Raw genomic sequence first — 57,671 nt, 5'->3', positions numbered from 1 at the left:
AGGACGTCGGAATTAAGGGGTCTTTGTGTTTTGAGGTCTCTGACCGTTGGGGACCGAAGGCAAGAGATGCCTCCATTGAAGAAAACGTGAGGTTCATTAAAAAGAATACAAACGATCCCTTTGTTCGGGCGATGTTTGGGCTTCACGCTTCTTTCACGCTTGAGGATGAAACGATAAGGCGCTGTGCGGGGGAAGCAAGGGATTTCAACGCTGCCTTTCATTTTCACTTGGCCGAAGGTTTGGCTGATGTGACCGACGCCAGAGAGAGGGGTTACAAGGGCGTAACGGACAGGTTGTACGAGCTTGGTGTCTTAATTCCTGGCAGCCTTGCCATTCACGGAGTGCATATAGATGAGCCCGAAATCGAGCTTTTGGCGAAATGTGGCGTAAATGTCGTTCATAATCCGGAGTCCAACATGAACAACGCCGTGGGCGTGCCAAACGTCGTGGGGATGATCGCAAAGGGCGTTAATGTGGGCTTGGGGACCGACGGCTACACCCCTTCCATGCTTGAGTCTGCCAAGGTGGCTTACATAATACACAAGCACGAACGCAGGGATCCGACCGTGGGCTGGACCGAGACGGCGAAGATGCTTTTTGAGTCAAACGCTGCGATCTTTTCTGCCCACTTCGGTAAACCCATGGGGGTTATAAAGGAAGGAGCTGCTGCCGACCTGGTCGTCCTTGATTACTATCCACCAACGCCCTTGACGCCCCAAAACCTTTTAGGCCATCTTATATTTGGCATTCGTGATAGCGCGGTAAATTCCGTTATAGTAGGAGGCCGCGAGGTCGTAAGAGACCACGTCCTAGTGAGCATGATTGAAGAAAGCGTCATGGCGGAAGCCAAAAAGGTGGCAGAAAGCTATTGGAAGAAAAGGAGTTGAAAGCGATGGAGTGGTATTTTCCAAAAAGCCTGGAAGAACTGGCAGAGCTTTTAAAGGAAGAGGGTGTGTTTATCCATGCAGGCGGCACGGCTATAAAGGAAGAGAGGATAAAATCGGCAAAGCGGGTTATTGACATCTCCTCTTTACCCCTAAACTATGTCAAGAAAGATGGCGACATCTGGCGCATCGGAGCGACGGCAACCCTGAGTCGAGTTATGGACTCCTTAGAAAGCGACCACTTGCTTGTCAAGGCTTTAAAATGCACGGCGACGACACCTCTAAGAAACCGCATCACCGTCGGTGGAAGCGTGTTTTTGTCGCCCCTTTGGTCTAACTTTATGGGTCCCCTTTTAGCGTTGGATGCAAAATTGAACGTTGTAGGCAAATTAAACGGCACCTATTCATATGAAGAGTTCTTGTCGAACAAGGCCAAATTTCAGGGATGCGCCGTGACAGAAGTCAATTTTCAGGCAGGCGGCTCGACGTGCTTCTTTTTCGACAGGTTTGCCCGTACCGCAAACGATTATTCCGCTTTGACCGTTACGTTGGGCTTTTCCATGAAGGGCGATGTAGTAGACGAGGCGAAGATAGTCGTTACCGGTTGCAAGAAGGTCTACGAAAGGCTGAATGCGGTTGAAGCCGGCTTTAAGGGTAAATCGCTGAAAGCTATTGACCCTGATCGCCTTTTTGACGACGTGAAGCTTGAGTTTGCAGACAAACCAGCAGGAAGCGGCCCTTATCTGGCCGAGGTCGCAAGGGTATTGCTCATGCGCGGGTTTGACGCCTTAGCAAGTGCGAGGTGATGGAGATGAAGGCATCGTTTAACATAAACGGAAAAGTACACGAACTGGAATTCGCTCCCCATGCCAGGCTGTTAGACCTTTTGCGCGACAACGGCTTTACGGAGGTAAAATGCGGCTGCAGGGAAGGCTTTTGCGGCGCCTGCAGCGTTCTGCTCGATGGAGAACTCGTAAACTCCTGCATGGTTTATGCTGCTTCCGTAGGCGAAAGAAAAATAACGACGGTCAAAGGCATAGGGTCTATTCACGAACCCCACCCGATACAAGAGGCCTTCGTTGAGGCGGGAGCAGTACAGTGTGGATTTTGCACTCCTGGCATGGTGCTTGCCACTTACGCCTTGCTTCAAAGAAACCCTGATCCTACCGACGAAGAGATAAAGGAAGCCCTTGACGGAAATTTCTGCAGGTGCACGGGTTACGTAAAGATAATAGATGCCGTGAAACTTGCCGCGAGGAAGGTGAAGGAAAATGACTGATTATATCAACATTGGAAAAAATAAGGAGAAAGTCGATGCCCTGGCGCTCGCGGCGGGCGAACCGCTCTTTGCTGACGACTTTGCGCTTAAAGATCCCCTTCATATAGCTTTTCTGTACTCGCCCCACGCTCATGCGAAGATAAAAAGCATAGATACAGTCGAAGCCGAATCGATGCCGGGAGTCGCGCTGGTGTTGACCTACAAAAACACCCCAAGGGTACTTTACACCTCCGCAGGCCAGTCACATCCGGAGCCTTCGCCCTACGACATGTACATGTTCGATGAAAAGGTGAGGTTCGTCGGCGACAGGGTGGCCCTGGTAGCAGCAGAAAGCGAAGAGATAGCGAAGGAAGCGGTGAAGAAAATCAAGGTGGAATACGAGATGCTTCCTGCCCTTTTCGATATTGAAGAGGCCGAAAAAGATGGAGCGCCCGTACTTCACGACGGAGAAGAGCACGTCATGATACCTTCCGCCATATACAGGCCGGAGAAAAACCTTGCTGCCAGGATAGCCTTCTTATATGGCGATTCACAGAAAGGATTTGAAGAGGCGGACTTCGTGCAGGAGGCAACTTACTATACCCATATCGCCTCCCACTGTGCCCTGGAGACGCACGTGACGAAGGCCACGTTTGATCACTACGGCAGACTGGTTCTCATTACCTCGACTCAGGTTCCCTTCCACGCCAGGAGGATAGTTTCCAACATATTGGGAATTCCTCTGGGCAAAATAAGGGTGATCAAGCCCCGCATTGGAGGCGGATTCGGGAGCAAGCAGGAAGTGCTGCTTGAGCCTTACGTGGCATTGGTTGCATGGAGGACGAAGCGGCCGGCACAGATAGTAACCTCCAGGGAGGAGTACTTCGTATCGGGAAGGACGAGGCACGCCATGCGCTCCAGGATAAAGATGGGCGTCAAAAACGACGGCACAATCGTCGCCATGGAGATCGATGACCTCATGAACGCAGGTGCATACGGGCCCCATGGGCCTACCGTCCTGGCAAATACGGGCGCCAAGGTACTTCCTCTCTTCAACAAAATAGAAAACGTCTCTTTCTACGCCGACTGTGTATACACCAATCTCCCCGTCGGCGGAGCCTATAGAGGCTACGGAGCCACCCAAGGATTTTTCGGGCTCAATCAGCACATAGATCACATAACGAGGCTTCTCGGCATAGACATGGCCGAGTTCGTCAAGAAGTGGCACATAAAGACGGGCGAGACCTCAGAGGTCTTCAAAGCCATAGGCGAGGGCAAGACCGGACACGAGCAGGTCGTCACTTCCTGTAAGCTTTCCGAGTGCATAGACGAGGCTGCACGAGTCATCGGGTGGAAGGAAAAGAGAGGAGCCAAAAGGAAAGAGGGCGACAAATGCTACGGCGTCGGAATGGCCGTAGCGACCCAGGGATCGGGCATTCCCCTGATAGACATGGGCGGCGCCCACATAAAGATGAACGAGGACGGCTCCTTTAACCTTTACGTTGGGGCCACAGATATAGGGACGGGCTCCGATACGGTGCTCGCCCAAATTGCGGCCGAAACATTAAAGGTGCCATCGGAGAAGATAATAGTGCTTTCTTCCGATACGGACCTCACGCCCTACGACGTGGGAGCCTATGCTTCTTCCACAACTTACGTATCGGGCAACGCCGTCAAAAGGTGCGCCCAAAAGGTGGCGGAGAGGATCATGGAAGTCGCTTCGGAGATGCTCGAATGCCCCAGGGAAGAGCTGACCCTGGGGGTGGAGGAAGTCTCTCACGTAAAAAGCGGCCGAAGCCTAAGCTTTAAAGACGTGGCTTACTATGCCTTTTATGCGAAAAACCAGTTTCAGATCGAGGAAAGCGCCTCCTTTGTCAGCCCCGTGTCGCCCTTCCCTTTTTGTGCCACCTTCGCCGAAGTGGAAGTCGACATAAAGACCGGTATCGTCAGACCCCTCAAGGTCGTTACGGCCATGGACTGCGGCAACGTCTTAAACCCGAAGCTTGCCGAGGGGCAGGTGGAAGGAGCAGTATTAAACGGCGTAAGCTTTTCTCTCTGCGAGGAGTACCTCTTTGACGAGAAGGGGAAGATGAAAAACCCCAGCTTCTGGGACTACAAGGTATATAAGACCACGGACTTACCGGAGATCGTCACTATACTCGTGCCTTCTTTCGAGGAATACGGACCTTACGGGGCCAAATCTGTAGGAGAAGTGGCCATCAATACGCCGGGGCCTGCAATCGCAAACGCCATTTACGACGCCGTAGGAATCAGGATGTACGACCTTCCCATGACGCCCGAGCGCGTCTTAAAGGCAATCAAGGAAAAGGGAGTAGGCTAAGGCAAAAGGGGTGTCCGCTGCGGGATGCCCCTTTGATTTTAAAAAGGATGGTGAAAATAATGGCGTATGATCCCGAACAGGCAGTATTTAAGCAGGAAGTGGAGGCTTTGACGAAGCCTGTTTTGACGATAGACGAGAAGCCGAAGTCCGTGTTTGAAACGCTTTATTACGCCCTCCAGCTAACCTTGGTAGATTTCAGCCCCTTCATCTGGGCTACGGCATTCGTGGCCATGGCGGGGCTTCCGGAAAGCGTTACGCCTTCCATGATAAGCTACTGCTTCATAGGCGTTTTCGTGGCGACGATGATACAGACCACCCTGGGAAACAGGCTTCCAGTGGTGCAGCTTCCTTCCGTTCCCATATTCATAAACATGGCTTCGATAGCCAAAACTTATCCCTACGGGCTCACCACCGCCTGGGGAGCTGCCTTTGCTGGCGGTATTATCGAGGGACTTTTCGGAGCATCCAGAGTACTCACGGTTTTAAGGAAATTCATGCCACCAGTCGTTGTGGGGTCAGTAGTTGCAACTATTGGCTTTGTTATAACCCGCATCTCTCTTTCTTGGGTATTTGCCATTCCGAATGCCCTACATTTGTCACTTGGGATAATAAGTTTTCTCTTTGCCCTCTTTTTGCGGTTTAAACTTAAGGGCCTGATCTCCAGGGGCTTTGTGCTCATCTCAATTCTTATTGTGGGTATAATTGGTGGAACGGTTCTGGGTATTTTCGATTGGGGAAGCGTTGCCCGCGCAGGCTGGGTAAGCCTTCCAAAGCTTTTCCCCTTCAAGGGCTACGACGGTGCGACATCGCCTATGATAATAAGTTTTTCCGCCATTTTATTGGTGCTAACGGGATATGCATGCTCCATGTTTGAGTCCATAGGGGATTATGCTGCCATATGTACCGCAGCGGCCGAGCCTTACAAGGTAAAACATATGAACAGGGGAATAGCTGCCGAGGGCTTTTCCTGCGCTTTGTGTTCCCTTTTCGGAGGCCTTCCTGTCACCAGCGCAAGCCAGAACGCCGGTATCATAGCTTCGACGGGGATCGCAAGCAGGATAGTCACGCAAACAGCGGCTTTTATATTCCTTCTTTACGGGCTGTGTCCCAAGTTTACCACGATCCTGGCTGCGATCCCAAAGTCGGTCATAGGCGGAGCCTTTATAATAAGCGCGGGTTTGATACTGCTTTCTGGCATTAACACCGTCATGTCCGATGTCAAAAACAACTTCGGTAACATGATCGTAGCTGGAGTTACCCTTGGGATCTCCGTCATGATGCCCTACTATTTAAATTTGGACAGGGGCGCCTGGCTTGGGACTTTGCATCCCTTCGTGAAACTTTACCTAACAAATAACGTATTTTTGGCCGTCACTGTGGGTATTGTGAGCAATTTGCTTATAAATTACGTGTTTTATAATAAAAACCAATAATCCCGTTGGATGAGGGGAGATGTTGCCCTTTGGTTGAAAAATTAAAGGTTACGCCGACGGAAAAAGAATTCAGGGATGTTGTCGGAAAGCCCGTCGTCAGGGTAGATGCCTGGGATAAGGTTATGGGGAAGGCAGAGTACATCGATGACTGCCCAATCCCTGGTTGTTGGTACGGGGGCACTGTGAGAAGCGACGTGCCCCGCGGAAGGATCGTTGGTATCAGGCAGGATCCGTCCTTTGACTGGTCGAAGGTGGTCTTTGTGACGGCAAAAGACCTTCCGGGCCCGAATGAGGTGGCCATGGTAAGGCGTGACATGCCCGTATTGGCAGAGGATATCGTAAATTACGTATCGGAACCCATAGCGCTCGTTGCCGCCCCTACAAAGGCACTCCTCAAGGCTGCACTAAAGGCCGTAAAGGTTGAAATCGAACCACTGGAGCCTGTTCTTTCCATCGAGGAGGCCCTTGAGGGCAAAAACGTGATCTGGGGCAATGACAACATACTTGCCAAGTTCGAAGTAAAAAGAGGAGACGTCGACGAGGCATTTAAAGAAGCAGATATCATCATTGAAGAAACTTACAGGACGGGCCATCAGGAGCAGCTTTACCTGGAACCCCAGGGGATGGTGGCCCTTCCCCGCGACGATGGAGGCGTGGAGGTAGTAGGTTCGCTTCAGTGTCCTTACTATATACATGGCGCCATGACGCATGCTTTAAACCTCCCGCCCGATAAGGTCATCATAAAACAGGCCGTTACGGGCGGAGGCTTTGGCGGAAAGGAAGATTTTCCCTCCCTTCTTGCGATACACGCAGCCGTGCTGGCCTTGAAGGCCAAAAGGCCCGTGAAGATCATCTACGACAGGGCCGAAGATATGGTCTCCACCACCAAGAGACACCCTTCCAGGATAAGGCACAGAACAGGGGTAAAAAAGGACGGCACGATAGTCGCCCAGGACGTAGACCTGGTACTTGACGGAGGAGCTTATACGACCTTGAGCATCGTAGTGCTTCAAAGGTCGCTGCTTCACGCTACGGGCTGCTACCAGATACCAAACGCACGAATCATTGCCAGGGCTGTGGCCACAAACACCCCGCCAAACGGTGCCTTCAGGGGCTTTGGCGCGCCTCAAAGCATATTTGCTATGGAAAGACAGATGGATAAAATCGCAAGGACGCTTGGTTTAAGCCCTGTAGAAGTGAGGCGTAAAAACCTGTTAAAGAGCGGAGATGCCTTTCCCTTTGGTCAAAGGGTCGAGGACGACGGTGCAAGGCTAGTCTTTGAGCGTGCCTTGGCGATCTCCGAATACGAAAGAAAGAGGGCCGAATATTCAAAAGATCAGGGCCCGAAAAAACGTGGCATCGGTGTGTCGCTTTTCCTTCACGGAGGAGGTTTTACTGGAGCAGGAGAGCAGAAGATCAACGGAAAAATAAAGCTTTTTGTGGCGAGAGAGTCAGTCGAACTTCACGTGAGCAACGTCGAGATGGGGCAAGGCGCAGCGACGGTGCTCACTCAAATAGCAGCTCAGGGCCTTCAAATTCCCTTCGAGAAGGTGAAGTATTGCCAGCCCGATACGTCCAAGGCCCCTGACAGCGGTCCGACAGTCGCCTCTCGCACCACCATGATCGTGGGAAAGATCGTGCTTCGTGGGACAGAAAAGCTAATTATGCAGCTCAAGGAGTACGTATCCAGGCATTTTGACGTCTCACTTGAGGATATAACCTATGCAAAGGGAACATTTTTTGAAAACGGTACTCCCCTAGCTGACTTTTTTGAAATAGCCCGACGGATCGAGGAAGAAATGGGACCGCTTGAAGTCATAGGCGATTACGTCCATCCCCCGGAGCTTAACTGGGACGACGAGAAATGTCAGGGGGACGCATACCAGGGTTACGCCTGGGGAGCTAACGTTTTAGAAGTAGAAGTCGATACAGATACCTGGGAAGTGAGGCCCTTGCGAGACACCGTTGTCGTTGACGTCGGTACTGCTATAAATCCCTTGCTCGCCCTTGGTCAGGTAGAAGGCGGAAGCCTCCAGGGATTAGGATACGGTTACCTAGAGGTCATAGAGATGGAAGGCGGTAGATACAGGAACAACAGGCTTGCCAACTACGCCATTCCTACCAGCGTCGATTGCCCCGACTTCTTCGTGGAACTTATGGAAATTCCCTGCAGCAGGGGAGCCTTTGGGGCAAAGGGATTGGGTGAAATGCCTTTAAGCGGGGGAGGACCTGCGGTGGCGTCAGCCATTGAGCACGCTACAGGACTTTTTCCCACCAGGCTTCCCGTGACGGGGGAGATTTTGACTTCGCTCGAGCAAGAAGGGGATGAAAGACGATCATGAAGTTACGGTTTACTTTAAACGGACAGGAAGTTACGGCCGAGGCTTCTCCCCTGGACCGACTGCTTGACGTCTTGAGGGAGCAGCTTGGGTATGTTGGCACCAAAGAAGGCTGCGGAGAGGGAGAGTGCGGAGCCTGTTCGGTGATTTTAAACGGAAAACTCGTGAACTCCTGCCTGGTTCCAGCTCTGCAGGTGCGGGGCGGGGATGTGCTCACCATAGAAGGATTGGACGGCGAGGAAGACGCGCTTCAGAAGGCCTTCGTCGAGGAGGGGGCGGTACAGTGCGGATTCTGTATTCCGGGGATGGTCTTGGCAGCACGGGCCCTTTTAAGCGCAAACCCCAATCCCACCAGAGAGGAGATAAAGTGGGCCCTGGCGGGAAACCTCTGTCGATGCACCGGTTACGAACGGATATTTCGCGCCGTAGACAAAGCGGCGGCCGAAGGCTACGGCAGAAAGATTGCTGCTGAAAAGGGCAGAAGGGATAATGTGTCCGAGGAATCGGTAAAGCTTCAGGGAAGCGAGCCCTCCCGGGTATTTTTGCCCGGCGATCTGGAGGAAGCCTTGGAAATTCTAGCAAGGTACCCGGACGTGACCTTGTTGTCAGGTTGTACCGATTTTTACCCCGACCTTAAGAAGGGAAAGCCCGAGCCCGAGAGGGTGATGGACATCTGGAATTTGAAGGAGCTAAAGGGGATAAAGCTCGAAGATGGCTACATGGAGATCGGAAGCGGCACGACCTTTTCCGAGGTCGCCTCTTCGGATTTGGTGAAAAAGCATTTTCCCGCCCTGGCTTATCTTTCGACTTTAATTGGAGCCGTGGCCATACAAAATAGGGCCACAATAGGAGGAAATCTCGTCAACGGATCGGCCGCTGCCGACAGTCCGCCCCTGCTTTTCGTCCTTGGCGCAATAGCAGTCCTTCAAAGCAAAAGGGGAGTGCGCGAAATACCCGTGACGGAGCTTTACAGCGGCTACAGAAAGACTGTTTTAATGCCCGATGAGTTGCTTAAAAGCGTAAAAATACCCCTTCCTTCGGTGAAGTCGCGCCAATTTTTCTACAAAAGAGGTTCCAGGCTTGCTTTAACCATTTCAAGGCTTTCCGTGGCCGGGTTTATCGAGCTCGACGGCGAGGCAGTAGGTGACATCCGCTTAGCGGCGGGAAGCATGTCGCCCGTCCCGATCTTTTTGACTGAGACGGAAAAATATCTCAGGGGAAAGAAACTAACAGAGGAAGTCATTGACGAAGCCCGCCTCATTGCGAGCGAAGAAGTCTCCCCCAGGACTTCGAAGGACTACAGAAAGCGCGTCACGGGCAGATTGGTATCGCGATTCTTAAAGGAGGCAAGATCATGAGCTGCGACGATAGAGCTTTACTTAACAGGCTTATCGACGTAATCGAGAACGACATTTTACCCCAGACTAGAAAATGCGTCCCCCTAGGCCATAAGGTCTTTGGCGGCGCCGTACTTAAAGCAGACGATCTTTCCCTCGTGGTTGCGGCCACCAATCATGAGGGAGAAAACCCCATATTTCACGGCGAGATATATACGATATTGAAGTTTTTTGAGCTTGAAGACCACCCAAAGCCGCAGGACTGCATCTTTCTTTCGACACACGAGCCCTGCTCGATGTGCCTGTCTGCCATAGCCTGGGCAGGATTTCCGAAGATCTATTACTTCTTTAGCTACGAAGAGACGAACGACGTCTTCAATATCCCTCATGACTTGAAGATGTTAAAGGAGGTCTTCGGCTGCGAGCGCCCAAGCCGTAAAAACTCCTTTTTCGAGTCGTACAGCATCATGGAGATGTTGAAGAATTTCCAAGATGAGGAGGCGAAAGTGAGAGTCGAGAGGATAATAGAGGAGTACAACGCGTTATCTCGGCAGTATCAAAGCATAAAGGACGGTATAGATAATATTATAAGAAAGTGATAGAGTTGATATAAACTTAAATTCTCCCTTTACGGAAGAGAAGCGCAATATAATTTTACGGGCAGTCGTTATTTAAGGAGGTGTTCGTATTATGGGTGAGTGGTTGGACAAACGGTTTAACGTAACTGCGAGCGGCAGCAGCATACGCACCGAGATAATTGCCGGCATCACTACTTTTATGACTATGGCTTACATAATATTCGTCAACCCCGCTATTTTAAGCGAAGCCGGCATGGATTTCGGAGCGGTCATGACGGCCACTTGTTTGGCCTCGGCGATAGGGACGCTTTTGATGGCCTTTTTGGCGAATTATCCCTTCGCTCTGGCGCCGGGCATGGGGCTTAACGCCTTTTTTGCCTTCTCGGTAGTGCTCGGTATGCAGGTAGGCTGGGAAGTCGCCCTCGCTTGTGTTTTCATCGATGGAATCATATTCATAATACTGACGGCAGGTAAGGTAAGACAGGCCATCGTCAATGCCGTTCCCTACACGCTAAAGGTAGCGGTTGGAGCGGGCATCGGGATGTTCATAGCCTTGATAGGCCTGATACAGGCGGGCATCATTGTCGATAACCCCGCCACGCTAGTGTCGCTGGGCAATATAAAGTCTGCCGGTCCTATTCTGGCTATGGTGGGGCTTCTTTTCATGGCAGTCCTTCATGCTTATAAGGTCAAGGGGTCCTTGCTTTGGGGTATTTTGCTGATCACCATCGTTAGCATCCCCCTCGGCATCACGACTCCCCCGGAGGGAATCATTTCCGCTCCGCCGAGCCTTTCTCCCGTCTTTTTTAAGTTGGACCTCAAATCTGCTTTGACTTTTGCCATGTTTCCCGTGATCATAACCTTCGTCTTCGTCGACATGTTCGACACCATAGGCACGCTCATAGGAGTTTCCACAAGGGCCGGCATGCTGAACGAAAAGGGAGAGCTTCCCAAGGTCGGTCGTGCCCTCTTTGCCGACGCCGTGGCGACGACTTTGGGTGCATGCCTTGGAACGAGCACCACGACGACCTACGTGGAAAGCGCAGCAGGAGTTGAGGAAGGAGGACGCACGGGTCTTACGGCCCTAGTTGTAGCGATACTATTTTTGTGCGCCCTCTTCATATCACCTATAGCAAAGATAGTACCATCCGTCGCGACAGCGCCTGCATTGGTCATGGTCGGCGTCTTCATGATGCAGTCTCTAAAAAATTTGAACTTCGACGACATAACGGAGATCGTTCCCGCCTGCATTACCATCTTTGCAATGCCCTTTGCCTACTCAATAGCGGAGGGCATCTCCTGGGGGATAATCTCCTATGCCCTGATAAAGCTCCTTGCCGGACGCGGCAGGGAAGTCAGCAAGACGATGTACGTGCTTGCCGTGCTGTTTTTGCTAAAGGAATTCATGCTTTAATAAATACTAAACAAAGGCCTGCCACGCTATGTCCCTGCGGTAATGAGCGTCCCTGAAAGTTATGGACGATACGGCGTGGTAGGCCTTTTCTCTCGCCTGTCTCGGGTCGTCGGCCAAGCCAACGACGGTCAGGACCCTTCCTCCGTCGGTGAAAAATTTTCCCTCGGCCTTTTTGGTGCCCGAATGAAAGACTAAAATGTCTTCCCTATCCTTCAGCCTCTCCAGGCCCTCGATAGGGTATCCCTTTTCGTAACTGCCCGGATATCCGCCCGAGGCCATGACAACTCCAACGGCTGTCGTCTTGGCCTTTATCTCGCCGAACTCCTCGAGGGTGCCGCTGCAGCAGGCAGTGAAAAGATCGCCCCAATCGACGTCGCATATGGAAAGGACGACCTGCGCTTCGGGGTCTCCGAAGCGGACGTTGTATTCAAGCACGTAGGGATCGCCATCGTGTACCATGATCCCGGCGTAGATGGTTCCGATGAAGTCCCTGCCTTCTGCCTTCAAGCCTTCAACTGTCGGGGCTATGATCTCCCTTTCTATCTTGTTTATGAGTGATTCGCTCACCTGAGGCAGAGGAGAGTAGGCGCCCATGCCGCCCGTGTTTGGCCCCTCGTCGCTGTCGAAGGCTCTTTTGTGATCTTGACTTAAAGGCAGCATCCTGTAGCTTTTCCCGTCCGTTACCGCCATAGCCGTCAGCTCGTAGCCCTTTAGAAAGTCTTCGACCACGATAGTTTGGCCCGCTTCACCAAGCCTTCTTTCGACTAAAAGCTCACTTGCAATCTTTTCTGCCTCCTTCATCTCGCTGACGACGAAGGCCCCTTTGCCAGCGGCAAGTCCGTCGGCCTTGATCACGTAGGGAGGAGTCCGTTTGACGAGCGCCTTTTTTGCCTCATCAAGATCGCTGCACACGTCGAAAGGTGCAGTTGGTATGTTTTGCCTTTTCATGAAATTTTTGGCGAAGGCCTTGCTGCCTTCGAGTTTTGCTCCTTCTTTGCCAGGGCCGTAGACCAGGATGCCTTGGTGCCTTAAGGCGTCGGCCACTCCGGCTACCAGGGGGGCCTCCGGACCTATGACGACGAGGTCGATCTTTTGACTCCTTGCCAAATCCGTTACCTCTTTTGCGTCCAGAATATTCAATGGGAAAAGGGGGCACATTTCCGAGATGCCGCCGTTTCCGGGAGCGGCTATCGCTTCCGTTATGACCCTAGATTTTTTAAGGGAGTAAAGGAGGGCGTGTTCCCTTCCTCCGCCACCTAAAATTAGCGCCTTCATTGCGAAACCCTCGCTTTCTTCAATGCTTTCTTCAATGACGGAAGGTCCTTGCCTTCGTCAAAAGCATTGGAACGCCCAGTTTGATGCAGGCCTTCTTTACTTCCTCGTCGCGCTTGGAGCCTCCCGGTTGGAGGATTAGGGCAATTCCAGCCTTGGCAGCTGCTTCTACGCTGTCGGAGAAGGGGAAAAATCCGTCGGAAGCCATGACGGAACCGATTGCTTTTTCTCCTGCATGTTCGATTGCCCATTTTACGGCGTCCACGCGGCTCGTAAAACCTGAAGCGATCGCGATGGTGGCGCCATCCTTTGCAAGGGCTATCGCATTACTTTTTGCAAGTGCGGCCGCCTTCCAGGCCACGAGGGCATCTTGCTTGAGGTCTGGTCTTTTCTCTCCTATCCATTCGCCGCCGTCGAAATCGGGCTCGGGTGGTAGCGTATCTTCCTGGGCTAAAAAACCGAAGGCTGTCTTGGCGATGCGAAAATCGTCGATGTTGCTCACATCAAAGGTCAGCAACCTTAAATTCGGCTTTTTTTGTTGAAACACCTCTAGCGCCTTGGGGGCGAAGGAGGGGGCGACTATTATCTCGTAAAATTTCGTCGAGACCTCGAGGGCCGACTCTTCGTCCACTTCGCGGGTGAAGCCTATTATGCCACCATAAGCCGATACGGGATCGGAGGCAAGGGCGCCTCGGTAGGCAGAGATCAAACTTTCTCCGATGGCCATCCCGCAGGGTGTTGTGTGTTTGATGATTACGCACCCCATGAAGTCGCTTAAAAGCTTTATGCCCTTTACGGCGCCGTCGGCATCGAGGATGTTGTTGTAGGAAAGGGCGCCTCCTCCCAACTTCTTAAAGGGCTTTTCCTTGATTGGGTCTTCGTAAAGTGCAGCGGTCTGATGCGGGTTTTCGCCGTATTTCATATCCATTGCCTTTGTCAGGGCAATGGGGAAAGCCTTGGGGAGAGACTCCTCTTCCGCTATCGTGTCTTTTAAGACGGAATGGATGATCGAATCGTAGGTGGCGGTTCTTGCAAAGGCCTTCAAGGCAAGCCTTTGGCGAGTCTCTATTGTCACGTTACCCAGGGTTTTAAGTTCCTCCGTTATTCCTTCGTAGTCGTCGGGATCGGTGACGATTGTCACGTAGCGGTAGTTTTTGGCAGCAGCCCTGATGAGGGTAACTCCGCCTATATCTATGTTTTCGATCAGATCTCCCAGCCCTGACCTTTTCTTGGCCACTTCCTCAAAGGGATATAAATTACAGGCCACAATGTCTATTAGGGGAATTCCCCATTTTTCTACGTCGGCCAGGTCCATTTGAAAATCCCTGCGGGCCAGTATGCCGCCCAATACGGAAGGATGAAGGGTCTTGACCCTTCCGCCCAAAATATGGGGATAGCCCGAAAGATCGGCGATTTCCTTCACGGGGATACCCTGGCCCTTCAGGTATTGTGCCGTTCCCGAAGAGGAAACTATTTCGTATTCCAATTCGTGCAAGCTCTTTGCCAGCTTTTCTATCCCTCTTTTGTCGAACACGGATATCAATGCGCGCTTAATATGGTCCTTCAATTATCATTCGCCTCCCTTTCTTCCTATAACGTCCTGAAAAAAGCTCTCTTAAGGTCCGCCAGTAAAGGTCGTGTTCTGCCTTATGGATTTTTTCCTCGAGGCTTTCGAGGGTGTCGCTGTCTTCGACGCGGACCTCCCTTTGGCTTAATATGGGGCCGTGATCCATCAGTTCATCGACGAGATGAACGGTGACGCCCGTCACCTTTACTCCGTATTCAAAAGCATCCTTAATTGCACTGGTGCCGGGAAAGGCCGGCAAAAGAGAGGGGTGTATGTTGACGATTTTGTCCCTGTATTTACCGACGAAATCTGAAGAAAGAATCCTCATAAAGCCAGCCAGGACGATCCATTCGACGGATTGGGACAGTATTTTTTCGTTAAGATGCCCCTCGGCCCTTGCCCTCCCTTCATTGTAAGGCAAAATAATCGTCTCAAAGCCCATTTCCCTTGCCTTTTTTATCCCTAAGGCATCCTGTTTGTCGCTTGCCACGAATGAGATGCGGGCCTTTAAATCTCCGCTGAAACACCTCTGGGCCAAAGCGACCATGTTTGTTCCCCTTCCGGATATAAGAACGGCCATCTTCGTCACGGCCCTGTCACCTCGCCAATTAGGAAAGAAGGCTCGTTAAGTTCCTCAAGGGCCTCTTTCAAGGCGGGAAGCTCGCCCTTTTCTACGATGAAGACATAGCCTACCCCGAGATTGAATACTCTTCTCATCTCTCCCTCTTCGACGCCGGCTTGAGCTATGAGATCGTAAATTTTAGGTCTCTTCCAGGAGCCGTAATCTATGGATACAGACAACCCTTCGGGGATCACCCTAAGGACGTTGTCCCTAAGGCCGCCGCCTGTGATGTGGGCCATGGCCTTGACCTTTGTTTTGCGTAGGACCTCCATCACGATCTTGGGATAAAGCCTTGTCGGTTCAAGTAAAACCTTAAAAAGCGGCAGATCCTCACCGAAGGGTTTGCTGTCCAGGTCCAACTTTAATCCGTCGTCGAGAAGGGCCTTTCGTACCAGGCTGAAGCCGTTGCTGTGAAGCCCGCTTGAGGGAAGCCCTACGAGCAGGTCGCCCCCTTGGACGTCGCTTCCTGCAATGACTTCTTCTTTTTTTACGATACCGACGGCAAATCCCGCCAGATCAAAGCCATCGGGCGGATAGGTGCCCGGCATCTCGGCCGTCTCGCCCCCAAGAAGTGCACAACCGCTGTCCCTGCAGGCTTTGGCTATTCCGTAGATCACGGGAGAGTAGCGCTTTCCATCCAACTTTCCGCAGGCAAGGTAGTCCAGAAAAAAAAGAGGTCTGGCGCCGCAAGTAACCAGGTCGTTTACGCTCATGGCAACGAGGTCCTGGCCTAGTCCGTCGAAATGGCCTGCCCTTTTTGCTATCTCAAGTTTCGTGCCAACGCCGTCGCAGCATGCTGCCAGGTAAACTCCTTCTCCCAAGTCATATAGGCCGCTAAAACCGCCTATGCCTGAGACCACCCCCCGGCTTTCTGCTATGGAAGCGGCCTCCTTCACGATTCGGATCCAATCGTCGGCTGCTTTTAAGGAAACCCCCGCCTTTTCGTAGGTCCATTTCATTTTATTATTCCTCCAAATACTTGCCGTCGAAACAGGCCGTGCAAAGTTCATCTGCGGGAAGGTCGATGGAGTTTATCAAATCTTCTACTTTGAGAAAGCAGAGCGTGTCGGCTCCTATAAAATCCCTCAAATCCCCTGTATCCATGGCAGCGGCGGCGAGGTCCGCCGACCTTGGCGTATCTATGCCGTAAAGGCAGGGAAACCTGACAGGGGGAGAAGCTATCCGAAGATGTATCTTGCGCGCTCCCGCCTCGCGAAGAAAGCGAACTGCCAGCTGCGAAGTGGTGCCTCTGACGATGGAATCGTCCACGACCACTATGTTGCGGCCGCGAATGAGCTTGTCGATGGGATTGAGTTTGATCTGAACGCCCAGTTGCCTCACGCGTTGGGTGGGCTGGATGAAGGTCCTTCCCACGTATCTGTTTCTTACTATGGCCATCTCGAAGGGAAGGTCTGAGGCTACGGCGTAGCCCAAGGCTCCGATGGTACCGCTGTCGGGCATGCCTAAGACCATCTCTCCGTCGGGGGAGGGGCACGTCCCGGCCAGGTTCTGGCCAAGTTTTAACCTCACGTCGTAAACCGATCTGCCGTCAATTTCGCTGTCCGGGCGGGCAAGATAGACGTATTCGAAGGAGCATCTGAAACGCCTGGCCGGCTTAACCGGTATGGAAAGGCTCGTTATTTCGCCCCTTTCGATGATTACGATCTCTCCAGGGTTGACGTCGCGTATATGAGTAGCCTTAACGATGTCCAGGGCACAGCTTTCGGAGGCCACGTAGTGAACGCCGTCCCTTTTTCCTATAACGAGAGGTCTGAAGCCCCAAGGGTCCCTTGCGGCTACGAGTCGTCCTTCTATGAGGGCGACGATGCTGAAGGCTCCCCGCAGCTTGCTTAATGCCTTTATAAGGGCATCGATTGGAGGCAAGTCCTGTTCGTGGGCCATTAGGTGGAGTATCACCTCTGTATCCGTTGTTGACTGAAATATAGCGCCCCGCGACTCCAGGTCTCGCTTCAGCATTTCGGCGTTAGTGATGTTGCCGTTGTGGGCTATGGCTACCTGCCCCTTGGAGTAGGTTGCATGAAGGGGTTGGGCGTTTATGATCGACGACTCTCCGGCGGTGGAGTAGCGCACGTGTCCAATTGCGCAACTTCCTCTTTCCTTGGAAAGTTGTTCCTGGCTTAACGCAGCGTGTACCAGGCCCATTCCCTTTTGAAGGCGCAGGGCGCCGCCTTCGTCGAACCAGGCTACACCTGCCGATTCCTGACCTCTATGCTGTAGGGCATAAAGTCCCAAATACACGTCTTCTAAAATAGAAGGTTCCTTCGGTCCTATAACGCCAAAGATTCCGCACATTTTTCGATTTTCCTCCGTTGCCGATCAGGCAAACCTTACGTTTTTGTCTTCCCTGGCCTTTCCGATCTCTTTTACCGGAAAGCCGTCCCATACCTTCAAAAACTCGCTTGTTTTGGCTTCAGGGACGGAATAAAGGGCGCGGGGGCCTCCTTCACCGAACAAGAATCGGACGTCTCCTGCCTTTATCTCAAGGCCAAACTTTGACCCCGAGGCCATCTTTATTGCCGCTAAAGCCAATCCGCCCAGGCTGACGCATCTTCCACAGGTGGCAAGCTTTAAGGCGGCGGTCTTTATTGCCCTTTCGATGAAAGCGCGTTCATCGTCGAAATTGACGGGGTCTGCGGGGCCAGAGATCTTTCCTTCCACGTAGCGCCTATAGGCGCTTGCCTGCAGGCTTGCCTCTTTTCCGACCAAAAATAACCTGTCCGATAATTCCGGCCCTTTGGCCTTGAGGAAATGCATGCCATCAAAAGCTCCGACGGCACAAACGACGGGCGTGGGAAGTATAGCGCCTTCGTGAGATTCGTTGTAGAGGCTTACGTTTCCCGATACTATGGGACAATTGAGCTCCTTACATGCCAAGGCCATGCCCTTTACGACCTCCGATATGATCCAGAAATTTTCGGGGACTTCCGGGGATGGGAAGTTGAGGCAATCGGTCATCCCGAGGGGGTATGCGCCGGCTACCGCCAGCTTTCGTATGGCCATCGCGACTGTTTCCACGCCTCCCGCAAAGGGATCTGCAGCACATGTCCAAGGGTCGCTTGCCGCTGCAAGGGCTATTAGTTTGTCCGCCTCTTTTATATAAAGGATTGCTACTGGATTTCCGGGGCCTAAAGTGGTCCTTGTCTGGACCATGTGATCGTATTGCTCGTAAATCCATGATTTGTCCTCAAATTGAGGTAGAGAGGCCAGAAAATCGACTACCTTCGACGGGTCGCTTCGATCAAGCGCAGCACCTTCAACTTTGGGGTAGCTTACCCCAAATTCATCGGGTTTATGGACCGGCCAGTCTGTCTCTGGGCTCGAGGCAAGAAAGGAGGCGGAAAGGTCTGCTACGATCTCGCCTTTATGTGTCAATACGTATCGGTCTTCGTCGATGATCTTTCCTATAATGGCGCACTCCAGTCCCCATTTATTGGCTATGGCCCTGACTTCTCCGAAATTTGTTTCATCGATGGCAAGGAGCATCCTCTCCTGAGATTCAGAAAGGGCTATCTCGTAGGGTTTCATGCCCTCTTCTCTTAGGGGGACATTATCTAGGTAGATTTCAGCTCCGGCTTTTGCCTTTGCGGCCAACTCTACGGAAGACGACGTTATGCCTGCGGCGCCCATATCCTGCATGCTCACTATAAGTCCTTTGTCCAAAATTTCGAGACAGCATTCTATGAGGAGTTTTTCGGCAAAGGGATCTCCCATTTGGACCTGCGGCTTGCTTTCCTTTACGGATTCGTCGAGCTCCGCCGAGGCAAAAGCTGCTCCTGCAATACCGTCACGTCCCGTCTTTGAGCCCACGAGAACTAAGATGTTCCCCGGCTTTGCCGCCGTTGCGCTTACTACCTTGTCAAGCTCGACCAAGCCAGCGCACATGGCATTTACTAGGGGATTTCCACTGTAGGCGGGATCGTAGTAAGTCATGCCGCCGACGGTTGGAACGCCAACGGCATTTCCGTAGCTTCCGATGCCCCGGATTACGCCTTCCCTCAAAAATTTTGTCCTCCTCTCCTCGGGAGGGCCGAAGAAAAGGCAATCCATAGAGGCTATGGGGCGGGCGCCTACGGCCAGTATGTCCCTGATTATTCCTCCGACTCCCGTGGCCGCGCCCTGGACGGGCTCCACGGCTGAAGGGTGATTATGGCTTTCAATTTTGAAAGCAATGCCTAAGCCCGAACCGATATCGACGATCCCGGCGTTTTCTCCCGGTCCCCGATAAACGTATTTTCCCGTCGTGGGAAACAGGGAAAGCAGCTTTCTGGAGGATTTGTAACTGCAGTGTTCTGACCACATCACGGAAAAGAGCAACAGCTCTGTCTCGTTGGGTTCCCTTCCAAGCGCCTCTTTTATCTTAAGGTATTCCCCTTCCTTTAGACCGTAAAGATTTTTAGCCATCATCGCATCTCCTTTACCCATTTGCTCAATCCCTTGAAGAACCTGACGCCTCCTTCTCCTCCCAGCAGGGGGTGAACAACTCTTTCGGGATGAGGCATGAGCCCCAGTACGTTACCCTCTTTATTCGTTATTCCCGCTATGGCTTTCAGAGAGCCGTTAGGGTTGTCTGCGTAGCGAAAGACTACACAGCCGCTTTCTTCAAGTTTCGTCAAAGAGTCGTCGTCAAGGTAGAAAAGCCCGTCGTGATGAGCGATGGGGAAATTCACTATTTCGTTCTTTTCGTAAAGTTGGGTGAAGGGGGTGTCGTTTCGCTCGATTTTTATTTGACAAGACCTGCATATGAATTTTGTCGATGCGTTCGGCAAAAGGGCGCCGGGCAGAAGCTTTGCCTCGGTGAGTATATGAAAACCGTTGCAAATCCCTATGACCAGACCTCCCCTTTGGGCGAATTCGGCTACGGATTTCATTATGGGAGATTTTGCCGCCATGGCCCCGCATCTCAAGTAGTCGCCGTAGGAAAAGCCTCCCGGGAGGACTACGATATCAGTATCGGAAGGCAGACTTTTTTCCGCGTGCCATATCATCTCCGCATCGGCGTTGCAGCAAAGTTCAAAGGCCCATTTGACATCTCTGTCGCAGTTGCTTCCCGGAAAAATTACAACTGATACCTTCATCTATATTTCCTCCAGTTCGAAGGAATACTCCTCTATGAGGTCGTTCACGAGCAGGTCTTCGCACATTTCCTTTATCCTGGATGCTGCGTCTTCTTGAGATGGAGAGGTCAGGGTAATTTTTATATATTTCCCAACCCTTACGTTTTTCACTTCATCATAACCCAAGGAATACAGCGAAGAAAGGACGGCTTTCCCCTGGGTGTCCAGTACGCCTTCTTTAAGGTAAACGAGGATGTTAGCCCGGTATTCGGCGGAGCAACTTTTCTCCCAGTCCGCGATCCTGCGCCAGATTTCCTCGTAGGCTTCAAGGACGTTTCCCAGGTCCTTCCTGAACCTGTCCTTGTCAAGCCTTTCTTTTGAGGTCATGTCCCAGAAACGGCAGGTATCGGGAGATATCTCGTCGGCCACGAAAATATTTCCTTCATCGTCCATGCCAAATTCAAGCTTAAAATCGACCAATTTAATGCCTTTCTTAGACAAAAATTTATGTAAAATTTCGTTGACCTTTAGGCTAAGTTCCTTCATCTTTTCCACTTGAGGCTTTGAGGCGAAGCCGAAGGCCCTGATGTGGTCTTCCGTTACCAAGGGATCGCCAAGCTCGTCGTTTTTCAGGTAAAACTCCACAAGCGGCGGGACCAGATCTAAGCCTTCCTCGACGCCGAGCCTCTTGCACAAAGAGCCCGTACTTGTGTTTCTTACAACCACTTCCAGGGGGATTATCTTGAGTCTTTTAACGAGCTGATGGTTGTCGTCGAGGAGCTTTACGAAGTGGGTGGGGATGCCTTTATCCTGAAGGAGCTTTAAAAATGTGGCACTTATGAGGTTTGTGAGCCTTCCTTTGCCCTGCATGGTGTCTTTCTTTTGTGCGTTGAAGGCCGTTAAGGAATCCTTGTACTCGAATATCGCAAGGGTCGAATCGTCAGTCTCGTATACTTTCTTTGCCTTTCCCTCGTAAATTAGCTTAATTTTATTCATCTCATCACCTTCGCACATGGAATTTTACCTTACATTTATGGCATAGATGGGTATAAATGTCAATATTTTTTAAGTTTCATTCCTTTCTGCAAAGATCAAGCCCCTAAACTGCTGTAAAAGGTCGTCTAGAAAAGGCGGCAGTCGGTGGAAGGACAAAAAAGCCACCGGGACTTCGGTTACAGTGTAGTCGATGAGAAAACACAAGCCGAAGGAGTGATCCCAGTGGCAAAAACGGCAGTAGAGCATGCTCAATGAGGTCTTTGACCACCGATTGAAGGTAGGTCAGGTTGCCCTGTAGCAGGGACTGGACAATTTCGCTGTCAGGATACCGTATTCCGTCAAGCCCCGAAAAGAGAAACTTTCAGGCCGGCTGAGTTCCCGGAAGGGGTCGAAGGAGATACTGTCAAATTTTTGTGGATTGAGCCCGCGTATCCCTCGAAATATCTTATAGATCAGGCTGCTTCTTCCAAATCTCCGTCTACGAACTTTTTGTTCTCAAGTACTTTGTTCACTAATGCAACTCTTGATTCTTCGTCATGACCTAAAACCCCTAACTTCTGAGATATGTTCTCTCTGGATCCTGAGATTGTCTTCATAATAGGGCTGGTTCTTCCATTTCATCTGTCACCATTCTTCCCAAAAGCCTGCGTGCTTAAGATTCGGATCAAAAAGCCTGAAGAAATTCTATTAACAAACCGTACATGGCAACCGCTGCATTGGTCGCTTTCTCGGTTTCACGGTTTGTATGAGTAAATCCTTTGCCCATTGAGTTTTATTTTTCGTAGAATTCTAAATCCAAAAGCTGCCACTTATCATTTCCAAGATACTTGACTTTCGCAATATAGTAAGTTCTGAGCATTGCTCCGAACTTATTTTGGCTATCCACGTATGAACTGATAACCCATGTATCTTCGTCCACTTTTACTGCCGTTGTCTCACTGGACCGCCATGGAAATTTAGCAGAGCTTGGGGAGACTAGTCTGTCTTTTACGAATTCCTCAGCCATAATAATAGCTTCCGTTTTGTCAGCTTTATTTTCGTGGGCAGGTTGTGCGGATTGAGATGGTGCGTTTGTAGAATTTTCGTTAGTTTTAAATCCTGCAAAAGCAAAAACGGAAACAAGTAAAATTATCACGACAATGGAACAACCCCAGTTATGTTTTTTGTTTTTTTGTTCAACCATGCTAAATTCCCCCTTCCATTTGTTTGTAATAATGCATCTTGACGCTGAGGTGTGGCGGCAGCTTCTACGGGAAAGGACCCAGGTTGCCCGCTGCACCGTAGAGCGTCTGATGCGGAACATGGGATTGCAGGGAGTTGTGCGAGGCCGGAAGTTCAAGACCACAATCCCCGACGAATCGGCCGCCCGCCCGGCGGATCTTGTGAACCGGGAATTCACGGCTGAGGCCCCCAACCGGCTGTGGGTGGCTGACCTCACCTACGTGAGGACCAAAAGCGGTTTCGTCTATGTCGCTTTTGTCACAGACGTCTTTTCCAGGAACATCGTCGGCTGGTGCGCCTCGACGTCGCTGAAGACAGATTCCAAAAAACGCGTGGAACCACCGATGAAAACCTTTTTCATATCGAACTCCTTGCGATCCCTCAAACCCATTTTTTCGTAAATTTGCAGTAGTAGTACTCATCAAGGATCTTGAGCGGGTTTTGATCGATGCCCGAGCCGGTTCCAAGATTACGGACTTGTTCCTGCATCATTTCCATGAACCTGCAATACGAAGGGGCATTTTGCCCCCTCTTTTTCAGCGGGCAACGACAGGCCTTAGCGATTGCACGGTCCCAGAGGGGGAAAAATTCCGGCGCCAAAAGGTGCAGGCTTTTTGCGGCACCCACGGGCCCCAGAAGTTCTTCAAATTCTGAAAAAACTTTGCTTACAGGGTCTTTGTCTTCAGTTGAAAAGCTTTCTATGGTGCGCAACCTGAAGCCTTCAATCACCTGCCGATGGCGATTCAAAAGTCCTTCTATTTCGTCAAAATGCCGGCTGTCAAAGGGGGTGTAACGATAAAAGGCCCTGTTCCATGTCTGGAGAAGCACGGCGAGAGCTTCCGCCAGTGTCAGCTTTGTTTTCCCCTCGAAAACGAGCCTCACCAATTCGGTGGCCGCCTTGTAAAACAGATCCCGGGGCTCGTGCTCCACAAAGGCTTTGTTAGCCGCCTTGAGCTGTTCCAGGGTGACCTTTTCCTGTGTCATCCTAAACCCTCCCCTAAATGGTATTTATTGTAAATACTGCCTATGACAGCTTGCACGCTACTATTAAGCGTTATTTAAGGCGTTTAGACGCTAGCAGACGGCTCAGCATCAATTTTAAAATGGCTAAGCACGACTTTATTATACCTTTCACTCAAACATCATGCATCCTAGAACCTCTCAGGTGCACCTGGCGGCAAGTGGTGGGCATGGGTGATGGGTTTTTGCACGTTCGCCAGGCGGCGTGGGTTGGAATCTGTACAAAACCGACCGGCAGCAGGTCCATGCCATGCTAAAAATACATGTACGACGCACCGACGAAGAAAAAGGTACTGGAAGCTGCCGAAGTGCTCATGGACTTTCTGGAGGAACGCTATCCCGAGGCCATGGAGCTTCTCGACAATGCCAAAGACGACATAAGGAAAAGGCCTCAGCGAAACAACCAGTAAACATGGCTCAACCCGAGGCCGTGGTGATGAATATGTAACTGGTTCCGAATTTACAGCAGTTCTGGGAGTTGACTTCTGCAAAACCCTACGCAATAGAAACAGTTAACCTGTCATCTTGACCCATTAGGAAAGCAATCCCTTACACTCTCCCTCGGAAAGGAAGCCCGCGGCCTCAAGGAATACTGGACCAAGAACTTAAAGCCCACGAAACTGACGAGCGTGAATAGGGTTTCATTTTGACCGTTACCGGCATGACCAGGTCGGGCCCCTTTTATCACGTAGCAGGCGTGATGAGTGACGATTTCAAGGTCCTGACGCCCGGAAAGCATAGGGTAAAACTTTACTTGGTCTGTAAAAGGGAGTGCTTCGACGGCATCCCCGATTACTACCTGTTTATAGGTGACAAATTACAGTAAAGCTCAAAGTGGAGAAGTGGTAATATATGATATATGACATATAACATATATCGAGTACATGGGTCAAAAGTGAGGTAATATGTTTTATATTCTGATAACTGTCATAAGCTTTATAGCAGGTTCGATCACCGGGCTAATTGGTGCTAGCGGCGTAATGGTAATAGTTCCGGGGCTTGTGATGTTGGGTTCTTCTACCTTCGATGCCATAGGTTGCAGCCTCTTTGCCGATGCCTTGGCCTCCCTTGTCGTGGCCTGGACTTACTCCAGGTACGGCAACCTAAACTTGAGGCAAGGTTGGCCGATAGCCCTGGGATCGATATTGGGTGCACAGTTGGGAAGCTTTATTTCGCCCAATCTGCCCGAGATGGGAGTGGGCGGGTCCTTTGGGGTCCTACTTTTGGTTTCAGCCGCCATGTTTTGGCGGAAGGGAAGCAAAAAAGCAGCCATAAAGCCCGAAGGCAAGACGACGTCGAATAATGATGAAGTTAAGGGTTTTTTGAAGGTCTTGAGGAATAACCCAAAAACGTCGGGAACGATCCTGGGCGTGCTGGTGGGGATCATAAGCGGAATCCTTGGCGCCGGCGGAGGGGTAATGATCCTACTGATATTGGTCTTTGTAATGGGCTACAAGGTGCACGAAGGCGTAGGCACCTCAACGCTCATCATGGCCTTTACGGCAGCTTCCGGAGCTTTGGGACATGCTTTCACGGGAAATCTCCCCATGGACATTGCCATACCCAGCGCGATCGGCACGGTGGTAGGGGGGAGGTTAACAGCAGGCTTTGCCAACAAGATAGATGAAACGATCTTGGGAAGGATAGTCGGCATCATCTTTGCCGTTCTGGGAGTGTTGATGATTTTTGGGGTAGGGCAGTAGGGGATGTTTATGATTAAATAAAACGTGCCAGAGTATTGTCGTGCAAGGCATGCACCTCCTTAATTCTATAAGCTGTGTCTTAATTATTTACATAGCCATTTAATGAGAGAGGAGAGATATAGATGGCTACTGTAGGGCATTATCAGGACGGGTTGGAGGGGTTGCGATCCAGGATCAGGGCGACCGTCGAAACTGCATTTTACGGCAATAATGTGATGCCCGTTGCTTCTGTGAGAGATGCCTACCTGCTTGCGAAGAATAGTCCGGGAACGGTGGAGCTTACGGGTATGCCGATGTGCGAGACTGAAAGTCTTGGTTTGCCTCAGGGGGCCAATGTGCTTCTTTTTAACGACGGGGCGGTGGTCGGTCGTTGTGCCGCTGCCAGAAAGATTATAGGGGAACCCGATGTCGACGTAGATGAATACGCTTTCAAGCTTCGCGAGGCAGTATACAATACCCGTTATCGAAAGTTATATCACGTCGAAGCCGTAGTAGGCTTGGATCCGGATTTCATGGTCAAGGCTCATCTTCTGATCCCTGAGGGTCATGGAAACATTTTGTATAACTGGCTGCTTAATTTTCAGCATTTAAACGGTGAGTACGGCCAGATGTATCGCGATTCCAAAGCTTATCCCGAAGGCGATATTTTCATCTTCTCGGATCCCGATTGGCGACATCCCGATCACCCGCCAGGCTTATCTTTATTTGATCCGTCACATAATTGTGCTGCCATTTTGGGCATGCGGTATTTCGGCGAATTTAAGAAGGGTACCTTAACTTTGGCTTGGGGCATAGCAAGGAGAAACGGCTTTATTTCCTGCCATGGCGGCTTAAAACGGCTTCGCCTGCCCAATGGCAAAGATTTCGTCATGGCGGTCTTCGGTCTGTCGGGTTCGGGAAAATCTACCATTACCCATGCAAAACACGGCGGGAAGTACGAAGTGACAATCCTCCACGACGATGCCTTCATCATCCGTTGCGACAAAAAATACTCAATAGCTTTAGAGCCTACTTACTTCGATAAGACGCAAGATTACACAATGAACAGCGAGGCCAGCAAATATATCCTGACTCTTCAAAATAATGGCGCGGCAAGGGGAAGCGACGGAAAGCTTTACGCCGTCATGGAGGACGTGAGAAATGGCAACGGAAGGGCAATCAGGTCCAGGCTGTGGTCGCCTAACAGGGTAGACAGAATGGATGACCCCATCAAGGCGATCTTCTGGCTCATGAGGGATCCGACCCTGCCTCCTGTAATAAAGGTGACCGATCCCGCTTTGGGTTCGACCCTGGGGGCTACCCTCGCTACCAAGAGGACCACGGCAGAGAGGCTTTCACCTGAGATCGACCCAAATGCATTGGTCTTTGAGCCCTACGCCAATCCCTTCAGGGTATATCCGTTGAGCGTAGATTATCTGGGTTTCAAGGAGCTTTTGTCTGACGGTATAGATTGTTTCATCCTGAACACCGGAGATTTTATGGGAAAAAAGATAGGTCCCGACCTTACTTTAAAAATTATAGAGGACATCGCCGAAGATAAGGCCGAATTCGTCTCGTGGAAGCCTTTTAAAGATCTTCAGATCATAGCCATAGATGGTTTTTCACCTGACTTCGACGACAAATCCTATAAAAAACACTTCGTTGAGCGTATGGAGGATAGGATTAAGTTCGTAAGGGAAAAAGAAACCGAAAGGGGCGGTTTCGATAAGCTGCCCTCTGAGGCGATGGAGAAATTGCAAGAAATCATCGTGGAATTAAAGTAACCTCCTAAGGCTTTAAAAAAAGAACGCCAGGGCGAGCAGGGTCTCCCCGGCATCCTTTAATTTAATTTGCTATGCCATAATCCGCTTCAGCTGTCCGCAGGCTGCGTTTATGTCTGAGCCTCTCTCTCGCCTTATTTCGTGTTCTATGTTCAGTTGAGAAAGGATGTTGCTAAAGGCCTTGATGCGCCCGGCGGAGGAGCGTTTGTACTTCGAACCTTCTACCTGGTTGTAGGGTATCAGGTTGATATAAAAGGACAACCCCTTCAAGAGGGCAGCGAGCTCGTAGGCGTGTTCGGGCAGGTCGTTTACGCCCTCCAGCATCAGATATTCGAAGGTAACGCGGTCGTTAGTAGTCGATTGGTATCTGCGAAGCGCCTCCAGCAGGGATGCCAGAGGATACTTTTTGTTAATCGGCATTAGCTTGCTCCTCAGCCTGTCGTTTGGCGCGTGAAGCGAGACGGAAAGTTTTACCGGCATCTGCGCTTCGGCCAGTGCAAGTATCCCCGGTACGATGCCTGCCGTCGATATGGTGATCCGCCTGATGCCGAGGCCCCTCATTTTAGGTTCGTTTAATATTTTGATGCTCTTAAATACCGACTCCTGATTTAAAAAGGGTTCGCCCATGCCCATATATACGACGTTATCTATGTCCCGGCCTGCAAGCTTTTCCATCGCAAGAAACTGCCCCACGATTTCCCCTGCCGATAGGTCGCGCACGAAACCGCCCTGTCCCGATGCGCAAAAGGTACATGCCAGAGGACAGCCCACCTGTGTGGAAAGGCAGGCAGTAAGCCGACCCTCCTGAGTGAGCAGGACCGACTCGACCCTTTCGCCGTCGTGAAACTGCCAGAGGTACTTTTTAGTTCCGTCCTTGGAGGTTTCCTCGCGGGTTAAGATAGGGGGTGCCACCATAACCGCATCTGCCAGCTTTCCCCTTAATTCCTTGCTTAGGTTCGTCATCTCCTGAAAATCGAAGACCTTCTTTTGATATATCCACTGACATATCTGGTCTGCCCTGTACCTTTGGAGGCCAAAATTTCCCGTCAGGGTTTCTCTCCATTGGTCGTAATCCAATTCAAGCCCCATTACCAACTCTTCCATACTTCATCCTCCCGGCAACGCCCGTGAATCCGTCGGATCGCTTTGACTAACGAAAGTCGCGATTGCAATTTAGACGGCTTAGATTAAATGACATGTCTTTATACCAGATTTGACGATTAATATCAATGGGAAGACAAAAAGAAATCTATGGTCGTTACGACTCTTACTATCTTGAAGTCGGGCGAGCCCGCATCTCTGTCTTCTATGGTGAAATATCCCTGAGTTGCCCGCCTTATGGCGCCAACCTGACTTCCCGAATCCCTAGCGAACTGCTCGGCAGCCTCTCTGGCGTTTTTAGTCGCTTCGGCGATCATCTCCGGTTTAATGTCGTTTAATTTCGTGAATGAAAAACGCGTAGAGCTGTCCTCGCCGAGAGCGATGCCTGCTGATACCAGCTCTCCGGACTTTTCCATGGCCTTTTTCACGCCGGCGATGTCATTTGACCTGAGCGTGATCCTGGTTAGAGCTATATAACGATACTCCCTGTCTTTGCCTGCGTCGTAGTAGGGAAGGGACTGCGTATCGGTGATTTGAGGCGGCATGCTTGAAATTTCCGACTCGGAAAAGCCGGCCTCGAGTAAGAAGTTGTAGAGTTTCGATTTGTTGTCGTCTATGTCCCGTTGAAGCTCCTCAAGGGTGTTTGCCGAGTTTCTGAAGGAGATGTTCCATATCGCGAGGTCTGCCTCCACGATACGCTCGGACAACCCCTTTACCGTGACGTAACGCTCCGCCATCTTTATTTCCTTTATGGCGCTGCCTAAAAAGTAACTGGAGATTATGAGCCCACAGGCTAAACATATTCCTAAAGTCAAAAAAGCGACAGTTCTTCGGTCCGTCATCTTTGGATGCCCCCTTTTTATTTATTATAGCCTGTATAAAGCATCGGCGTTACAGTATTTATGCAGGGTAAGCTTGTTAGTTAGACCGATTAGGAGTGTGCTTTAAAAGCTCGTAGAGCTTACTTCATATTTATGACACATTTGTGTTTACAAATTTGTTACTAATAAGTATACTTAATATAAGACTTTCAAGGGAGATGATGAAAAATGGCAAGCAGCACCGTGCGCATCGACTCTTCAACCCACAAGATGCTGCAAAGCCTTTCGGCCCAAACGGGACGCAAGATGCAGGAAATTTTGGGCGAAGCGGTAGAGCTGTACCGCCGCAAGCTCCTGCTCGATAAAGCTAACGCCGCCTTCGCCGCTTTGAAGGCAGACTCACAGGTGTGGAAGGAAGAGCAGGAAGAAAGAGCCGCCTGGGATGTTACACTCCTTGACGGGCTGAAGGAAAATTAAAAATGGCAGAACCGTCTCGCGGAGAGATATGGCTGGTGGACTTAAATCCCGTTCGCGGTCACGAACAGGCAGGTAGACGCCCGGCCCTTGTTGTTTCAGTCGACAGCTTTAATCATGGACCTGCCGGGCTTGTGATTGTAATTCCTATTACCACAAAGGATAAGGGCATTCCTCTTCACGTCGGAGTTTTCCCGCCGGAAGGCGGTCTAAGCGACCAAAGCTTCATAAAATGCGAAGACGTCCGTTCGGTCGCAAAAGAACGGCTTGTTAGATGCCTTGGAAGGGTGGAAGAAGGAACGCTTGCGGAAGTAGAAGACAGGCTGCGCATCCTTTTGGGATTATGAGTTTTACACCTGCAGGATATAGCTTAGCATCTAATTAATCTTTTTGCTGCTTATAACCCCTTCTTCCAGTATCTCGATCTCCCGCTTCTTGGGCACGACCTTTACCGTGATGTCCTTCTTCTCACCCGGAAGAAGCGTTATCTCCATTTCAGGGTTTTGAATGTAGTGATAGGCCGGCAGGTTGTAGTCGTAGACCTTAAACTTCCATGTGCCCGGGCGCAGTTCCATGAACGTAAACTTTCCATCGTCGTCCGTCAACGTGCGGATAGTCTCGTCGTCGCGGGACAACTCAACCAGCACTCCCTTAAATACCTGGGGCGTTTCGGCCGAGCCGGGTTGCCCTACTATTACAGGTTTTGTAGCTTCAGGAGCACGTGCGGGTTCGCTTTTGCCCAGGACCACCTGTCCGCTCAAGGTGGCTGCCTTTACAATGGTCAGCTCGACGTTTACAGTCTTTCCCGCTTCGACGGTGACCTTCATGGGAAGCTTTTCTTCTGTTGTCTTTCCAAATCCTATCGAGCTTAGGTCCACGTTTAAAAGGTATGTGCCGGGCGGCGCAGAGAAAGTGAACCTTCCCCCGGCGTCGGTGGCCGTCTTGCTGCCGTTTAAGGTCGCAACCGCCCTTGAAAGGGGCTCCTTGGCGTCGTCTTGAAGTTCCCAAACCTTTCCGGATATGACTCCTAAAGACTTCTTCTTTCCCACGGGTATGCCGATGGGGATGGAGTAGGAAAGGACGTAGTTCGTCTCGACGTACTCGCCGTATTCCCAGTCGTAGCGGCGGATTTCGAAGCTCCAGTAGCTTTCGTCGGGCATGAAATATTTCAGCTCGAAGTTATACTGGTCGCTTTCAGGCCTTTTGGAGTTGAAGTTATACTTCGTATACCAACCGCTTAAAGTCAGCCGTTCCGTCGCCCGCCAGCGAAAGGAAAGGCCCAGATTATCCTGGTCCGAAAGGAGCCTGCTGCCTTCTATGGCAGAATTATCCCCGAAGCCGCCGTAAAGCGTCAAAAAAAGCTCATCTGACGGCATGTAGGATGAGTAAAAGCTGTAGTTCCAGGGGGAAGCGCTGACGCCCTTTATCCCGTCGTGTTGGTCTGCGTAGCGCGCCTCGACTCGGTAGTTGAATTTCTCGGCGCTCCTTCCAAGGCTGAAGCGGTAGGCTTTCTCGCTTATGTCGTAGTTTGAAGGCTGCAGCCTGTCCTTCCTGCTGAAGTCGTCGTAGGCGAACTGCATGTACCAGTCGTTTGCCAGGCTGTAGTTGACGCCCGCCTGAAAGAGCGTCTCTTCGGTCGACGTATCCCCCCTGTCGGGATCCATGTCAAGGTTTGTCTCGTAGCTGCTGTATGAGACGAATCCGTTTAGACGCTTCGAGAGAAGAAAGCTCAGCGAGCTTGACGTGTAGTCGCTGTCGTTGTGGTAGCCGTAAAAGTCCGGCTCCGCATGGGTCTTGCTGAAGGAATAGCGAAATTTCTTCAAGTTGCCCGACATATTGACGTCGTAGGCACTGCCCTTTAAGTCTTTTGTCCTGCCCCTGCGCTTTCCTTCCGCATATTCAACTTCAAGGTCCATATCCCTGGCGGGCTTGAAGCTTCCTTCGACGCTATAAATGTCGTCTTTAAGGCTTGGGGTAACGTCGTAGCTGTCCTGCTTTCTTTTTAGATAATTTATCTTCCACGCGGCGTCGGATGAAGGCCTGCTTTCTACGTATATGCCATATTCGTCCCACTCCGGAGCGCCGAATCGTCTTTTTAGGCAGTAGCTGCCTAAGTTGAAGTTTTTATCTTCCGGGTGATATTTCGCTTCAATGCCCCTGCCATATCGCGAATAAGACGTGAGGTACGAGAGCCCGTAGCTTTGGTCTCCCACCCTAAAGTCTAACTTTGGATCAGAGTAATTTAGGTAATATTCGTCCCTTTCCCCGTAAAGGCTTTTGTCCTGCGTGTCGGGGCCGCGAAAGAGAAATTCCACCTGGCTGCTTCCTTCCTTGAGATATCCCTTGCCTTCAAGCTCGACGTCAAAGCCTTCGGACTTGTCTTCGTCCTTTTGCCCCAAGGAGCGCAGGGTAAGCGTGGTCGGGACGCGCTGGTACAGGTCTACCTTTGTCATCTGCGACAGCACTTCCGTCCCGACGGAAAGGGAAGTCGCCACTGAAGGGTCTTTCTTGCTTGAAGCTTCCAACGTGACTATGTGGTTTAAGCTCTTTGGGATCTTTGAAGGGGTGTGAACCGAAAGGGAGATGGGAGCGCTTTCGCCGGGCTTTAGGGTCATCTCCTTAGCGGACAAGGTCAAGGGGTAATCGCTCGAGCTTCTTGCGGATATAAGGACGTCAAGCGAGCCGTTTCCGCTGTTTGTGATCCTGATCCTTATTTCGTATGTCTGTCCGGCTGTAACCGTGTCGGGTGCGCTTTCAAGGAAAAGCTTCATTTCACCCAAGGAAAGTACGGATACGCCCAGCGCAACTTCGTCCCTTATGGCGTAGTCCCTTTTGGACCGCACGGAGTAAATGATCTCGTAATCCTTCGCTTCGGCTGTATTTGGAACCTGAAAGGCCAGCATCCTTACCGCTTCCTGTCCTGCCTGCAGGGTAAAAACGTCCGAAGGTGTTATCGCATGCCACCCTTCGGGCAGGACCAGGGACTCTTCAAAGGTCTCTTCCCTGCCCGTCATGTTTTCCACGACGAAGGTGGCGCTTACTATCTCGCCGGGCTTTACCTGCACTAAAGGCGGAGACATAAGGCGCACCTGCACGCCGTAGCCCTTTCCCTGACCGTAAGCGGTCGTCCCTAAAAGGACAAAAACAAGCGCCAGCAAAGGATAACGGCACTTATGCAGCCGAAAAAGACATCCGGGCAATGTATGCCTAATACGGCCGGACGGCCCTGAAGACGGATTATTAACCTTCACATTGGCTTTCTCCTGTTCCTGGAAGGATAAACCTTTGATTACAGATTTTCATGGCTTTATAGCGAAGCTTTTGAAGTTACTTAACTTCCAGCGTGTATCTTGCGCCGAAGAGCTTTTCTTCGCCGCAGTCGGCTATGACCAGGGCGTTATATCCACCGGGTTTCAGCGCTCCAAGGTCGACGAAATATCTGACGGAACAGCCGGGAAATATCCTTAGTTTTCCCCCTTCAAACCGCCCCAGCGAACGCCCGCTCTGGTCTGCCAGATCAACGTAAAGGGCAGGGACAAGCCACCTTTCCCCCGTATTTTCCACGTCCAGGACCAAAAAGACCTTGCCGTCCCTGTTTTCAAGCCTTTTTGAAGCAAACCTAAGGGCCCTTTCTCCGGTGTCGCCTATGTGTGTGATCATCTGGACAGCATGTCTGAATACGGCCTGCACGCCGATAGCTACCTTGTCTTTTTCAGCGCTTGGCGGTTCAAGCGCCGCCTTAGGGATAGGCTCGACCATAATGACGCTCCAGTAGGTGCCGCGAAGGCTTTGGTCGTTTGGCACGGATATCTGATAGGCAACACTGGCGCTGCCCTTCGGCGGCACGGTTATCTGGTTAGGCGAATACGTGATCCAGGAAGCGTTGGAACGCGGCGTGCTACCGGGCTTTCCGAAGTCGCTTCTTCCGTCCGCGTAAAACATGTAGTCAGTCTGATAAATATTGACGGTCACAGGCTCCGCGTCGTTGTTTAAGATGACGATATTCCCTGAAGCCATTCCACCTATTGCCACTTCTTTTTCTATGGTCAGACCCCCGGGAAGGGAGATGGCGCAAGCCTTACCGGAAGATAAAAAATAAATACACAGACATAAAAATAACAGCAGTATCTTTTTCATCGGTCCACCACCGTAAAAATTATAGTAGCGCTGTAGTTGCCCGAGGGTACGTTTATGGAGATGCCTGAAACCTTGTACTGGACGGTAATGTCCGTCCTGTCCCCGCTTCCTTCAAAGAAATCCGTATCAGACGTCTCGACAGCTACATAAGAACTCCCCCCGCTTACGGCGCCGCTTCCGCTTCCGTCCCCCGTGCGCTTCACGTAAAGCGTCACCCCCTGCAGCTGCGAAGCACCGCTTTTTCGCACCCGCACCTGCCACGCGTCGCCGCTTCCGCCGGTGCCGGTTATGTTGATCACCGTGGCGTCGAGCTTGCTTTCAAAGCTTTTAATCAAATCGCTTCCAGCGCCGCCGACAAGACATGAAGAATCGATGATGAAATTGCAGCTGCCGGCGGCGTAAATATCAACGGCACAAGCGGAAGGCCCGGATAAAATGAGAAACGCCGCAGGAACAAAAGCGAACAGAAGGACTGCTTTCTTTATGACAGACCACCCCGATTCGCGTAGAAGGGTAGGGGGCAAAACGCCCATTGAAGAGATGTTAATGGTCATGCTACTGATCCATGAGCGTAAAAGTGACAGTTCTTGCGCCCTCAGTTGGCGCCGGCGGTGTACTACCAACAGGAGAAAGCGTGTAAGTTTTATGCCCACACTTTCGTTTTTAACATTCTTTATATCTCTTACCACGTCTTTAGCGGTCGTGGATAGGGTTACATCGCCTTGTGATGTAGCCCCGGTCGGCGCTCCTAAATTCACCATAAGCGTCAGCCCCGTCGGCATGGCGGTGTCGATCCTGGCAGTGATCTTTTTTTTCTTCCCTTTTGCTGTTATCGAATATGTCGTAGAACTGTCCGTAGCGGGGGCGGGCATGGCACCGGCTGTAGCTGTATTTATGGTGAGAGTTACCGGAGCCAAATTGCTGAGTTCGTTTATGTCGGCTATGAAGTATGTAATGGTTTGAGTGGCGACATTATTTGCTTGTGCAATGCGGCATGACCCCAGCGTTAGCATAATTATCATCAAAGTGAGTGCCCACGCTTTTTTATGCTCGCCCCAAAGAATAGGTCTGCCTTTTCGTGAGCAGACAAAAGCGCCCCCGCCATAGATAAACAACATTTACACACTCCATCGCGCTCGAACTATTGGTGTTCTATACAAGCCATTCCACTTCATGCAGGATAGGAAAGCGGACTTTTGCCCCGCTTTCCTATCCTGAGAAACATGCCGTCGCTATTGCGCATCCGTAAGCGTAAACGTCACGGTTCTCGAACCGGAACCAGCTTCAGCTTCAGCCGTGGCAGAAAGCGTGTAGGTTATTGTGAGATCCTTTTTTGCCACTTTACTTATCCCTGTTACCACGGGATCAGCGGTCGCGTCCAGTACTACATCACCTTGTGATGCACCCACGTCCTGCGCATCTAGCTTCACCTTAAGCGTCAGCCCCGCTGGCATGGGGGTGTCGATCGCGGCGGTGATCACCTTGCCGTTTCCGTTCGTGGTGATGGCATACGTCGTAGAACTGTCCGTAGCGGGGGCGGGGTCGTTTCCGGGTGCAGCCGCATTTATAACGAGAGTTCCTGGGTTGCCGCTCACTGTAATTTCGTTTATCTCCGCCACTTCAAAGCTCACAGATTGTGTAGCTGTATCAGCTGCATGCGCGACGCCGTAAACCCCTAAAACTAAAGCCATGGTCAATATTACCGTCAATGCCTTCTTCGTATTCATCATATAATTAACCCCTTTCTTTCTTAAAATGCTTTTTCATCGAATCTTTATATCTTAACTTCTTGCCCTGTACAGTAAACTATGTTTCTCCCATCTCTCCCCCCCTTAAAATTTGTTACTTGTGTTTTCCGGCCGAGCTCTTCGCCCATCCGCAGCCATTGTCGTGGGATTGTCAGTAGCGACGTCCATATAATGGTTTCAATGTTTTGAATTATACAAAAAATAAGATGCAAGTAAAGAAGCTTTCTTGTATACTATGGCGACAAGCTAAGAGATGAAAAATTTTGTTTATTGATTTTCTATTCACATGAAATATGAAACCTTTATAAATTTTGAAATTGTTTATATAATATACTCTAGTGAAATACAAGTCAACCCCCAGAGGGCTCTATTTCAAATAGTGTGGAAACACTCCGGTGGTAAGAATCCCAACATTATCTTTTTTGTGTAGACCTCTACGTTTCTAAGACCAAAGGAGATTCGTTTTAGCATCTTCACCTTCGTATTACATCCTTCGGTATAGGCATTGGTAGTTTTGTTTACGAAATAGTTCAGTATAGGTTGTCGCCACCGTTTTAGGGTATTGCCCCACCTGTACAACTCGGCATCGTCAGAAGCCTTCAGGTTCATGATGATTAGGTCTAAAAGCTTGGCTGCTTCGTTCTTGTCTCTTGCCCTATATACGTCCCTTAAGCGTTCCTTGGCCCAGTAGAAGTCTTTGAGGTTCGGATAAGTTCTTAAGAGCTCGTCTACCTTTTGCCTTCCTCTGTCGCTTAAATTCTCCCTTGCAATTAAGAATATCTTCTTAGGTATCCTTACCTTACCCTTATGCCTTACGTCCTGCTCAATCCTCCTGGCTTCGTCCATGCGCCTATTGGCATCCGCTATCACGTGGAAATGGTCTACCACCACATTGGCCTCAGAAAAGAGCTTACTAGCCACCTTCCTAAAGGCCTCCTTCATGTCTATGCAGACTTCCTTGACCTTATGGGCAGGGATCTCGGATAAGAAGGCCTCCAATGTGGCTAGGCGGTCGTCTTTTAGGACCTCAAGCACCTTCTTTGCCTTCACGTCTGTTATTATGAGCACCATCTCCTGATGTTTGAAGCTATGCTCGTCTATCCCTAAGTGAAGCTTTTCTGCGCCGTTTATCACTGACCGCAGAAAGTCTGGTATCGTTTTTGCCTCCATCAAGATCTTTTTAGCCTTGCCGTAGGAGATTTTAAGCAGCTTCGATATTGCCTTAAAGCTCATCAAACTCAAAAGCCACAAGACCAACTTTTCCGCATAGTTGGTAAGCCTGCTGCGAGGTTTTATTATCTTAAGCTCCTGCGTAAATGTGCGGCCGCAATGCTTACACTTCCATCTCTGCCTGCCATGTATCTCAAGATATACTTTCTTTCCGTTGATTAACGTGTGCAGCACCTTCCTTGGTTTGGCTTTGCCGTGCCTGTAGAAATCTTTTGAGTTACACTCGGGACAAACTGCTGTCTTGTCGGGTTTAACTTGCACCTCAATCACAAAAGCATCCTCTTCTTCACGCGTATCCGATATCTTGAAGCCTTTAAGTCCGAGCATTTTGGTGATATTATTATTATGGCCATTGGCCATGGTGGTAAGAGCCTCCTTTCTTAATGGGTTTGGTTGGTTCTTACCACCATTATATTTTCAAAGCCAAATTCCACACTAAAGATTATAGAGCCCCCCCAGAGGTATTTGACCGCGTCAAGTTTTTGTNNTAAAAATCAAACCCGCCATGACATATACCCTTTATCCTGGACACGGGGTTGCTCCTGTTAAGCTTAACTATACACTGTCCTGCATGACGCACTACTCGACCGGCTATGCTGTAGAATCCGAAATGAAGTCCCTTGGGCTGTTTCCTCTTCAATTCATCGTTCATTCGTACTTTGAGTGTTTAGGCCGAGCAAAATTTGGGAGGTCCTTTGAAATATATTCACTTGGGAATTCTAAATTTTGACTAATAAGATAAGTTTTTTAAAGCAGCCTTAGTTTTTCCTCGACGAAGTCGATGTGCCGCTCCATTTCTTTAGCAGTGCATCGCCGTTTCTTTCTTGTATATGTGGTATTATAATTTTCGAAAGCTATTGAGCAGATGAGATGACATGAAATTTGAAAGAACCAATTTTATGATTTCGCGATAAGCTCTATACGAAAAGGTGATGAAAATGACGAACATATTGAGGCAATTTAGTTTCGAGTTGCCAACGAGGATCGAATATGGAGTGGGTATCGTTGTTAAGCTTGGGGACGAACTAAAGAAACTTGGAGCCCAAAAAGTATGCATAATTACAGACCCCGGCATCGAAAAGGCAGGCTTGCTGGGAAAAATAAAGCCCATCCTAAATGAAGAAGGGATTTCCTACAGCATTTTCGATGGGATAGATCCCAATCCGAAGGACCGAAACGTCGAAAGCGGCGCTCGGGCCGTTAGTAGTTTTAAAGCGGATGCAATGATAGCTATAGGCGGAGGAAGCGTTATTGATTGCGCCAAGGCAATTGGCGTTTTGGTTTCTCACGGCGGGGAGAAGATAAAGGATTTCGAGGGAAGGACTAAAGTAAAAAAGCCTATCCTTCCCTTCATCGCCATACCGACTACTGCCGGCACAGGAAGTGAGGTTACCTTTTCGGCGGTCATTACCGACACCGAAAACAACTACAAGATGACGGTAAGAAGTCCCTACATGGCTGCAAAGGTTGCCATGCTCGATCCCGAACTTACCGTAACCGTTCCGCCTCATATAACTGCCTCGACTGGCATGGATGCCTTGACACACGCCATCGAGGCCTACACCGTCAAGGTTTCCGAGCCTGTCAGCGATGCACTGGCTTTATACGCTATTGAGCTGATATCGCACAATCTGGCAAAGGCGGTGAAAGATGGGAAAGACATTGAGGCGCGGGCCAGCATGTTGGTGGGAAGCTTGCTTGCCGGGATCGCCTTTAGCCACTCCGACGTCGGGTCCGTTCACTGCATGGCCGAGGCCTTGGGCGGCATTTACGATGCGCCCCACGGGGTTTGTAACGCCGTATTGTTGCCCTACGTTATGGAATATAACGCCGAGTCTTGCATAGAAAAGTACGCAAGAATCGCAATTGCAATGAGAGAGACCTTTGAAACTTCGCGGGAAGGTGCCATGAAGGCCGTAGAAAGGGTCAAAAAACTGGCAAAAGAAGTGGGCCTGCCTGCTTTCAAGAGCCTTGGCGTGAAAGAATCGGACCTTGAAAGGTTGGCCGATATGGCCGCTAAGAACATTTCCACGGATAGCAATCCTCGTGAAATGAGCAAAGAAGATTACCTGGTGCTATTTAAAAAAGCGCTGGTGGATTGAGGCCTATGGAGAGCTGCTAATGAAAAGCTTAAGAGAAGATGCCTTTAGGATAATAGAGGATTCCATTAGTTTGGTATTGCCCGAAAAGGCAGTGGAACAAGAGCTTAAAGAGCTGGATTTGGGTGACAAGATTTATTTGGTCGCCATAGGAAAAGCCGCTTGGAGGATGGCCAAGTCCGCGAAGGACTGTCTTAAGGAAAAAGTTAAAGGCGGCGTTGTCATTACCAAATACGGACATTCCCAAGGCCCAATCGAGGGGCTTAAGATCTACGAAGCGGGCCATCCCATACCCGACGAAAATACGATCACCTCCACGAAAGAGGCCGTAGAACTTGCGAAGGGTCTATCGAAGGACGATGAGGTTTTGTTTTTGGTATCAGGAGGAGGTTCTGCCCTATTCGAGCTTCCCGTCGATGGGGTGAGCCTGGAGGATATAAAGAACGTCACCGATATGCTTTTAAGGTGCGGGGCCAATATCGTGGAGATAAACGCCATAAGAAAGCGGATGTCTCGGGTAAAGGGCGGAAAGTTTGCTCTGATGGCCTCGCCAGCTAGGGTGTATTCCCTCGTTCTTTCAGACGTCTTGGGCGACAGGCTCGACAGCATCGCCTCAGGCCCCGCTTATCCCGACTCGACGACGGCCAAAGACGTAAGAAAAATAATAAGGAAATACGACTTAAAATTGCCGAAGTATATACTTCAAAGTCTGAGCGAAGAAACCCCTAAAAGCCTCGACAACGTTGAAACCAGGATAATAGGAAGCGTCTCCAAAGTCTGCGAAAGCGCAAAAAATGTGGCTGTAAGTTTGGGATACAATGCCATGATCCTGACTACTACGCTAGATTGTGAGGCAAGCGAAGCAGGCCTGTTTTTGGCTTCAATTGCCAGAGAAGAGGTTGAAAAAGAAAGGCCTTTAGAAAGGCCTTGTGCGATAATCCTGGGCGGTGAGACGGTGGTACACGTAAAGGGAACCGGAAAGGGAGGCAGAAACCAGGAGCTTGTCCTGTCCGCTGCCCGAGGCATAAGAAACTATCCGGGAGTTGTCATAGCCTCCGTAGGAACGGACGGCACCGACGGCCCGACGGATGCGGCGGGCGGAATCGTCGACGGAAAGACAGCGACATTGCTGGAGGAAGCCGGCATAGATATCGACGACGCCTTAAACGACAACGACTCCTATCACGCCTTACAAAAAGTCAATAGCTTGATAAAGACGGGGCCGACGGGCACAAACGTAAATGATTTAATATTTATATTATGCGATGAGACGAAAGTCCGGGAAAATTGATGCCTCAGGTGATCCAATGAAAATGGTGGGCGTATGGGTTATGAACCTGTGACCTTTTTCATGGGGATATTTTCGCTCGCCAAATCCCGCCATAGATCCCTCAAATTTTCTTTAAGTTCTTCTAGTGTTTCTCCTTGAGTCCAATAATCTGGAAATTCTTCGAGATAACCAATCCATAGATTGCCATCTTGCCAATATATAAATTTTTGTTTCATCAATTTTCATTCCTCGCTTTGTTTTTATGCTCTTATTCTGATAATAATATTATAACAATAAGGTCAAAATAAGGCATCTTTATCTATCGCTGGGATATCTGCCTTTCCCCTGTTCCGTGGATAATTCCCCTTCGAGTCTGCATGGCATCCTTACCTCGATTAAACAAAGACCTTTTAAGGCCGGCATTAGACAGGGTACACTTACTTGACAGTGTATGTATATGTAGTTACAATGTATCTACAAAGGTGGTGTTGACATTGGTACGAACCTGCGATTCGATGATTAGGGTGCGAATAAACAGCGAAACAAAGAAGAGGGCCGCACGTGTCCTAGATGATATGGGGCTTACCCTTTCCGACGCAGTGCGCATGTTTTTAGTCCGCATTGCCGAAGAAGGGCGTTTCCCCTTCGAGATCGAAGTTCCCAAAGCCAAAGAAGAAAAAACAAAGCCAAAAACCCTTGAAGAGATAAAAAGAATCATAAACAGCCACAGGAAAGAGCTTGAAGAAAAGTACAAGGTAAAAAGCATCGCTGTCTTTGGTTCTTATGCCCGAGGTGAACAGACCGAAGACAGCGACGTCGACATCATGGTAGAGTTTAGCGAGCCCGTAGGTCTCAAGTTCTTCGGCCTTGCCGATTTTCTTGAAGACATCCTGGGCATAAAAGTCGATCTTACGACACCTGACGGCATAAAGCCCAACAGGAAGGAGTACGTCATGGAAGATTTGTGCTATGTCTAAAAGGGACTGGAAGCTTTACGTTGAAGATGTTTTAGAATGCATCAAAAAGGTTGAAAAATATACCGGCGACATGGATTTTACACTTTTCGAAAAAGACGACAAAACGGTCGATGCAGTTATAAAAAATCTCGAGACTATAGGAGAAGCCGCTGGGCACATTCCTGACGACATTAAAGCTCGTCATAAAGACATCCCTTGGGGAGAGATAGTCGGCCTTAGAAACAGGATTGTTCACGGGTATTTTAACATAGACTTGAAAATTATTTGGGGTGTCATCAAGCAGGAACTTCCTACCTTGAAAATACAACTTGAGAATATTTTAAAAGAATAGCACAATAATTATGCTTACCGCATTTTTTTTATGAAAATACAACCTATATGATAAACACGGGACCGACGAGCTCAAAAGTAAATTTTATCACCTGCGATGATAGGTGATATTCGATAAAAATACCGAGCGGTTATCTTGTCCCGCTCGGTATTTAAAAGTTATTCCTTCCTCAAAAGCTCCACGAAGTTTCTGACGTTTTTGACTTCTTCCAGGTTAAATAAAGCCTCGGCGATCTTGTCGAGTTTTTTGTCGTCGGGGATTGCCTTGTAGCCCAGGGTTTTGAACTTCCAAAGCAACTCTTCCTTAGTGAAGGGATTTTTGGGATGTCCCTTGGGATAATTTACCTCCAGGTTGAACACGCGTCCGTCGTTTAAGTGGATGTCGATTTTAACGGTGTAGCGAAGCGATCTGGGCAGATTTTCTATTTCGGGATCGTCGACGACTTCTACTTTTCTTGCGAACTCCAATATCTTGGGATCTTTGATTTTGTCTTCAGTGAACTGATCGATGAAGGCGTTCCCTTCCATGAGCGTAACGGCACAGACATAAGGGTGGCTTAATTGGGCTGAGACCACGCTTTTGATATCGTCTGCGTCGACGGAGTACTTTCTCGTTATGGACGTGGTATGAACGACTATTTTTTTAATGTCTTTAGGCTTTATCTCGGGATGTTCTGCCCTGAACTTTCTCAAGCCGTCTATGGTCGTGTGCTTGCTTCGGCAGGTTGAGTAAAACTTAAGTCCTATGCCCATGAGCTCCCAACGGTCGCCCAACTCCCCGCAGGTTCTCTCTTCGTTGTAGACTCTGTCGGTGAAGCAGTGGTAAAATCCTCCGAATTCGTTTTCGAAGACGTCTTCAATTCCCGTGAAGCCCTCTTTGGCGAGCAAAGCTCCGACGATGGCGCCTTCCGATGTTTTGGAGGGCACTATCCTTTTTGCCATGGAGGCGAACTGGACGGCCTGCAGGCCGCTTGCCCAATTTCCTGAAATTCCCATGGCGTGTTGCATTTGTTCAGCGTTCAAGCCAAGCAGCCTTCCCACGCCCGCCGTCGAACCGAATACGCAGGTGGTGCCTGTGTTGTTAAATCCCTGATGGGCCAGCTCCATGCCGATGGGAGCTGCCACGCGGCAGGATATCTCGTAAGCCAGGGCGGCAGCGACCAAAAATTCCTTCCCGCTAATGCTTTCAAGCATCTCGGCAAAGGATGTGACGCATCCCAAAACTCCTGTGGAAACATGAATTATCCCGTCGGTATGTGTATCGTCGAGCTCAAAGGAGTTTATGGCAGAACCGTTAATCATCATAGCGGCCGTGACGGAAGTTTTATCCCTAGTTCCCCATATGGAGGCTTCCTTTCTATCCGTTCTGGCGGTCAGGACGTCTTTGTAGATCTTCATCCAAGGGGTGGTGGATCCGAATAGCCCGCACCCATAGCCATCAAGCATGACGTTTTTGAGGTGTTCCATCACCTCCGAAGGAATGTCCTCGTATTTCAGGCTGACAGCGAATTCCGATAACCGCCTGCTCATCGTCTGTTTTTCCGACATATTCTTTTCCTCCTCTGTTAATTTAATTTATAAAATTCGGACTATGCCCATGTCTCAGAATCAGAACCTTAATAGTTTCATCAAATCCCTTACCGACGCATCATGTGATATGTGTAAAGTATTTTCAATGATCTCCGCCTGTCTTTTCTTTGAAATTACCCCTTCCGTGACGTCGATGAACTTATCTGTCAATTCTTCGTCTGTCATTGGATTTTCAGGGTCACCCTTTGGATAATCTACGCGCGATGAATAGATATTGCCTTTTTTATCCTTAATTTGGACGATCATGCTCCTGGGATTCGGGTATAGCTTTTGAATTTCAGGATCTATTTCTATGGTGATCTTTTTTGCAATTGCATGCACCTTTGGGTCTTTTATCGCCTCTTCCGTGTACTCTTGAAGCCCGGCTTTGCCTCTGGCTAATATTGAGGCGATTCCGTATTGAATGCTCAAGCGTGCGTGCAAGACCGTTTGGTAATCGGGGATATCAGATCCCTGCTTTGCGTTTTGGTGTGTGAGGATATGAATTTGGTCAATGTCTTCTGGTGTCAAAGGGTGTTCCTTTAAGATGTTTAAAGTGGCCTCGTTTGCATAATGGACATATCTGCAGGAGGGGTATGGCTTGAAGTAAATGGATAAAATATCATATTGGGTTCCCAAGCCTTCCGTGATGGAAGAGATGTCGTATTCGTCGGAAAAACAGTGACAGAAACCAAGTCGTCCCTCGATTACGCCCCTTGGGCCCGTCAGGCCTTCTTTAGCCAGTAAGGCAGTCATGATTCCGTTTCTTGCCGCGTTTCCTGGATGTAAATGTTTTACCAGAGAACCGTCAATTTCGTATTGATTGATGCCCGATGCCAGGCTTCCGGCAAGCCCTAAGGCGTTGACCGTTTCTTCTACGCTTAAGTTTAATATTTGGGAGCAGGCTGCCGTCGTGCCAAAGTGAGCGACCGTTCCCGTTGGATGAAATCCCTTGAGGTAGTGGTTTGGGTTCATGGATTTTCCTATCCTTATGGAGACTTCGTAGCCCACGGCGATAGCGGCGATCAAATCCCGAGCAGTTTTTCCTTCCGCCTCGCATAGGGCGAGGGAGGAAGGTATGATCGAGGATCCGGGATGGTAGGTTGCATGCCTTGAGCCGTCGTCAAGCTCAAGAGCGTGCGCTGCGATGCCGTTTGCGAAGGCAGCCGCTTGAGGAGATCTCATGATGTCCGTTCCAATTATCGTAGCCTTGGGCGGCTCCTCCAGGGACCTTGCGTAAGATTGGGCTATCTTTCCTGACGTCGAGTGATAGCTTCCCGCTATTACGGCTCCGCAAGTATCCAAAAGACACCTTTTGGCCTGGTGGATCACCTCTTTGGGCAAATTTTCGTAAGATGCCCTTTGTACGAAATCTGCCAGCCTTTCGGAGACGGTCTTCGTCATTGCTAGTCCTCCCAAGGTATTTCAAGCGAAAAGAGGGGAGCGTACTGCTGACACCCGTAGACGTCAGTTTCGGCAGGTCCGCCGCTTGGGATCGGGCGCTGATAATTTGCCTTGATGCCCATGCCCGGATCGAAGAACATGAAGTCTAAGATCTTTTCAGGTTCTACGTTATAGGCCTTGGCTATCGCCTCCCTCGTTATGGCTCCGCTTTTTTTTACCCTTTCGTACACTTGCCGGTCGTCGAATATTATCTCCAGGGTTATCATGAAGCTTCCTGCATTCTTGCTTCTTACTGTTCTGGCTAAATCACATATATTTTTTGTCTTCATGAACAAAACCTCCCAAAGTGTTCAATAATCTCTCTGTAACTTCGACTTTCAACATTCCCCTCCACTGTCATCTTCCACAGGCCTTCGAAGAAGGCGTTGGGGTAGTAGGGGGATAACATGGCTTGCAGCTTTTTCTTTAAGTCTTCGTCGGTAACGGGAAATTCAGGCTCTCCCTTGGCGACGGGGATGTATTTTTCAAAGCTTCGGCCGTCTTTTAAAACTACTTTCATATGGGCACCCCTTTCTTCGGGGTACAGGTCGTTTAATTTTTGGTCTTCAATTACTTGGACCTTTTTGGCCAAAAAGATGAGCTTCGGATCGCTTAACGTCTCAGGTGTATAGTCTTGTAGCGTGACGTTTCCTCGAGTCAATGCTATGGCCACGGCAAAGGGCAGGCTGAACATGGCCTCCTGTAGGGTCTTTGGCACCTGTATCCGGCCAACTTCCACGATGCCGAGCCTGTAAGTTTTGACTTCGATGGATTCTATATCGGCCGGATCACAGGATAGCGTTTCCCTGGCCTCCCGCGCCAGGTCTATGGCGGCGTGACAGTGCCTGCAGGTGGGATAAAGCTTCGTGTAAGTATAGAGGATCTCAAAACGGGTTCCAAGGTCTCCTATTAAGGCTTCGGCGGAGTAATTCGAATCGCACATGGCCTTAAGCCAGCCGTGTTCTCCCTCAAAAAGGGTCCTGGGGGATTTGGCACCGCGCATTGCTAAGTCTGCTGCCAGGATACCTGCGGAGGCAGACTTTCCGGGCTGAAGGGGCTTCACGCCCGGATGGTCGTGGAGCATTTCTTGTAATCCTGCGCTTTGAAGCCCGCCCATCGATATGGCGTAAGCCGTCTTTTCTTCGTCCAAGTTTAAAAGCTTCGCACATGCAGCAGCCGCGCCTAAAGAGCCGCACGTTCCCGTCGAATGAAATCCCCTTTTAAGGTGCGCTGGGTTTATCGCCCTGGCTGCCCGAAGCATCATGTCGTAGCCGATGACTATGGCTAAAAGAATATCGGCATATGAGCTTTTTTCCCTTTCGGCCATGGCCAGCACGGCAGGCATGATTGCCACGGCAGGATGTGACGTTCCCCACCTGTGGCCGTCGTCGAGCTCTATAGCGTGGGCCATTACTCCCATTCCGAGGGCGGCGTTTTGGGCGGGCATCTTTCTGCCCACGCAAAGTAAAGTCGACTCAGGCTTGCCTCCGAGCTCCACAAGGTAGGGATTTACCGCCTCAGCCAGCTCTCCCACATAAAAACCTGCAGCCAGCTCGCTCAAGAAATCCACCAGCGAACGTTTTGCTTTCTCGATGACTTCGGCTGGAACTTCGTCATACGACAGCGAGGCGTAGTAGCGGGAAAGTTTGCAGAGCAACGTATCCTTTTCGTCCCTCGGCGCGCTCATCGTTACCTTCCCCTGACAGTTTCAAAGGAGAATCTGAATATCTTATCGTCCAGCGGATCGTCCAATCGCAGGAGGTGGTCTACCGTCCATTTATAGCATTTGTTTTTGGGATAAAGCGGTTCGTCCGTAAGAAGCGCCACCGATCCGCCGGAGGAATTCATCTGTCCGGGATAGCTCATGTAGAAAAAGCGGAATTTGGCGCACTTTGCCACGGAGGTTGCAAGCTCCTGATCCTTCGATATGGCCTCGATTACTACGGCTAATTCGTGGCTTGTTATCCGCTCTTGCGGTTCGAAATCCTTCATGATGGCGTTTTTGCCGTAAACGTGAAAGTAAAGTTCGTAGTCTCCGTCCCTGTGGGGTCCTATGATCTGAGAGACCTTCTTTCGGGTGTCCACCAATATTTGGTCGATGTTGGCGATGGCCCTCGTGTCCCTGATTCCGACCAGGTGATACACCCTGTAGCCCACCTCGCCGGCTCCCTCGAGCTTCACCTTGTAGGTTCCGTCGGGAGAGGGGACAAATTTGCTCCCGTAAACCCTGGTGATGCGGTCCGTTTCGGCGACATACTCTGATTCGTGCATGTCCAAAATCCCGCCGGGCACACCTTGTACGAAGGGGTTTGTCCTCTCGTACATCGAGTGGGCCGCCACGCTGTGGGGCGTCGCCCGCTGTGCCGGATGCATCGGCTCTATCGAAAAGTATTCCTTGGTGACAGTCGCGATAATGGATTCCTTCACCATCTGGGGCCAGCAGACCAGCGATGCACATTCGGCAGCTTTGCCCATATGCAGGCTGATGCCCTTGGGGAAGCCCTTATAGATGGGGTAGGCTGCCAAGACAGCGTCGTCGCAGGCCCTGCCCGCTAAAATTACGTCTGCGCCTTCTTCCAGGGCGTGTACGATCTGCTCTATGCCCATGGATGCCGTAACGTTTGTCGTCTCGTTTAAGACTTCTTCGGTAAGTTCGTAGGGAGCTTCGAGAGGTTCGATATCCTTGAGCCTTCTTTGCAGCTCCTCCTTGCTGACCTGAGAGTATATCAAGGCCATTTTGAAGGGCTCCAACCCGTGTTTTTTGGCAAGCCTTCTGATGATATCTGCATATCTGTCCACTGTCTTGTCCGTGCCCGTAGTGCTGCAGGAGCCGACTATCATAGGAACGTTTCTTTTTCTGCTTTCTACCAGGAGAAGTTCTAGGTCGTGTTCCTCCCATTCGATTGGGTTGTGGGGCATGTCGGCGCCCAAAAAGGTGGGACCTGCATCGGCAGTGCCGGCATCTGCGGCGAAACAATCAATCTGACGTTTCACTCCTTCGTAAAAGGATCCCTCCTCGATTATGTTATCGCCCAAATTTCCCGTTGACACCAATAACGAAACCTTTTCCAATTCGATCCCTCCGATCGTGATGCCCTTTGCATCATAATAACGGATATATATTTCCTATCTTTGTCGAGCTTATCACTCCTTTACCTTTAAGTCAATATATTAAAAAGGGTTATATCGCTAAAAATTTATCAATTTGTTATCTTTGACCAAATGATACTATGCATATATATGTATTGTGCCGGTCATGAAATTTCTTTTTATTGATAAGCGAGGAAACTAACTCAATTAGCGGCGGAAAAAAGGAGATGCAGAGGTGTCTCGCCTTCAAAGACTGCCGGAACCTACGTTATATTAATGATGTTTTTGTTCGCCCTGTGGATATTAAGAGACATCATCGATATCACTAAAAATCATGCCATCCTACTATTGACAAAAATTATATTAGTGGTATTTTTAAAATAACCAATGGAAAGACACTTCCAATATTGCATGCTTGAATAACTATCTTACCTTCATACATCGCCCACTCCTATACGAAAGAGACGACAGGGGGCATCGATGTGGGAAAGACGATTGTCGAAAAGATAATTTCCGGTCACGTCGGCGAAGAGGTTAAGGCAGGAGATTATTGCGTGGTACCCGTCGATATGTTGATGTGTCACGACGCCACGGGCCCGCTTGCGATCAAGGCCTTCAGGGAATTTGAAAGGGAAAGGGTGTGGGACCCCGCAAAGGTTGCCTTCGTTCTTGACCACGCCACGCCAAGTCCAAACGAAAGGATCAGCGGTCTTCACGACATGTTGAGAAGCTTTGCGAAGGAGCAGGGAATAAGGTTCTTCGACGTCGGCGAAGGGATCTGTCATCAACTGATGTTGGAGAAGGGGATGGTCTTGCCTGGCGATATCGCCCTCGGGACCGACTCTCATACCTGCACTTACGGTGCCGTCGGGGCATTTTCCTTCGGCATAGGATCAACCGACGCAAGCGGCGTGCTCCTTACGGGCAAATTATGGCTTAAGGTCCCCCAGACCATGAAGATCGTCGTCGAAAAGGGGCTAACCCGTGGAGTCTATCCCAAGGACCTCATGCTTCACATCATAGGAATATTGAAATCCGACGGGGCTGACTACCTCTGTCTCGAATTTACAGGCAGCTGCATCGACGAGATGTCCATGGGAGGCAGAATGACGCTTTGTAATATGGCGATCGAAGCAGGGGCCAAGGGGGGGATAGTCCCGCCTGATGAAAAGACGCTCGAATGGGTTCGCAGCCGTTCATCTCGTTTTATTACTCCCAAGTTGAGCGACGCAGATGCAAATTTCGTAGATGTTCTCCATATCGACGCAGCTAACCTCGAACCCCAGGTGGCCTTTCCCCACGCCGTCGACAACGTCCATCCCGTGGACGAAGCCATCGGAATTCCCGTACAGCAGGTCTTCATAGGCACTTGCACTAACGGACGTTTAGAGGATTTAAAGGAAGCTGAAAGTATCTTAAGAGGGCGGAAGGTAAATGATTCTGTCAGGCTGCTCGTATGTCCTGCTTCGAGGGAGGTTATGCTTGAGGCCGCAAAGCAGGGCATCATAGCCTCCTTGATCGAAGCAAAAGCTACGATCATCCCGCCTGGGTGCGGACCCTGTCCAGGCACACATCTTGGCGTGCCGGGAGAGGGAGAAAACGTCATCTCCACGGCTAACAGGAACTTCAAGGGCCGAATGGGCAACAACAAGTCGAACATATATTTGGCCTCACCCGCTACGTGCGCAGCTTCGGCGATAGAGGGCAGAATAGCCGACCCCAGAAAGTACTTAAATTAAAGTCGGCAGAAAGGTGATGGAAGATGAGCGATCTTTTATTGAAGGGAAAGGCCCACAAGTTTGGCGATGACGTAAACACCGACTACATAATAGCCGGCAAATACACAAAAACCTTGAATTTAAGCGATCTGGCAGCCCATTTGTTCGAGGACATCGACCCCGAATTTTCGAAGAAATTGAAGCGCGGAGACATGGTCGTGGCGGGCAAAAACTTCGGCTGCGGCTCCTCGCGCGAGCAGGCCCCCATCGCTATAAAGGAATCGGGCGTATCAGCTGTGCTGTCGAAGTCCTTTGCCAGGATTTTCTTCAGAAATGCCATCAATATCGGCCTTCCCGCCCTGGTGTGTGATACCGACGAAATAGATGACGGAGACGAACTTGAGGTGGACCTGGAAAGAGGGTTTGTTTTGAACATATCTAAGGACATAAAAATTCCCATGGAAAAGATGCCCGATATCATGAAAGCCATCTTAAAAGAAGGAGGGTTGGTACCTTACCTTAAGAAGTACGGGGATTTCGCTACAGAATAAGTGTACGGCCTAAATTCGAAAAAGCCTGTGCAGCGAGTCCTGAAGGGAAGATATTTTGAGCAGTCATAATTTTAAGGAGGGGAGAAAGATGAAAAAGAAAGGATTTTGGTTCCTTTTCTTCGCCATAGCTTTGTGTCTTTTAACTTCGCCGGCAATGGCGGAAAAACAATACCTCAACATGGGAAGCACGTCCTCCACCTCGGGGGTCTATGCCTGGTGCGTCGCTACGGCAAACGTGATAAACGAGGCCCAAAACGACATTCAGGTTACGGTCATCGAAAGCGGCGCAGCCCTCGATAACTTAAGGAAAATCAAGGCGGGGGTGTTCGATTTTGCGTTATGTGTCGATCTGCCTTCTGCCTATCAAATGGTGAAGGGCATGGATACCTTCGAGAATGAGGAGTGGGAAGACGTTCGCTGGCTTTTCATGCGTAATATTACTGCAGATCGTCTGTATGTGAGAAAGGACTCAGGCGTCACTACCTTTAAGGAACTGAAGGGCAAGAAGTTCAGCCCCGGCATCCCCGGCTCCGCATCGGCCGACTATATTTTTAAATTTAACGATCTGTTGAATGCCGACATAAAACTTGTCCCTGCTGCTATAGGAGATGCAGTTGATGCCATGAAAAACGGCGCAATAATAGGACTTCAAAAGACATCACCCCTGGATAGCCTGGATGCTTCCATGATCGAGGTCAACCTCACCCTTCCCATCACGGTCATAGGATACAGCGAAGATGACGTGGCTAAGATAAGGGAGCGTTACCCATACATGATCTTCCTCGAGACGCCCAAGGGCAAGATCAAGCAGCTGCCGGACGTGGGACCCATCATGGAAGAGTGCGCAATAGTAGGGGCCGTAGCATCGGTCAATCTGCCCGAGGAAGTCGGGTATCAAATCGTTAAAGCCTACGTCGAAGGTTTCGATGAAGTGGCATCTGCCTATCCCGCAATTAAGGGTTGGGACCCCGTGGCAGATTTCTTCGAAAACGTCCCTGAGGGCGGTGAAATTTACGCTCATGCAGGTCTGATACGTTACGCCCAGGAAAGGGGCATCGAAGTTCCTGAGAGGTTTATACCTCCTGAATACAAAAAGTAGACCCAAATAAGGCAAAGGGGCAGCCGATCATTCCGCAGGAAATATCCCGCTTAGGCTGCCCCTTATATGTCCCTGACACAGTGGGATATGAGAANNTCAATGTTTGACATGACCAAAGACAGAATCGATGCTCCCGATGTAAAGACCTCCGTCATCTTTTGGTTGGCTGTGGCGCTTTCCGTGGCGCAGCTTACTGTCCCGATATTTTTTCACCTGCTAGATTTGCAGCTTAGGGCGATTCACGTAGGCCTCGGCATATCCTTGGCCGCGCTGGTGTTTCCCTTTAAGAAAAAGTACGAGACGAACAGGCTGACTACGCTGGACATCTTAGAACTTCTTTTCATAATAGCGGCAAATGTGAATATATACATCAAGACGTTAAATATTTACATGTATCCCGGAAGCGCAGATACGTTAGATCTGTTGCTCGGGATCGCCTTAACCGTCATAATCCTCGATACTACCAGGAGGGCCGTGGGTTGGGCCATCCCGATAATTGTTGCCTGCTTGATATTTTACGCCCTCTTTGGAGACATATTTCCCGGAATGTGGAAATTGAGAGGGTTGTCCTTGAACTTCGTAGTCAACTCGGTCTATTTCTCTCCCTTGGGTATTTACGGCAGCGTCACCGCCATGTCGGCCACCTTCATATCCCTTTTCATAATCTTTGGGGCCTTGCTGTCGGCCGGTGGGGGAGGGAAGACCTTCATAGATATAGCCTTTGCATTGACAGGCAAATGGAAGGGAGGTCCTGCCAAAGCCGCCATAGTGGCCAGCGCGCTTTTTGGAAGCATATCGGGAAGCGGAGTGGCAAACGTCGCCGTTACGGGAAGTTACACCATACCGATGATGAAGCGACTGGGATATCCTCCCAACTTTGCCGGAGCCGTTGAGGCGGTCGCCTCTACGGGAGGCGGCATAACTCCGCCTATAATGAGCATCGCCGCCTTCATGATGTCCGAATTTTTGGGAATTTCATATTTAAAGATAATAGGTTACGCCATCATTCCCTGCGTCCTCTATTACACGAGTGTCTATGCTGGCGTGCAGTTTATGACCTTGAGGTTGGGCCTGGCTCCCGTGCCGGAAGATGAGATTCCCGAGTGGAAGGAAATATTGACCTTCAGGCGCCTCTCCTGTCTCGTCATTCCCATCGTCGTTTTGCTGGGTCTTGTTGCCGTCGGGAGGCCCCTCCTTACCGCAGGATTTTATACCTGTCTTTCTACCATAATTCTCATGTTAATAAGTGAAATTCCCGAAAGGGGGCTTATGAAAAGCATAAAAAAAATGATCGCCGCCCTGGCTGAAGGCGGCATAAGCCTTGCCAGGATCGTTCCCATACTTGTCTCGGTCAGCATTTTGGTAAACATGGTGGGCATAACGGGCATAGCTCCTAAGATAAGCAGCCTGATAATGAGTGTGGGGCAGGACAGCTTCATATTCGCCCTGATTATAAGCACGATTGTCCCCTTTATCTTGGGGACTTCACTTCCCGTCGTTCCCACTTACGTCCTATCCCTTTCCATTCTGGCTCCTTCCCTGCTCAGGCTCGGAGCTGATGCTGTGGCGCTCCATCTATTTTTCATTTATTGGTCGCTGCTCGGTGGTCTCACGCCGCCTACCTGCACCCAGGCAATCGTGGCTGCAGGCATAGCAAAGGGCGACTGGTTTAAGACGGGAATTAATTCTGTGAAATTAGGTATCGTGGCCTTCATCATGCCCTTTTTCTTCGTCTGGAACCCCGCTTTCGTTGGCAGGGGGACGCCTCTGCAGATTTTAATCTGTGCAGTCACCGGCTTTTTGGGAGCCATATTTATGGCCTACGGCTTTTTCGGACACATAGACAGCAGGGCGAACCTTTTGTTTAGAGCGGCCTTTTTCGCAGGAGGAGTGCTGCTGCTTTTTCCCCATCATCTTTATTCGATGATTGGACTTGTCCTCGCCGTCGGTTTTTTGATAATAGAAAAGATGGTCAGCAAAAAAATTGATCTGGAGGGATCGTCTGTATGAAGAAATCGACCTTGTTGAAAAATATGATATTGGAAAGAAAAGCCCTTGTTTGTCCAGGTGCTCACGACGTTATTTCTGCTAAGCTCATAGAGCGCGCAGGGTTTAAGGCATGCCAGGTCAGTGGCTTCGGCCTTTCGGCTTCATATCTTGGGCTTCCCGATATGGCCTTTTTGTCCTTCTCCGAAGCGTTGAACTTTTCCAAAAACATAATAGATGCAGTAGAAATACCCGTCATGGTCGACGCCGATACGGGCTTTGGGAACGCCATTAACGCAATGAGAGTTACCGAGGAATTTATAAAGATCGGGGCAGCGGGGATGAACATAGAAGACCAGGTTTTCCCCAAGCGTTGCGGGCACCTTGAAGGAAAGCAAATAATCCCGATGGAGGAAATGGTGCTCAAGATAAAGGCTTGCATAGAGGTCAAAAAGAAATTGGACCCCGATTTCGTCATTAACGCCAGGACCGATGCCATAGCCGTAAACGGTGTGGATGAAGCAATAAGACGGGGCAATGCCTATGCTGAAGCCGGAGCAGATTTGATATTCATCGAGGCTCCCCGCACCAAAGAAGACATAAAAAGATTAACAAAGGAAATTCAAGCACCCATTAGCATTAATCTCTTCGATGCCGTAAGCGGCGGCAAGACTCCTCTTATCAGCATTGACGAGCTTCGCGAGATGGGAGTAGCTCGTATAAGTATACCCGTAGGTCCTTTGTTCGCTGCCATAAGGGGCATGATCAATTACCTTGACGTGATAAAAGATGGCATCGCCGAAGGAAGGACGGACCTCGTGGTCCCCTTCGGGGAATTTAAAGAGTTGACAGGCTTTAATAAATATCGAGATCTTGAAAAGACGTTTTTGCCCGATTACATACCTTAAGGCCTTGTTTTTCCGTCGAAGCGCGGGATTGGCCTATTAACGATATCTACAAATCGGAGAGCTCCGTTTGAGCATCGCTTGACAGCTCTCCGATTTGCCATACCTTCTTGAGGTATACTAATATAAATGCTGAAATTTATACAGATACAACGGGAGTTGATAGCCGATGGAGATACCGATGGGAAACAACGCAGAAGAATATCCGCCAACAGTTATAGAGATACTTAGGAGCCTCTATTTTTCGGAGGATCCGTTGACCTCTGTCGAATTGAAGGAACAGCTCGATAAGCGCGGTTTTTCCATCGACGACAGAACCGTTCGTTATCACCTGTCCAACCTGGAGAAGGAAGGCCTCATCACGCGCTTTGGAAGAAAGGGCGTGATGCTTACCACGGAAGGCAGCGAGGAGGCTAGAGCCATCTTCGTCTTCGATCGCATAGGCCTTTCTTCCATGGAGACGGAGATGCTGATCATGAAAAGCGACCTGGACCTTTGTTCTAACAAGGGCAAGGCCATCGTAAACATCACCTCCGTTCCGGAGGAGCTAAAAGATGAAGCTCTGTCGTTGTTGGCCGAGATGTCTGAGTCCAACGTCATCATCTCGCCCCTGGTTGCGATCTTACCCCAGGGAAAGAGGATTTGGAACTACAGGGTTCCGGAAGGTCGCTGCGCCATCCTTTGCCTTTCTTCGGCCAATTACGATGTGGCCTTGAGGCGCTGCGGCGTCTATGTGGAGACCGTTGCTACAGGACTTTTCAGGCTGCAGGGCTACAAAGGCAAGGGCTTCGTCGATGTTATATCCCATTCGGGCACTACCTTGAGCCCGGGAGAGCTTTTGATAAGGGGAGGCTTCACTGAAGTGATGTCCGCGGTTCGCACGGGGAAAGGCTGCGTCACGGCCGCCATCAAGACCTTTCCTTCCTTTATGTACGAAAAGGTCGTGGAGGCCATCAAAGATTGCAAAAATGACAACATAAGCGGACTTTTCGAGCTGGGGTACCTAATGCCGCCAAAATATCAAATGAGCATAAAAGATCGCACGCGAGGTTACATGTTGATCTTTGGAGGCGCTAACTATCTCGCTCCCCTGGTGGAGTGCGGTATCACCGATGCCCTATCCATAGCATCGGGGCTTTACGATATTGAGGATATGCATCTGCCTCAGGAAATCCAATAAAAATGGTGGGCGACACAAGTTTCGAACCTGTGACCTCTTCCGTGTGAGGGAAGCGCTCTCCCGCTGAGCTAGTCGCCCACTGCGTATTCGATTATAAAACACCCCTAAGCATTCTGCAAGCGGAAGTTTGCTCTCCCATACCCCCTGGAGTGCCTTGACAGTCCCCTTGCGATCGTGGTAAAAAGTCTACATGTTAACAAAATCTACGAAGGGGGAAGGGGCTGCAAAGGGGGTGTGTAACTGCCCGGAAAAACCTGTAAATATCACAACCAGTGTATTTACGGACTTTTTGGAAAGAAAGGTGGCTAAAAATGCGAAAGTTGGCCATACCACATACTTATGTGCTTTTGTTTATGATCGTTATCGTGGTGGCGGTAGGTACTTACGTAGTCCCTGCCGGGGTGTTCGATAGGTATAGGGACGAGGCGACGGGAAGAACGCTCGTCGATCCCGACAGCTTTCACCACGTCGAACCGACTCCCGTTGGCTTTTTCGATGTCTTTGCATCCGTTCCAAAGGGAATGATCGCTGCCGGTGAGGTGATATTTTTCATCTTCATCGTCGGAGGGGCCTTTACGATAATTCAGGCGACGGGTGCTATTGACGCAGGGATATCAAAGGTCGTGTTGCAATTAAAGGGAAGGGAAAAGCTTCTCATCCCCGCGACCATGTTCGTCTTTTCCTTGGGAGGACTTTCCTTTGGCATGTCAGAGGAGACGATAGTCTTCATTCCCATGGGCGTTGCTTTGGCCAGGGCCGTCGGTTTTGATCCCATAGTCGGGACGGCTATTATATCTACCGGTGCTGCCGTTGGCTTTGCCGGCGGCATCCTGAACCCTTTCACCGTCGGGGTAGCGCAAAGCATCGCCGAACTTCCGCTTTTTTCGGGGATAGGGATCAGGGTTGCAGGCTACGCCCTTCTTTTCCTCGTGGCCTGTTACTATGTGATGCGATATGCCTCAAAGGTCAAAGAGGATCCTAAAAGCAGCATCGTCTACGACCTCTTTAAGGACGAAGAGGTTCCCGGCCAATATACGAGCGAATCGACCAAGCTTACTTCGTCACATAAGTTGGTTTTGTTGGTTGTGGTGCTGTTTTTTGCCTATATGATCTACGGCGTCATGGCGAAGGGGTATTACATAATGGAACTTGCCACCATATTTCTTGCCATGGGCGTCATCTCCGGGTTGATTGGAGGTCTTACTCCCAACGCAATTGGGAGAGCCTTCGCCGACGGGACCAAAAGCATTGCCTTTGGCGCCCTAGTGGTTGGCATAGCCAGGGCCATATTGATCGTTATGACGGAAGGCCAGATAATCGATACCGTTATCTATGCTCTGGCCAACTGGATTTCCCATTTACCGGGAGCTTTGTCCGCAGCGGGGATGTTTTGGGTTCAGTCGGTAATTAATTTCTTCATCCCCTCGGGAAGCGGGCAGGCCATGGCAACGATGCCCATAATGGCCCCAATAGCCGACCTAATAGGCATTACGAGACAGACTGCGGTGCTTGCATATCAGTACGGCGACGGATTTACCAATCAAATCATCCCCACGTCAGGTGTGCTCATGGCCACCTTGGGCATGGCCAAAATTCCCTACGACAGGTGGTTTAAGTTCATCTGGCCTCTCATGATATTCTGGCACTTAATAGGCACGGCCATGGTAATTATTGCCCATTTAGTCGGGTACGGACCCTTTTAGATCCGTAAAACATAAGGCGGCCTTGAAAGCCGCCTTATGTTTTTGTTTAATTTTTAATTCTTCTTCAACGCTTTGGCGACCGTGTTGGCGACAAGTTCGTCGTCGGGAATGTAGGGAAGGGTGATATGGTAGTTTTCCTTGGATTTTTCGTTGACCGATCTGGCTACTTCCATGGCACCGTCGTTTCTGGCCCAGGATCGCCTCGCTACTCCCACCAGTACGTCCCAGGATAGGGCCCTGTTTATGATCTTATCAACTCTTTCGCTCCCGTCCAACACCAAGCCGAATCCACCGTTTATGGCCTTGCCGATTCCGACCCCGCCTCCGTTATGAAGAGCGATAAGAGACATCCCTCGGGCGGCGTTTCCTGCATAGCACTGCACGGCCATGTCGGCAGTGATGTTGCTTCCGTCTTTGATGTTTGCCGTCTCCCTGAAGGGGGAGTCCGTGCCGCCCGTATCGTGGTGGTCTCTGCCAAGCATGACGGGTCCTATTTCGCCCTTTCTCACCATTTCGTTGAACTTTCGGGCGATGGCAAGGCGAAGGTCTGCATCGGCATAAAGAATTCTTGCCTGGGTTCCTACGACGAGGTTGTTTTTGTCGGCGTCCCTAATCCAGATGTAGTTATCCCTGTCCTGTGGCCTGCGGTCAGGGTCGATACACTCCATGGCTGCCCTGTCCGTCTTGAGGAGATCTTCTCTTTTGCCCGAAAGACACACCCACCTGAAGGGGCCGTAACCGTAATCGAAAAGGAGCGGCCCCATGATGTCCTCCACGTAGGAGGGGAATATGAAGCCTTCCCTTTCGTCCGTGCCGTTTTTACATATTTCCCTGACGCCGGCGTCGTAGACGGCCTTCATGAAGGAATTGCCGTAGTCGAAAAAGTAGGCCCCGCGGTCGACGAGGGTCTTTATGAGCTCGAAATGCCTTCGAAGGCTCTTATCCACAAGCTGTTTAAATTTTTCCCTGTCTTCGGAAAGCAGCTTTGTCCGCTCCTCGAAGGTCAGCCCCTGTGGACAGTAGCCGCCGTCATAGGCTGCATGACACGACGTCTGGTCTGATATCAGTTCGGCATTTATCCCAAGTTTCACAGCATATTCAAGTAAATCTACGATGTTTCCGTAATAGGCAATGGATATGGGTTCCTTTTTCTTAAGATGGTTGTTTGCAACGCGAAATACCTCATCTAAATCGGAGGAGACGTAGGAGACCCACCCCTGCTTTTTGCGCGTCTCGATCCTGGAGGGGTCGACTTCGGCGATGATGCCGACGGCCCCCGCTATCTCACAGGCCTTCGGCTGAGCGCCGCTCATGCCGCCCAGTCCTGAAGATATGAAAAGATGTCCCCGCATGTCCTCGCCCGGTTTGAGGCCGAGATGCAGCCTTCCGGCGTTTAAAATGGTGTTGTACGTGCCGTGAA

At 50.1% G+C, this 57,671-nt stretch carries 51 protein-coding genes, 1 tRNA gene and 1 pseudogene (1 of these 53 only partly in view); 27 read left to right on the top strand and 26 right to left on the bottom strand.

The features are described 5' to 3' along the window. The 9 genes from ssnA to B3N34_RS03845 form a co-directional block, all read left to right on the top strand. Positions 1-887, top strand: the 3' portion of a protein-coding gene (gene ssnA, locus B3N34_RS03885) for a putative aminohydrolase SsnA (protein ID WP_286975125.1). 451 nt of this gene lie to the left of the window's left edge; 887 of the gene's 1,338 nt are visible here — the last part of the coding sequence; the start codon falls outside the window, past its left edge; it ends in the stop codon at positions 885-887. After that, on the top strand, positions 869-1,690 hold the full coding sequence (locus B3N34_RS03880) for an FAD binding domain-containing protein (protein WP_286975124.1): 822 nt from the start codon (positions 869-871) through the stop codon (positions 1,688-1,690). Before ssnA ends, B3N34_RS03880 begins: the two co-directional genes overlap by 19 nt. Positions 1,691-1,695: 5 nt before the next feature. Then, a complete protein-coding gene (locus tag B3N34_RS03875; protein WP_286975122.1) occupies positions 1,696-2,163 on the top strand; it encodes a (2Fe-2S)-binding protein in 468 nt (155 codons plus the stop codon). Then, positions 2,156-4,483 carry a xanthine dehydrogenase family protein molybdopterin-binding subunit gene (locus B3N34_RS03870; RefSeq protein ID WP_286975121.1) on the top strand — a complete coding sequence of 776 codons (2,328 nt, stop codon included), beginning with the start codon at positions 2,156-2,158 and terminating at the stop codon, positions 4,481-4,483. Before B3N34_RS03875 ends, B3N34_RS03870 begins: the two co-directional genes overlap by 8 nt. A 59-nt stretch (positions 4,484-4,542) precedes the next feature. Beyond that, on the top strand, positions 4,543-5,916 hold the full coding sequence (locus B3N34_RS03865; RefSeq protein WP_286975120.1) for a uracil-xanthine permease family protein: 1,374 nt from the start codon (positions 4,543-4,545) through the stop codon (positions 5,914-5,916). 29 nt (positions 5,917-5,945) lie between these two features. Beyond that, positions 5,946-8,258, top strand: coding sequence for a xanthine dehydrogenase family protein molybdopterin-binding subunit (locus B3N34_RS03860; RefSeq protein ID WP_286975118.1), 2,313 nt, complete (start codon positions 5,946-5,948; stop codon positions 8,256-8,258). Further along, on the top strand, positions 8,255-9,613 hold the full coding sequence (locus B3N34_RS03855) for an FAD binding domain-containing protein (protein WP_286975116.1): 1,359 nt from the start codon (positions 8,255-8,257) through the stop codon (positions 9,611-9,613). Before B3N34_RS03860 ends, B3N34_RS03855 begins: the two co-directional genes overlap by 4 nt. After that, positions 9,610-10,191, top strand: a complete 582-nt coding sequence (locus tag B3N34_RS03850; protein WP_286975114.1) for a deaminase — start codon at positions 9,610-9,612, stop codon at positions 10,189-10,191. Before B3N34_RS03855 ends, B3N34_RS03850 begins: the two co-directional genes overlap by 4 nt. A 91-nt stretch (positions 10,192-10,282) precedes the next feature. Further along, entirely contained in the window at positions 10,283-11,584 is a 1,302-nt protein-coding gene (locus B3N34_RS03845; RefSeq protein WP_286975112.1) for an NCS2 family permease, read from the top strand. Between the two features lie 6 nt (positions 11,585-11,590). On the opposite strand, the gene purD is transcribed toward B3N34_RS03845, so the two are convergent. The 10 genes from purD to B3N34_RS03790 all read right to left on the bottom strand — a co-directional run bounded on the left by purD (position 11,591) and on the right by B3N34_RS03790 (position 22,299). Then, positions 11,591-12,859, bottom strand: coding sequence for a phosphoribosylamine--glycine ligase (gene purD, locus B3N34_RS03840; protein WP_286975110.1), 1,269 nt, complete (start codon positions 12,857-12,859; stop codon positions 11,591-11,593). A gap of 31 nt (positions 12,860-12,890) precedes the next feature. After that, positions 12,891-14,423 (bottom strand): bifunctional phosphoribosylaminoimidazolecarboxamide formyltransferase/IMP cyclohydrolase, encoded by a 1,533-nt coding sequence (gene purH / locus B3N34_RS03835; RefSeq protein ID WP_286975108.1) that lies wholly within the window; start codon positions 14,421-14,423, stop codon positions 12,891-12,893. Beyond that, a complete protein-coding gene (gene purN / locus B3N34_RS03830) occupies positions 14,407-15,003 on the bottom strand; it encodes a phosphoribosylglycinamide formyltransferase (RefSeq protein ID WP_349679687.1) in 597 nt (198 codons plus the stop codon). Before purN ends, purH begins: the two co-directional genes overlap by 17 nt. Before the next feature lie 5 nt (positions 15,004-15,008). Continuing rightward, positions 15,009-16,004 carry a phosphoribosylformylglycinamidine cyclo-ligase gene (gene purM, locus B3N34_RS03825; protein WP_286975104.1) on the bottom strand — a complete coding sequence of 332 codons (996 nt, stop codon included), beginning with the start codon at positions 16,002-16,004 and terminating at the stop codon, positions 15,009-15,011. Between the two features lie 4 nt (positions 16,005-16,008). Next, a complete protein-coding gene (gene purF, locus B3N34_RS03820) occupies positions 16,009-17,358 on the bottom strand; it encodes an amidophosphoribosyltransferase (protein WP_286975102.1) in 1,350 nt (449 codons plus the stop codon). A 24-nt stretch (positions 17,359-17,382) separates the two neighbouring features. Next, a complete protein-coding gene (purL, locus tag B3N34_RS03815; RefSeq protein WP_286975100.1) occupies positions 17,383-19,467 on the bottom strand; it encodes a phosphoribosylformylglycinamidine synthase subunit PurL in 2,085 nt (694 codons plus the stop codon). Next, positions 19,467-20,141 (bottom strand): phosphoribosylformylglycinamidine synthase subunit PurQ, encoded by a 675-nt coding sequence (gene purQ, locus B3N34_RS03810; protein ID WP_286975098.1) that lies wholly within the window; start codon positions 20,139-20,141, stop codon positions 19,467-19,469. The genes purL and purQ overlap by 1 nt, the downstream gene beginning before the upstream one ends. Further along, positions 20,142-21,116: a phosphoribosylaminoimidazolesuccinocarboxamide synthase gene (purC, locus tag B3N34_RS03800; RefSeq protein WP_349679686.1), complete on the bottom strand. Its 975-nt coding sequence runs from the start codon at positions 21,114-21,116 to the stop codon at positions 20,142-20,144. 452 nt (positions 21,117-21,568) lie between these two features. Next, positions 21,569-21,712: a hypothetical protein gene (locus tag B3N34_RS03795; protein WP_286975096.1), complete on the bottom strand. Its 144-nt coding sequence runs from the start codon at positions 21,710-21,712 to the stop codon at positions 21,569-21,571. A 176-nt stretch (positions 21,713-21,888) separates the two neighbouring features. Further along, complete coding sequence (locus B3N34_RS03790) at positions 21,889-22,299, bottom strand: hypothetical protein (RefSeq protein ID WP_286975094.1); 411 nt, start codon at positions 22,297-22,299, stop codon at positions 21,889-21,891. A gap of 46 nt (positions 22,300-22,345) precedes the next feature. Between B3N34_RS03790 and B3N34_RS03785 the strand changes: the two are divergent. After that, positions 22,346-22,657: pseudogene (locus B3N34_RS03785) on the top strand (DDE-type integrase/transposase/recombinase); the annotation flags it as partial. Between the two features lie 61 nt (positions 22,658-22,718). On the opposite strand, the gene B3N34_RS03780 reads toward B3N34_RS03785, so the two are convergent. Next, complete coding sequence (locus B3N34_RS03780) at positions 22,719-23,321, bottom strand: hypothetical protein (RefSeq protein ID WP_286975092.1); 603 nt, start codon at positions 23,319-23,321, stop codon at positions 22,719-22,721. Positions 23,322-23,620: 299 nt separating this feature from the next. Here B3N34_RS03780 and B3N34_RS03775 point away from each other — a divergent pair, with 299 nt between their 5' ends. The 4 genes from B3N34_RS03775 to B3N34_RS03760 all read left to right on the top strand — a co-directional run bounded on the left by B3N34_RS03775 (position 23,621) and on the right by B3N34_RS03760 (position 26,823). After that, complete coding sequence (locus B3N34_RS03775) at positions 23,621-23,767, top strand: hypothetical protein (protein WP_286975091.1); 147 nt, start codon at positions 23,621-23,623, stop codon at positions 23,765-23,767. A gap of 236 nt (positions 23,768-24,003) precedes the next feature. Next, positions 24,004-24,183 (top strand): hypothetical protein, encoded by a 180-nt coding sequence (locus B3N34_RS03770; protein WP_286975089.1) that lies wholly within the window; start codon positions 24,004-24,006, stop codon positions 24,181-24,183. 79 nt (positions 24,184-24,262) lie between these two features. Then, the gene (locus B3N34_RS03765; RefSeq protein WP_286975088.1) at positions 24,263-25,060 is read left to right on the top strand and encodes a sulfite exporter TauE/SafE family protein; all 798 of its coding nucleotides are present in this window, start codon (positions 24,263-24,265) and stop codon (positions 25,058-25,060) included. 122 nt (positions 25,061-25,182) lie between these two features. Then, positions 25,183-26,823, top strand: coding sequence for a phosphoenolpyruvate carboxykinase (ATP) (locus B3N34_RS03760; protein ID WP_286975086.1), 1,641 nt, complete (start codon positions 25,183-25,185; stop codon positions 26,821-26,823). A gap of 69 nt (positions 26,824-26,892) precedes the next feature. Here B3N34_RS03760 and rlmN read toward each other — a convergent pair whose 3' ends face one another. Both rlmN and B3N34_RS03750 read right to left on the bottom strand, forming a co-directional pair. Further along, positions 26,893-27,924, bottom strand: a complete 1,032-nt coding sequence (gene rlmN / locus B3N34_RS03755) for a 23S rRNA (adenine(2503)-C(2))-methyltransferase RlmN (protein ID WP_286975084.1) — start codon at positions 27,922-27,924, stop codon at positions 26,893-26,895. A 122-nt stretch (positions 27,925-28,046) separates the two neighbouring features. Then, entirely contained in the window at positions 28,047-28,763 is a 717-nt protein-coding gene (locus tag B3N34_RS03750) for an SIMPL domain-containing protein (RefSeq protein ID WP_286975082.1), read from the bottom strand. 207 nt (positions 28,764-28,970) lie between these two features. On the opposite strand from B3N34_RS03750, the gene B3N34_RS03745 reads away from it, so the two are divergent. Together B3N34_RS03745 and B3N34_RS03740 are read left to right on the top strand one after the other, a co-directional pair. Further along, positions 28,971-29,219 (top strand): toxin-antitoxin system protein, encoded by a 249-nt coding sequence (locus B3N34_RS03745; RefSeq protein WP_286975080.1) that lies wholly within the window; start codon positions 28,971-28,973, stop codon positions 29,217-29,219. Between the two features lie 2 nt (positions 29,220-29,221). Then, positions 29,222-29,563 (top strand): type II toxin-antitoxin system PemK/MazF family toxin, encoded by a 342-nt coding sequence (locus B3N34_RS03740; RefSeq protein WP_286975079.1) that lies wholly within the window; start codon positions 29,222-29,224, stop codon positions 29,561-29,563. 30 nt (positions 29,564-29,593) lie between these two features. Here the strand turns inward: B3N34_RS03740 and B3N34_RS03735 are convergent, their stop codons facing one another. The 5 genes from B3N34_RS03735 to B3N34_RS03715 all read right to left on the bottom strand — a co-directional run bounded on the left by B3N34_RS03735 (position 29,594) and on the right by B3N34_RS03715 (position 36,691). Then, positions 29,594-32,467 (bottom strand): hypothetical protein, encoded by a 2,874-nt coding sequence (locus B3N34_RS03735; protein WP_286975077.1) that lies wholly within the window; start codon positions 32,465-32,467, stop codon positions 29,594-29,596. Positions 32,468-32,543: 76 nt separating this feature from the next. Continuing rightward, a complete protein-coding gene (locus B3N34_RS03730; protein WP_286975076.1) occupies positions 32,544-33,353 on the bottom strand; it encodes a hypothetical protein in 810 nt (269 codons plus the stop codon). Then, complete coding sequence (locus B3N34_RS03725) at positions 33,350-34,471, bottom strand: hypothetical protein (RefSeq protein ID WP_286975075.1); 1,122 nt, start codon at positions 34,469-34,471, stop codon at positions 33,350-33,352. Before B3N34_RS03725 ends, B3N34_RS03730 begins: the two co-directional genes overlap by 4 nt. Before the next feature lie 114 nt (positions 34,472-34,585). Beyond that, positions 34,586-35,080 (bottom strand): hypothetical protein, encoded by a 495-nt coding sequence (locus tag B3N34_RS03720; protein WP_286975073.1) that lies wholly within the window; start codon positions 35,078-35,080, stop codon positions 34,586-34,588. Between the two features lie 393 nt (positions 35,081-35,473). Next, complete coding sequence (locus B3N34_RS03715) at positions 35,474-36,691, bottom strand: ISL3 family transposase (RefSeq protein WP_286975071.1); 1,218 nt, start codon at positions 36,689-36,691, stop codon at positions 35,474-35,476. A gap of 578 nt (positions 36,692-37,269) precedes the next feature. Here B3N34_RS03715 and B3N34_RS03710 point away from each other — a divergent pair. Both B3N34_RS03710 and B3N34_RS03705 read left to right on the top strand, forming a co-directional pair. Beyond that, a complete protein-coding gene (locus B3N34_RS03710; protein ID WP_286975069.1) occupies positions 37,270-38,433 on the top strand; it encodes an iron-containing alcohol dehydrogenase in 1,164 nt (387 codons plus the stop codon). A 19-nt stretch (positions 38,434-38,452) separates the two neighbouring features. Beyond that, positions 38,453-39,721: a glycerate kinase type-2 family protein gene (locus B3N34_RS03705; RefSeq protein ID WP_286975067.1), complete on the top strand. Its 1,269-nt coding sequence runs from the start codon at positions 38,453-38,455 to the stop codon at positions 39,719-39,721. Between the two features lie 38 nt (positions 39,722-39,759). Here B3N34_RS03705 and B3N34_RS03700 read toward each other — a convergent pair whose 3' ends face one another. Further along, a complete protein-coding gene (locus B3N34_RS03700; RefSeq protein ID WP_286975066.1) occupies positions 39,760-39,936 on the bottom strand; it encodes a type II toxin-antitoxin system HicB family antitoxin in 177 nt (58 codons plus the stop codon). 258 nt (positions 39,937-40,194) lie between these two features. On the opposite strand from B3N34_RS03700, the gene B3N34_RS03695 reads away from it, so the two are divergent. Together B3N34_RS03695 and B3N34_RS03690 are read left to right on the top strand one after the other, a co-directional pair. Continuing rightward, positions 40,195-40,677 (top strand): type II toxin-antitoxin system RelB/DinJ family antitoxin, encoded by a 483-nt coding sequence (locus B3N34_RS03695; RefSeq protein WP_286975064.1) that lies wholly within the window; start codon positions 40,195-40,197, stop codon positions 40,675-40,677. After that, positions 40,670-41,008: a DUF86 domain-containing protein gene (locus B3N34_RS03690; RefSeq protein WP_286975062.1), complete on the top strand. Its 339-nt coding sequence runs from the start codon at positions 40,670-40,672 to the stop codon at positions 41,006-41,008. The genes B3N34_RS03695 and B3N34_RS03690 overlap by 8 nt, the downstream gene beginning before the upstream one ends. Positions 41,009-41,166: 158 nt before the next feature. On the opposite strand, the gene B3N34_RS03685 is transcribed toward B3N34_RS03690, so the two are convergent. Genes B3N34_RS03685 through B3N34_RS03665 form a run of 5 tightly spaced genes read right to left on the bottom strand, consistent with a single transcriptional unit; the run spans position 41,167 to position 47,091 of the window. Further along, positions 41,167-42,555, bottom strand: coding sequence for an MmgE/PrpD family protein (locus B3N34_RS03685; RefSeq protein ID WP_286975060.1), 1,389 nt, complete (start codon positions 42,553-42,555; stop codon positions 41,167-41,169). Between the two features lie 60 nt (positions 42,556-42,615). Further along, a complete protein-coding gene (locus B3N34_RS03680) occupies positions 42,616-43,980 on the bottom strand; it encodes an MmgE/PrpD family protein (protein WP_286975058.1) in 1,365 nt (454 codons plus the stop codon). A gap of 2 nt (positions 43,981-43,982) precedes the next feature. Beyond that, positions 43,983-44,309, bottom strand: coding sequence for a DUF4387 domain-containing protein (locus B3N34_RS03675; protein ID WP_286975057.1), 327 nt, complete (start codon positions 44,307-44,309; stop codon positions 43,983-43,985). Then, a complete protein-coding gene (locus B3N34_RS03670) occupies positions 44,306-45,706 on the bottom strand; it encodes an MmgE/PrpD family protein (RefSeq protein ID WP_286975056.1) in 1,401 nt (466 codons plus the stop codon). Before B3N34_RS03670 ends, B3N34_RS03675 begins: the two co-directional genes overlap by 4 nt. Before the next feature lie 2 nt (positions 45,707-45,708). Further along, positions 45,709-47,091: an acyclic terpene utilization AtuA family protein gene (locus B3N34_RS03665; RefSeq protein WP_286975054.1), complete on the bottom strand. Its 1,383-nt coding sequence runs from the start codon at positions 47,089-47,091 to the stop codon at positions 45,709-45,711. Between the two features lie 500 nt (positions 47,092-47,591). Here B3N34_RS03665 and B3N34_RS03660 point away from each other — a divergent pair, with 500 nt between their 5' ends. The 6 genes from B3N34_RS03660 (at position 47,592) to B3N34_RS03635 (ending at position 54,548) form a co-directional block, all read left to right on the top strand. Beyond that, positions 47,592-48,848 (top strand): 3-isopropylmalate dehydratase large subunit, encoded by a 1,257-nt coding sequence (locus B3N34_RS03660; protein ID WP_286975052.1) that lies wholly within the window; start codon positions 47,592-47,594, stop codon positions 48,846-48,848. Between the two features lie 23 nt (positions 48,849-48,871). Then, a complete protein-coding gene (locus B3N34_RS03655) occupies positions 48,872-49,378 on the top strand; it encodes a 3-isopropylmalate dehydratase small subunit (RefSeq protein WP_286975050.1) in 507 nt (168 codons plus the stop codon). 88 nt (positions 49,379-49,466) lie between these two features. Then, positions 49,467-50,477, top strand: coding sequence for a TAXI family TRAP transporter solute-binding subunit (locus B3N34_RS03650; RefSeq protein WP_286975048.1), 1,011 nt, complete (start codon positions 49,467-49,469; stop codon positions 50,475-50,477). A 99-nt stretch (positions 50,478-50,576) separates the two neighbouring features. After that, positions 50,577-52,487, top strand: coding sequence for a TRAP transporter permease (locus tag B3N34_RS03645; RefSeq protein ID WP_286975046.1), 1,911 nt, complete (start codon positions 50,577-50,579; stop codon positions 52,485-52,487). Beyond that, a complete protein-coding gene (locus tag B3N34_RS03640; RefSeq protein ID WP_286975044.1) occupies positions 52,484-53,371 on the top strand; it encodes an isocitrate lyase/PEP mutase family protein in 888 nt (295 codons plus the stop codon). The genes B3N34_RS03645 and B3N34_RS03640 overlap by 4 nt, the downstream gene beginning before the upstream one ends. Before the next feature lie 166 nt (positions 53,372-53,537). Then, positions 53,538-54,548: a DUF128 domain-containing protein gene (locus B3N34_RS03635; protein ID WP_286975042.1), complete on the top strand. Its 1,011-nt coding sequence runs from the start codon at positions 53,538-53,540 to the stop codon at positions 54,546-54,548. 3 nt (positions 54,549-54,551) lie between these two features. Here B3N34_RS03635 and B3N34_RS03630 read toward each other — a convergent pair. Beyond that, positions 54,552-54,626, bottom strand: a tRNA-Val gene (locus B3N34_RS03630). Between the two features lie 233 nt (positions 54,627-54,859). Here B3N34_RS03630 and B3N34_RS03625 point away from each other — a divergent pair. Next, positions 54,860-56,251 (top strand): YfcC family protein, encoded by a 1,392-nt coding sequence (locus B3N34_RS03625; protein WP_286975040.1) that lies wholly within the window; start codon positions 54,860-54,862, stop codon positions 56,249-56,251. Between the two features lie 53 nt (positions 56,252-56,304). On the opposite strand, the gene B3N34_RS03620 is transcribed toward B3N34_RS03625, so the two are convergent. Next, the coding region (locus B3N34_RS03620; RefSeq protein ID WP_286975039.1) for a urocanate hydratase at positions 56,305-57,671 on the bottom strand (1,367 nt) is incomplete at its 5' end.

The organism is Acetomicrobium sp. UBA5826, from assembly GCF_002433005.1.
Taxonomy (GTDB): domain Bacteria; phylum Synergistota; class Synergistia; order Synergistales; family Acetomicrobiaceae; genus Acetomicrobium.
The sequence above is the reverse complement of the archived record's forward strand: the minus strand, read 5'-3'. Positions and strand labels throughout refer to the sequence as shown.

Excerpts from the sequence above, each read along its gene's own strand:
- B3N34_RS03875 (WP_286975122.1), top strand. The coding sequence starts at position 1,696 with ATGAAGGCATCGTTTAACATAAACGGAAAAGTACACGAACTGGAATTC.
- B3N34_RS03870 (WP_286975121.1), top strand. The coding sequence starts at position 2,156 with ATGACTGATTATATCAACATTGGAAAAAATAAGGAGAAAGTCGATGCC.
- B3N34_RS03865 (WP_286975120.1), top strand. The coding sequence starts at position 4,543 with ATGGCGTATGATCCCGAACAGGCAGTATTTAAGCAGGAAGTGGAGGCT.
- B3N34_RS03855 (WP_286975116.1), top strand. The coding sequence starts at position 8,255 with ATGAAGTTACGGTTTACTTTAAACGGACAGGAAGTTACGGCCGAGGCT.
- B3N34_RS03850 (WP_286975114.1), top strand. The coding sequence starts at position 9,610 with ATGAGCTGCGACGATAGAGCTTTACTTAACAGGCTTATCGACGTAATC.
- B3N34_RS03845 (WP_286975112.1), top strand. The coding sequence starts at position 10,283 with ATGGGTGAGTGGTTGGACAAACGGTTTAACGTAACTGCGAGCGGCAGC.
- purD (WP_286975110.1), bottom strand. The coding sequence starts at position 12,859 with ATGAAGGCGCTAATTTTAGGTGGCGGAGGAAGGGAACACGCCCTCCTT.
- purN (WP_349679687.1), bottom strand. The coding sequence starts at position 15,003 with ATGGCCGTTCTTATATCCGGAAGGGGAACAAACATGGTCGCTTTGGCC.
- purM (WP_286975104.1), bottom strand. The coding sequence starts at position 16,004 with ATGAAATGGACCTACGAAAAGGCGGGGGTTTCCTTAAAAGCAGCCGAC.
- purF (WP_286975102.1), bottom strand. The coding sequence starts at position 17,358 with ATGTGCGGAATCTTTGGCGTTATAGGACCGAAGGAACCTTCTATTTTA.
- purL (WP_286975100.1), bottom strand. The coding sequence starts at position 19,467 with ATGGCTAAAAATCTTTACGGTCTAAAGGAAGGGGAATACCTTAAGATA.
- purQ (WP_286975098.1), bottom strand. The coding sequence starts at position 20,141 with ATGAAGGTATCAGTTGTAATTTTTCCGGGAAGCAACTGCGACAGAGAT.
- purC (WP_349679686.1), bottom strand. The coding sequence starts at position 21,116 with ATGAATAAAATTAAGCTAATTTACGAGGGAAAGGCAAAGAAAGTATAC.
- B3N34_RS03795 (WP_286975096.1), bottom strand. The coding sequence starts at position 21,712 with ATGAAGACAATCTCAGGATCCAGAGAGAACATATCTCAGAAGTTAGGG.
- B3N34_RS03790 (WP_286975094.1), bottom strand. The coding sequence starts at position 22,299 with ATGGTTGAACAAAAAAACAAAAAACATAACTGGGGTTGTTCCATTGTC.
- B3N34_RS03780 (WP_286975092.1), bottom strand. The coding sequence starts at position 23,321 with ATGACACAGGAAAAGGTCACCCTGGAACAGCTCAAGGCGGCTAACAAA.
- B3N34_RS03775 (WP_286975091.1), top strand. The coding sequence starts at position 23,621 with ATGTACGACGCACCGACGAAGAAAAAGGTACTGGAAGCTGCCGAAGTG.
- B3N34_RS03765 (WP_286975088.1), top strand. The coding sequence starts at position 24,263 with ATGTTTTATATTCTGATAACTGTCATAAGCTTTATAGCAGGTTCGATC.
- B3N34_RS03760 (WP_286975086.1), top strand. The coding sequence starts at position 25,183 with ATGGCTACTGTAGGGCATTATCAGGACGGGTTGGAGGGGTTGCGATCC.
- rlmN (WP_286975084.1), bottom strand. The coding sequence starts at position 27,924 with ATGGAAGAGTTGGTAATGGGGCTTGAATTGGATTACGACCAATGGAGA.
- B3N34_RS03750 (WP_286975082.1), bottom strand. The coding sequence starts at position 28,763 with ATGACGGACCGAAGAACTGTCGCTTTTTTGACTTTAGGAATATGTTTA.
- B3N34_RS03745 (WP_286975080.1), top strand. The coding sequence starts at position 28,971 with ATGGCAAGCAGCACCGTGCGCATCGACTCTTCAACCCACAAGATGCTG.
- B3N34_RS03740 (WP_286975079.1), top strand. The coding sequence starts at position 29,222 with ATGGCAGAACCGTCTCGCGGAGAGATATGGCTGGTGGACTTAAATCCC.
- B3N34_RS03730 (WP_286975076.1), bottom strand. The coding sequence starts at position 33,353 with ATGAAAAAGATACTGCTGTTATTTTTATGTCTGTGTATTTATTTTTTA.
- B3N34_RS03725 (WP_286975075.1), bottom strand. The coding sequence starts at position 34,471 with ATGTTGTTTATCTATGGCGGGGGCGCTTTTGTCTGCTCACGAAAAGGC.
- B3N34_RS03720 (WP_286975073.1), bottom strand. The coding sequence starts at position 35,080 with ATGAATACGAAGAAGGCATTGACGGTAATATTGACCATGGCTTTAGTT.
- B3N34_RS03715 (WP_286975071.1), bottom strand. The coding sequence starts at position 36,691 with ATGGCCAATGGCCATAATAATAATATCACCAAAATGCTCGGACTTAAA.
- B3N34_RS03710 (WP_286975069.1), top strand. The coding sequence starts at position 37,270 with ATGACGAACATATTGAGGCAATTTAGTTTCGAGTTGCCAACGAGGATC.
- B3N34_RS03705 (WP_286975067.1), top strand. The coding sequence starts at position 38,453 with ATGAAAAGCTTAAGAGAAGATGCCTTTAGGATAATAGAGGATTCCATT.
- B3N34_RS03700 (WP_286975066.1), bottom strand. The coding sequence starts at position 39,936 with ATGAAACAAAAATTTATATATTGGCAAGATGGCAATCTATGGATTGGT.
- B3N34_RS03690 (WP_286975062.1), top strand. The coding sequence starts at position 40,670 with ATGTCTAAAAGGGACTGGAAGCTTTACGTTGAAGATGTTTTAGAATGC.
- B3N34_RS03685 (WP_286975060.1), bottom strand. The coding sequence starts at position 42,555 with ATGTCGGAAAAACAGACGATGAGCAGGCGGTTATCGGAATTCGCTGTC.
- B3N34_RS03680 (WP_286975058.1), bottom strand. The coding sequence starts at position 43,980 with ATGACGAAGACCGTCTCCGAAAGGCTGGCAGATTTCGTACAAAGGGCA.
- B3N34_RS03675 (WP_286975057.1), bottom strand. The coding sequence starts at position 44,309 with ATGAAGACAAAAAATATATGTGATTTAGCCAGAACAGTAAGAAGCAAG.
- B3N34_RS03670 (WP_286975056.1), bottom strand. The coding sequence starts at position 45,706 with ATGAGCGCGCCGAGGGACGAAAAGGATACGTTGCTCTGCAAACTTTCC.
- B3N34_RS03655 (WP_286975050.1), top strand. The coding sequence starts at position 48,872 with ATGAGCGATCTTTTATTGAAGGGAAAGGCCCACAAGTTTGGCGATGAC.
- B3N34_RS03650 (WP_286975048.1), top strand. The coding sequence starts at position 49,467 with ATGAAAAAGAAAGGATTTTGGTTCCTTTTCTTCGCCATAGCTTTGTGT.
- B3N34_RS03645 (WP_286975046.1), top strand. The coding sequence starts at position 50,577 with ATGTTTGACATGACCAAAGACAGAATCGATGCTCCCGATGTAAAGACC.
- B3N34_RS03640 (WP_286975044.1), top strand. The coding sequence starts at position 52,484 with ATGAAGAAATCGACCTTGTTGAAAAATATGATATTGGAAAGAAAAGCC.
- B3N34_RS03635 (WP_286975042.1), top strand. The coding sequence starts at position 53,538 with ATGGAGATACCGATGGGAAACAACGCAGAAGAATATCCGCCAACAGTT.
- B3N34_RS03625 (WP_286975040.1), top strand. The coding sequence starts at position 54,860 with ATGCGAAAGTTGGCCATACCACATACTTATGTGCTTTTGTTTATGATC.